This is a genomic window from Aquimarina mycalae (assembly GCF_029906345.1).
GTDB lineage: Bacteria > Bacteroidota > Bacteroidia > Flavobacteriales > Flavobacteriaceae > Aquimarina.
Map to the genome: position 1 here is coordinate 403,701 of NZ_JARYGY010000003.1, position 57,671 is coordinate 461,371.

The window sequence follows — 57,671 nt, forward strand, 5'->3', positions numbered from 1 at the left end:
AAACTCTCCATTATCTTCAAACTTAGGCATACGATTTCCTTTTCTAAAGTGGTCAATAACCAAGTTGTGCGCAATACGCATTACCCATGGTAGAAATTTTCCTTCTTCGTTATATTTTCCAAGTTTTAAAGTACGTATCACTTTAATAAATGTATCCTGAAAAATATCCTCAGATACATCACGATCAAATACTTTAGAGTAAATAAAACTGTAAATACGTTGTTTATGTCTTTCGATCAGTGTAGATAAAGCGCTTTCATCGCCTTTGATGTAATTGTTAACCAGAACTGCATCTGATATTTTGTAATCCTTCATACCTATTACTTTATTTTAGTACCAACAAGCTTGGGGCTCGGGCTATGTTAAACTTTAAAGTAAAGGTGTGCTATAGGCAGTTATTTTTTAGATTTTGGTTCAATTACAGGGGCTAATATAATAACAATCCTCGAGAATCAAACTATTTCTTGTTAATTTTTTTAACTTAACTTTCAATATCAATCCTCTTTACTACTTCTCAACTAATCGTTATATTTGCGCTCTTACCGCATATTCACTATGATTCAAGACATTACGACTTTAGATTCTAAGCATAATATATTAATTAAAGGAGCTAAGCTTCATAATCTCAAAAATTTGGATGCAGCCATTCCAAGAAATAAACTAGTGGTAATCACTGGGTTATCTGGATCGGGTAAATCTAGTTTAGCTTTTGATACGTTATATGCAGAAGGTCAACGTAGATATGTAGAGAGTTTATCTTCTTATGCCCGACAATTTTTAGGAAGATTAAACAAACCCAAAGTCGATTATATAAAGGGTATAGCACCAGCAATTGCAATTGAACAAAAGGTGAACTCCACCAATCCGCGATCTACTGTTGGAACTACTACAGAAATTTATGACTATCTAAAATTACTCTTTGCCAGAATTGGCAAAACCTACTCACCTATTTCTGGTAATCAGGTCAAAAAAGATACTGTTACCGATGTTATTGAATATATAAAAACGTTTAAAGAAGGTGAAAAATTACTCCTCCTTGCTCCTATTCATGTAGAAAATGGCCGTACAACCGAAGAAAAATTAAAAGTACTACAACAACAAGGATATGCTCGTGTAAAAATTAATGATACAGTTAGTAGAATAGAAGAAGTACATATTACAAAAAAAGATACGGTACATCTTGTTATAGATCGTATCATAAAAAGAGATGAAGAAGATTTCTATAATCGACTTGCAGATGCTGTAAGCTCAGCTTTTTTTGAAGGAAAAGGCACTTGTTTTGTAGAGACGCTACTAGATAGTAGTGTACGACAATTTAGTAATAAATTTGAGTTAGACGGAATTACATTTCTAGAACCTAATGTACATTTATTTAGTTTTAATAATCCATATGGCGCTTGTCCTGAATGCGAAGGCTATGGAGATGTTATTGGTATTGATGAAGATTTAGTGGTTCCTAATACTTCACTTAGTGTATTCGAAGGTGCTATTTTTCCTTGGAAAGGAGATACAATGGGTTGGTATAAAGACCAACTTGTTAATAATGCGTATAAATTTGATTTTCCTATTCATAAACCATACTTCGAATTATCTCTCGCAGATAAGGAATTACTATGGAAAGGAAATAAATATTTTGAAGGAATAGATAGTTTCTTTATAGAATTAGAAGCTAAAGCTTATAAAATACAGAATCGTGTAATGCTTTCACGCTATCGCGGAAAGACAAAATGTGCGACTTGTAAAGGAAAACGTCTTCGTTCAGAAACAAATTATGTAAAAATTGGTGATGCTACATTGACTGATTTAGTCGAAAAACCGTTAAATGAATTAGCGGATTTTTTCAAAAATCTGACGTTAAATGAATATGATGCTCAAATAGGAAAGCGTTTGCTAAAAGAAATCAACAGCAGGCTAGAATTTCTTGATAATGTAGGACTACAATACTTAACATTAAATAGAAAATCAAATACACTATCTGGTGGTGAGTCTCAGCGAATCAACCTAGCAACTTCTTTGGGTAGTAGTTTGGTAGGATCAATGTATATTTTAGATGAACCAAGTATAGGTTTACATCCCAAAGACACAGAAAAATTAATCAAAGTGTTATTGTCTTTAAGAGATTTAGGTAATACAGTTATCGTGGTAGAACATGATGAGGATATTATGAAAGCTGCTGATGAGATATTAGATATTGGGCCAGAAGCAGGAACCTTTGGTGGACATCTGGTAGCTACTGGAACTTTTGACCAAATTTTAAAAGCAGATTCTCTTACCGCAAAATATTTAAATGGTGATTTAACTATAGAAATCCAAAAAAAAAGACAAACTTCTAAATATTATTTAGAGATCCTAGGAGCACGAGAAAATAACTTAAAAAATATTGATGTAAAAATTCCTTTGGGTATTTTTACAGCAGTTACTGGGGTTTCAGGTAGTGGAAAAAGTACTTTAATAAAGAAAATAGTATATCCATCTGTATTAAAACAATTAGGAGGATATGGAGAAAAAGCTGGTCAATTTACAGAGTTAAAAGGTAATTACAGTAATATTAAACACGTAGAATTTGTCGATCAAAACCCAATAGGTCGTTCTTCTAGATCTAATCCTGTAACCTATATTAAAGCTTACGATGATATTCGTAGTTTATTTGCAAGTCAGAAACTATCTAAGATACGTAATTATCAATCCAAGCACTTTTCTTTTAATGTTGATGGAGGTCGTTGTGAAACTTGTAAAGGCGAAGGTGAAGTTACCATCGAAATGCAGTTTATGGCAGATGTGCATCTGGAATGTGAGACTTGTGGAGGAAAACGATTTAAAAAAGATGTATTAGAGGTTACTTTTGAAGATAAAAATATTGATGATATCCTCACGATGACCATTGATAATGCCATCGATTTCTTTTCTGAAAATAATCAAACTAAAATCATTCGCAAGTTACAACCTTTACAGGATGTAGGACTCGGATACGTACAGTTAGGGCAAAGCTCCTCTACGCTATCTGGTGGTGAGGCACAACGAATAAAACTAGCATCTTTTCTGGTAAAAGGAAATACAAAAGATAAAGCCTTGTTTATTTTTGATGAACCTACTACAGGATTGCATTTTCACGATATTAAAAAACTACTGAAATCATTTAATGAACTGATAGATAAAGGACATTCAATTTTGGTGATCGAACATAATCTGGATTTAGTAAAATGCGCCGATTATGTAATTGATTTAGGGCCTGAAGGTGGTAAAAACGGAGGGAATGTTGTAGCACAAGGAACTCCTGAAGAACTAAGCAAAAACAAAAAATCGTATACAGGTCAGTATCTAAAGGAAAAGCTATAAAATATTAACAAAATTGTAATACATATACTGTAAATAAAGACAAAGTATTTCGGCTAAGTACTAATAATAACTATAAAGCCAAAGACGATGTCTCTTACTGAACAATTAAAAACTCGCGCTGCTCAATCTGCTGCTAAATATCCTGAAACGATTCATAAAATAATGAATAATGGGATTGCTATACTAAAAGATGCTCAACTTGTAGATAGGGCGTTAAAAACTGGAGATAAAATTCCTGAAATAATACTACCTAATGCAGCAAATCAAAATGTATCAGTTCAGGAACTATTAGTGACTAATAAAGTAATCCTTTCTTTCTACCGTGGTGGTTGGTGTCCCTATTGTAATATGGAACTGAGAGCATTACAAAACTCCCTAGATGAATTCGAAAAATTAGGAGCAACTCTAGTTGCTATAAGTCCAGAAATACCAGATAACTCTTTAACTACTTCAGAAAAGAATAACTTAAGTTTTGAAGTTCTTTCCGATCTTGATAATAAAATAGCCAAAGCATTCAACCTAGTATTTACATTGCCTAAAGACCTAATAGAAGTCTACAAAGGATTCGGAATTGATTTAACACAAAGTAATGGCAATCAAGATCATCAATTACCTATATCCGCAACCTATATTATCGATCAAGACGGAACTATTAGCTACGACTTCATCAAGGAAGATTACAAAGAAAGAGCTGATCCAGAAAAAATAATCAAGCATTTAAAAATCAAGTGATTACACCTTGTTTTGAGTAAATTTTCTTATAACTAAAAAAATTTTGGCACGCGATTTGGTTACTTATTAATCAAATAGCGGAAACCGAAAAGCTAATGAGTAGGTAAAAACCCAAAACATTTTAGTTATGAAAAAAATGATACTTTTTATCGCAGCAATGTTACTAGTTGGAACAGCTGCACAAGCGGCCGATCAAAAACTGTCGGATCAAGTTGATAGGGTTACAAAACGCTATCGTTACGCACAGCCTATTGTACTTGTCGAAGGTGGTGTAACATTCTTTGTTTATCCAAATGGGGATATTGATTTTAAAACTCCTAAACGAAGAAACTATAATCAGTGGGATTGGAATTCTAGAAATTATAATTCACCAGGACGTACAAGAGGATATAGATATAATAATCGTTATACAGTAAGATATGATTACTATGGAAGATTAAACCGTGTAGGGTTAACTACTATAGGATATAATAGATATGATCAAGTAAGAAGAATTGGATCTGTCTTAATGAGATATAATAGAAGAGGAACACTAGCACAGGTTGGAGGATTACGTATCTATTATGGAAAGTATGGTCGTATCAAACATATTGAAGGTAATATACATTATACTGGTTGTGGTTTTTGTGGAGTCGATGGTTGTAGTGTGACACATGATCCATATTATAATTTTAATGGAAGATCAAACCAGTATGATAGAAATGAACACGATAATGATCATTACTACAAGAACAGAAAAAGAAAAAAGAAATATAGTGATCAAGATGATGATTAATATAAATTAGTTGGTTAGTTGTTAGAAGCCCTGTTACCTCTTTGGTAACGGGGCTTCTTTTTAACTAAAAATGTTAACCTTTCTTCTGGACACGACTATTATTTTATATTTATATCAACAATATAAAATTAGATTATACAGATGAAATTTTACAAATCCATACTTCTTCTATTTTTTACTTTAATAATCTCTGAGAGTGTTGCCCAAAAAATGGAATTTGAAGATTACGATCCTCCTTCTACACTAGTAGTTCCTGAAACAATTATTAAAAAAGCTAAGTTTCCTTTTATTGATGTTCATAATCATCAATTCAGAATGCCTACACAAGACCTTAGTGAAGTTGTAACAGAAATGGATAAACTTAATATGGCGGTAATGGTTAATTTATCTGGTCGAGGAAGAGGTTCCGACGAACACCTTCAAGGTGCATTGAAAAATGTAAAAACCAATCAACCAAATCGTTTTATTGTTTTTACAAATATTAGATTAGAAGGAATCGATGATCCAGATTGGACGACAAAAACGGTTACTCAAATTGAAAAAGATGTTGCTCTTGGCGCAAACGGGTTGAAAATATACAAAAGCCAAGGAATGGATAGTAAAGATAATCAAGGCAATAGAATAAAGATTGATGATCCGCGTATTGGACCTGTTTGGGAAAAATGTGGAGAACTAGGAATACCTGTATTAATTCACGCAGCTGATCCAAAACCTTTCTGGGATGCTCACGACAATCAAAATGAACGTTGGTTAGAATTAAAATTACGTTCGCGACGAAAAAGAGATGCTGATGTAACGGGCTCTTGGGAAACGATTATAAAAGAACAACATAACATTTTTAGAAAACATAAAAACACCAAATTCATTAATGCACATTTGGGATGGTACGGAAATAACCTTGCAAAACTAGGACAATTATTAGACGAAATGCCAAATATGTATACAGAAATTGGAGCCGTAATCGCAGAATTAGGACGACAGCCACGAAATGCAAAAGCTTTCCTTACAAAATATCAGGATAGAGTAATGTTTGGAAAGGATTCCTGGAAGCCTAAAGAATATTACACCTATTTTAGGGTACTAGAATCCAATGATGAGTATTTCCCCTATTATAAAAGATATCATGCATTCTGGAAAATGTATGGATTGGATCTGGACGATGAAGTTTTAAAAAAAATATATTATAAAAATGCATTGAAAGTAGTGCCTAATATAGATGCTAGTTTATTTCCAAAATAACTTATATAAATACAGAGAGTATTTTTAAAAATACTCTCTGTATATTATTTTTAATCGTCCTATTGTATAATAATAGTTTGGGATACTTTTTCAAACCCATATCCAGAAGTTAGTATATATTGCCCTGCAGATAATCCTTCAGAGCTTAACTGAACAGTATTACGACCCACTTTTCCTGGGTGATCGAATTCTCTTACCTTCTTACCATTAATAGTATATAACACAATTTTTATCAATTCTGAATCTTTCAAAATAATATCACTAAAGATTGGTTTTCCTCTTTGAATTGGATTTGGATAGGTAGTTATACCATTTATATTTCCAAATCCTTTATTAAAGGTATTGTCATTAATCGATGCTCTAGCCGAAACCGAAACAAAAACTGGATCACTATAAATTACTAATCCAGGAACGGCAGCATTCCGTACTTCACAAGAATAGGTGTCACTTGTTGAAACTGCAAATGAAGATGTATTCGGTCCTGAAGGATTCCAAGTATAATCCATTCCTCCTCCTACATTTACTGAAATCGTATTTCCAGATACAGTTGTTGCCACATTACGTTGTCTATTATACGAAAAACTAAAGGTTCCTAGAATACTACTATATGGTAATAAATCATCAAAATGTAAATTATTATTTCGTACGTGTAAATGACTTAAAGTTCGACCTGAACCAGTAACATTAGAAGGTAACATCAAGTCTTCAAAAAAATTGTTTTCAGCATTACACAAAACAATTTTTGGCATCATTGAGATATCAAGCGTGCCTCCTATCTGATTATCTTTTATAATAAAATATAACATTTCATCATAAGTTCCTGACATTATTAATTGACTTAATCCCAACCCTTGCACTCTAAAATCCAGTAGTTTTCTCATACTAGAGATATCCATAGTTCTTCCTGGAGTAACAGGATTGTTGTAAAAATAAAACCTACCTAATTCTGGGTGTGATCCTAATTTAAAATCTGTGAATTGATTATTAAATGCATAACATAATCTAAGATTTGGCATCATAGAAATATCGAGTGTACCTCCTATTTGATTATCCCTTATAATAAAATACAACATCTCATCATAAGTTCCAGACATAATCAATTGACTCAACTCTAATCCTTGTATTCTAAAATCCAATAGTTTTCTCATACCAGAAATATCCATAGTTCTTCCTGGAGTAATTGGATTGTTATAAAAATAAAACCTGCTTAACTCAGCGCCAGTACCTAGGCTAAAATTGGTAAATTGATTATTATGAGCATAACACAATCTCAAATTAGGCATTCTTGAAATATCCAAGGTTCCAGAAATTTGATTATCTCTAATAATGAAATATAAAAGATTATTATAAGTACCTGTTGTTATTATATCTGCTAAATTCAAACTCGCTGCTCTAAAATCAATCAACTGAGTCATTCTAGAAATATCAATCGTTTTACCTGGCGTAAAAGGATTATTTTGGATATGTACTCGTTGTAATACATCGTTATTCCCAAATCTTATATCGGTTAAATCATTATTTGATGTATGTAAATCAAGTAACGATGGCATTGCAGTGATATCTAAAATACCAGAAATATCATTATCTCTTATACTTAACCTTTTTAACTCTGTTAGGTTTCGAAAAGAAGCTGGAATTGTACCTGATATATTATTACCAGATAAACGAAGTTCTGTTACTCTACAATTTTCAACTTTAACTCCTTTCCAAGTCTCTATTGGACCAGCCAACCAATTCGTACTATCGATCCAGGAAGGACCATTGGTACTATTGTAAAAATCGATCAAAGCCTGACGATCTCTATCATAATCACTGATACTAGAAGAAAAAATCCCTAAACTTACCGAATTTAAAAGCGAGGTACTATCTACAATTACATTATAATCTCCAATATCAGAACTGCTAAAATTGTGTACGGTCAATGAAGAAGAAGTAGCTCCACTAATGTGAACTCCATTCAAAGTCCATTGATATGTGGTTCCCGATATGGGTGATGTTAAAGTTGTTGAAGTACCTTCTACAATGGTAATATTTGAAAAAGCCTCTGCTTGAACCGAAATATTTGGTTGTCCTACAGTACATTGCCCAAAAGTCACATCTCCTAGTATCCCTATAAATAAGGTCATGATGCTTGTTAGTTTTAAGAAATAAGATTTCATGTTTTTTTGTTTTAAGATGATTTAATACTTTTTTGTGGACATTTCCTTCCTAAGGTTAACATTTACCACAAACAAAAAACAACAACATACTTATTATCAATAATTTACAATCTAAAAATACATTAACAACACTTATTTAAATACGTTAAAAACTCTACTTTTTATTCCAAAATTAATTTTTGGCACACTGCTTGATACTATTAAAACGAGTGATAAAAACTAATTTTTACCACTTTTTTAAAATCACAGATTATGAAAAATATTGTTTTACTTTTTACTGGCTTATTATTAGCATCTTTTACTGCAAACGCATTAGATACTAATTCAGAAACCGTTTCTAGATATTATAATTATGGAAAGTCTTTCATCTTTAGTGAAAATGGAGTTGAGTTCTCTGTATATGCTGATGGCCAATTTGACTTTTATGTAAACAGACCTAGAGGAGGCGTAAGCGTAAATATTAATAAACCTGGAGTAAACATAAGTTTCAATTCTGGATATGATTATGATTCATATGTACAATACGATGATTATGGAGCTGTAGTACAGGTAGAAAATGTTCCTGTTTTTTATGACTATTATGGTAGAATTAGTCAAGCAGGTGATGTATATATTAACTATAATCGTTTTGGTAGAGTTTCTCGAGTAGGCGGATTATATGTTAACTATAACACGTATGGAGATTTTATAAACTGTACGGGATATATCAATAGTTTTAACAGGTATTATACATACAGACCATTTCACGCATTTTTCACTGTTCCTTTAGCAACTAGATGTATTGTGTTTAATAGACCATACAGAAGATATTATACGCCATACAGATGTTCTTATACCGTATACAGAAACAACTATTTTAACGGTTATTATGCTAAACCATACAGAAGCCGTAACTATTACAGGCCACATAATAGAATTACTAGTTACCATAGAGGTTCAAGAACTAGTAGAGCCAGAAGCTTAGACTATAGAAGTCGTGATAGAAGAACTGCAATGTATACTAGAAATGATCGTAATTATAATACTGTAAATCGTAGTAGATCAAATACTGTAAACAGAACAAGGTCCAGATCTAATGATAATGTATCAAGAAATATTACTAGGAATCGTACAGTTACTCCTAATTCTAGAACAAGAACAGTAACTAGAAGTACTAGGTCTAACAATCAAGTACGTGCTAACAATGGAAATAGAGTACAATCAAATTCTAGAAGTACACAAAATAGAAATCGTGTACAAACTACTCAAAGAAGTAGAAATACAATCGCTAATCGTTCTTCTAGAAACAAAGATAAAGTAAGAACTCCTAGAAGTTCAAGAAATCAAAGATCTGTGAACAGATCAAGTTCTGCACAGAGATCACAAAAGGTTACTAGAAGCAATCGTTCTCGAAATGTAACAAAACCTGCTAATAACCGTCGTTATACTAGTAAAGGAACAAACAGTTCAAGATCAAAAGCACAAAAGCAAAGAAGCAATTCTTCTAACAGAAAATCGAGATCAAATAATTCTAGATCTCGTACTGCAAGAAGTAGAAGCTAAAATGAACAATATATAAGAATTTATTTTTTTGGTTGGTTAGTTGGAAAATCCCCCAGAGTAGTATGCTTAGGCACCTCGGGGGATTTTCTTTTTTTATTGCCTATAGACACTATATAACTACTTACTAAATAACTATCTTTATTCTCATTAAACCTCTTTGCCACGATTAAGAACAATATGGGAAAAAAATTAAAAGCATTAAATAAAGATCTAGTTGAATTCATAAAAACTCAAAAACTTTTTTTTGTTGGAACTGCTGCACATGAAGGGCGAGTTAACATTTCTCCAAAAGGAATGGATACCTTTAGAATTCTTAATCACAAAAAGATCATCTGGTTAAATCTTACAGGAAGTGGAAATGAAACAGCCGCACACTTATTAAAAAATAACAGAATGACGATTCTGTTTTGCGCTTTTGAAGGAAAACCTATGATTTTAAGATTATATGGTGAAGCCAAAATATTTCATAAAAGAGATCAAAAATATGATGAATATATTTCTCTTTTCCCAAAAACTCCTGGATCCAGACAAATCATAGAAATGCATATTGACTTGGTACAAACTTCTTGCGGATATGCAGTGCCTTTTATGGATTTTAAAGAAGAAAGAACACAATTAAAATCTTGGGCAGAAAAACAAGGAAAAGATCGAATTGAACAGTATTGGAAAGAAAAAAATGCGAAAAGTATCGATGGTTTTGAAACGAATATTTAATCTATAAAATAGACTATCCAATTTTAAATACTTTTTTGATAACAGTATTAATATCAGAAGATATGTTAAGAATAAATAGGACACTTATATAGCCTAGTCCAATAAGTATACTTTTCATTCCTATATTTACTAATGGGTTAAACTGAAAATTCCAAAAATAAAACCCAAATACGAATACTACGATCAGTACAAAAGTTACCCATGTTTTTTGTGAAAATGGATTCATTTTAAACTTAGTATATACAATCCATAATTTCAATAAATTATAACAGAATACAGCACCAAACGTAGCTATAGCTGCACCCGTAACTCCAAATATCGGTATACAGATCAAATTAAGAATAAAAGCAAGGATCGCCATTCCTATTCCTATATATAGAATTAATCTATAGTAATCCGAATTAAATAATATCGAGTTATTGTTTCCCAAAAGGTTATCAAATAACTTTGTTATACCTATCAAAAGCACCACCCAAATAAACAATTCATATTCATCTGGAATCAACTCAAAAAGTTGATGCACATTACATAAAATAAGAATGAATATTAACCCACTAATGGCAAAAAGATTTAAAGAACTTTTTTTATATAATTCATGTAATTGCTTAAAACCCTTTTCGTTAATCAATTTAGCAGTTAATGGATAGGTAATTTGATGCATTGCGCGAGATGGGATAATAATAACGCTAGCGATATACGCACAGATACCATATTTAGCAACATTTTCTATTGGCAAATACCGTTCTATCATCGTTTTATCCAAGTCGATCAATAAAGTAGCAACAGAGCCCGCTAATAATATTAGAATAGAATATTTAAAAACAGAAACATAGTTGTTAGGTAATGAAAAACTAATCTTAAACTCATGTAGATTAAACGCATATAACATCATAATTATCAACCTTAGCACATAAACCCCAACAAGGGCATATATAAACTGTTCTATGGTAATTATTTTATAATAAACAAGTACTAAAAGAATCATTAAACCTATCCTAACGAATAACTCTTTTATAATATTTCCATATACACTTTTCAATTTTACTTTGGACCAAGCAAAAAATATTTCGAAATAAGACAAGGCAATTACTAATACATAAATAGTCCATACATAAGGTTGTACTATAGTATTCTCTTCACTAAAAAAATCTAGAATGTATTGATATAAGATAGCACCAATTGCTCCTATAAATAAGGCAATGCATAATGGCAAGATGAGCATTAAGCTCAAAAATCTGTTTTGCTGGCTTTTATCTGTATATGAGGAATAAAACTTTATTATCGTATTATGCGCTCCAAAAGCCATCAAAGGCCAAATCAAATTAGATGCAGAAAGCAAATAAGCGACCAATCCGTAATATTCTTCTTCTAAAAATTTAGTAAATAAAAACAAGGTGTTAATCCCTCCAATCCCAAACCCTAATAAGGTTATAATTGTATTTTTTATGGATTGATTAACTACTACTCCCATTATTTATAAAAAAGGTTTATTTCTTCAAGTTTTTTAATACTATAGACATTTCTTTAGTAAGCGCTCTCCTACTGTACTTTTCAATCCCTAAGGTTTCTGCAATTAATTTTCCTTTTTGAAATTTTTCAAAGTACGTAATTATCGTTTTTTTTATCTCCAGATATTCATGGTATTCAAAAAAACTCCCAGAATTCGTTTCTTCTATTAATTTCGAAATATCTGCATCCTTAGGGCCAATAGCTAAAATAGGTCTTTTAGAAACCATATACTCAAATAACTTACCTGGTATAATACATTTTGTTTCATCACTATCAATTTCTATCAATAGCAAAACCTGTGAACTACGCTGAAGCCGAATCGCTTCTTTATGAGACACATATCCATTGACCTTTACATAATCAGACAATCCATATTCTTTTATAGAAGATAACACATCATCACTTACCGCTCCAACTAATTGCAGTCTAAAAGAATTTGCGAAGTCCAAATTTTCTTGACATAAGTCGTACAATGCTTTCCATAATTGTTTAGGATTTCTTCCAGATAATAAAGATCCAATATGAGAAATTGTAAATTTGGTATCTAATGTTTTTTCAGAAACAATTTCTGTATCATATCCATTGGTAATTACTGAGATAGGTTTATTTGTAATCTGCTGAAACTCATTTTTGGTAGTAAAACTAGTTACAGTAAGATGATCCGTTGCAATTAGTACTTGCTTTTCAAAAGTCTTATGTTTCGCTTTTGAGCGCTTCGTGAGTTTTAATTTATGATGATATCCTATGGTTGTCCAAGGGTCTCTAAAATCTGCAACCCAATTGATATTTAAGGTTTTCTTTAATTTTTTTCCTATCAAGTGAACACTATGTGGTGGACCAGTAGTAATAACCGTCTCAATACCTTCTTCAGAAATATATTTACTTAAAAATTTCACCGATGGTTTAATCCAAAATTTACGAGCATCTGGAATGAAAAAATTTCCTCTGATAAACAATAAAAGTCTTTGTACAAAAGATTGTTTCTCTTTTTGGGTAATAATACCTTTACTAATAGTTTTGGATGTTTTCTTAGAAAAAATCTCTGCAAAACGATACGGTTCAAAAATAGGGTGCTTAAGTATAACTGTTCCTTCGGGAATTTCAGAAAACAACGAATCATCTTCTAAAGGATACGTTGGGTTTTCTGGAATATAAACAATAGGTTCTATTCCGAATTCTTTAAAATATTTCACAAACTTAAGCCATCGCTGAACTCCAGGACCACCAGCTGGAGGCCAATAATATGTAATGAGTAATATCTTCAAAATTTCTTATAAATGCTCTTCAGAAACATCCGTATTCCGTTTCTTATATTCTAAAAACAGTGCTCCCAAAAATAATAATCCAAAGATAATCGAACTGATTAAAGTAATTGTACTACCTGTTTTTACAACTTGAGGTTCAAATTTGAATTCTATTCTATGAGTACCAGCAGGAACAAGCATACCTCTTAATGCATAATCCGTTTGCACATACTCAACAGAAGTACCATCTATAGATGCTTGCCATCCGTTCTTATAATAAATCTCGGAAAACACAACAAAACCTTCAGAAGAATTGGTAGATTCATACACCAAATGATTAGGTTTATGGTCAATTAATTTTATAGAAGCTAAGCTATCCACACTAAAAGTGTTTTTAGGTAAAAGTTCTTTAAATTTTGAATTAACTACTGCTTCTTTTTTGTTATCAATTTCCTTTAAAGCAAGAATTTCCTCATTAGCAGATGCTACAAAATTTATTTTATCTACAAACCAAGCATTTCCATTAGCATAAGTATTCTGACTGGCATGAACACCTTCTTCATCATTGGTAATAAAATACTTAACATTAAACATGTTTAGTATCGCTACATTGCCTTTAGATAAATAGAAATCGTATAAATCCATGACTCTACCTAACTTAGCAGCATGATAACCACCTAAAGCATTATGAAAATAAGATGCTCTACCAGAATTAAATGGACCTCCTAGTAGATCATAAACTCTAAAATGTTCTTTATCCTTTAAAATCTGAGTATCTGCGGCAGTGGCAATAAAAGGTTGGTTAAATTGTCTGGATGAAACAAAGTTATCTTTATTTACATATTTGTAATCAACCGAGATAAGATCGATTAGAATTAATGTTCCAATCCCAACCAATAAAAGGTTCTCCTTTAATTTCCCTTTTAAGTAAAACCAAATTCCAGATGCAATCAAGAGCACAAAAACTAAAGAACGTAGTGTATCTGCACTAAAAATTGCTTTTCTATCTTCTTTTATTGCTCTTAGATAATTGGGTCCTCCTTGATCTAATAATAATCTATCCATAGCACCACTAAAATCGAACAATACGGATTTAAACAGTAAGAATATCATCGTAATTCCCCCAACTATAGCTGTACTATATTTTAGGGCTTTTATCTTTTCTTCTTTACTTACAAAATCATTAAACAGCCTATGAAGTCCAATAATTGCAAGAATTGGAAGACATAGTTCAATAATTACCTGTATAGATGATACCGCTCTAAACTTATCATATAAAGGAACATATTCTATAAAAAATTCAGTCAAAAAGCTGAAATTACGCCCCCAGGAAAGCATTAATGTAAGTACACTTCCTCCTACTATCCACCATTTCAGTCTTCCTTTTACAAGAAACAATGCAAACACAAAAAGAAAAATCACAACAGCTCCTATATAAGCAGGAGCACCAATAAATGTTTGATCACCCCAATACGTAGGTGCACTTTTTACATAAGACTTAGCTTGAGATGGACTTACACCAAGCGCTAGTAACTCCTGATACATATTAGAATCATCCCCTACATCTTCTGCCGAGGATCCACCCATAAAACGAGGTATAAAAAGATTAAAACTTTCTAATATACCATAACTATACTCCGTGATATACTCATAATCTAATCCTGCACTTTTCTTTTCTGCTCCATTAGATTGTATTGTTAAACCAGAATCACCTCTGGTACTATATTTGGTATACTCTCTTGTTGCTAATAAATTAGTAGCATTTAACAATATTGACAGAAAAACCGCAACAGCCATAATACCAATAGACTTAAAAAAATGTGGCAATTCCTTTTTTCTATATGCATCAATTAGATAAGACACTCCTAATGCTAAAACTAATAGAAACAGATAATAAGTCATCTGAAAGTGATTAGCAGCAATTTCTAACGCCATCGAAACAGCCAACAACATAAAACCCCATACATATTTTCGCTGGAAGGTGAGTATAATTCCACTTAAAACCAAAGGCATATAACCAATAGCATGCGCTTTAGCATTATGCCCTACTCCCAATATAATTATAAAATATGTAGAAAACCCAAAGGCCAAACTACCCAAAAAAGCTAATCTATAATCAACCTTTAATACTAACAATAAAATATAGAATCCAACAAAATATAAAAAAAGATAATCAGCTGGTCTAGGTAAAAATCGAATTAATCGATCTATTTTTTTGATATAACTATGTGGATATTGAGCCCCTAATTGATATGTAGGCATCCCACCAAATGCGTTATCGGCCCAATAAGGTTCTTCTCCTGTTTGATTTCTGAAATCTGTTTGTTGCCGTGCCATTCCAGTATATTGCACTATATCATTCTGTCGCATTTTTTTCCCGCTAAGTACAGGACTGAAATAAGCGAGTGAAGCAATTATAAAACCTAAAACAACCAGTAAATGAGGTAAAAATCTTTTTAGAAAAGGCATCATGTACAAAACGATTTACGAATGAAGCGCCAAATTAATCAATTTCCTCATAATCGATGTACTCTCCAACATCTTTATTACTGGATTTTTGCTTTGGCTTTTTATCTATAGTAGTGTCTCCTACAGGAGAAGATTGAGGCTGTTGGTATTGCTGAAATTGTTGTTGAAATTTTTCTCCAGCTTTCTTTGTTACATATTTAAGCAATAGAGGACCAAATAAACGCGTTAGTATCTTTAGTCCATAATATATCAACAATAGAATGAGAATTACCTTTAATACCCCTAATAAAGAAGCTACTTGCATATTATTTTTTTTCAAAAATAAGGAACTCTCTATACAATTACATGACCTCTATCCTAAAAAAATGATAAAATCTGCTATATTTGAACCAAATCTATTGAATATGAGCCCTAAATCTATGCTACTGTTAGTTAGCCTATTCCTACTAGGCTTAACTGCATCCTCTCAATATACCGAGAAAATTAATACGAATAGACCTGGTACTTCTCAAGGTGCTTTCTCTGTTGGTAATAATGTACTACAAGTAGAAGGTGGTTTTGGTATTGGGAAAGAAAAACATAAACTATTTAAAACTAAAACAAATACATTCAATTTTGACTATACAATTAGGTACGGGCTTCTTATAGAACAATTAGAAATTAATTTAAATGGTAGCTTTAGAACTGAAGGCGTTAAACAAACCGTAGGTGCCAATGAGGAAAAAATAAGACGAACCGATTTTGAATTTAATACTATAGGAGTAAAATATCTTATTTATGATCCTTATAAAAAACCAAAAGAGAATGATTCTATAAATTACGATGAATTAAAAAGCTGGAAAGAACGATATAAATTTAAATGGAAGAATTTAATTCCTGCTGTTTCTGCATATGCAGGTATGAATTATGTAAATACAGACAATCCTTTTACCTTTCCTACAGATCAAACTATTAGTCCAAAGTTCGTGGTAATGACTCAGAATAATTGGTGGACAAGCAATGCAGGTAGTTGGGTATTGGTAACTAATCTTATTGTAGATAAAATAACCACCGATAATCCAGCTTTCGGATGGATTATAACCAGTACACATACTCTAAATGATAAATGGGCCATTTTTGGAGAATATCAAGGACAAAAAAGTAATTTTTATAGTGACGACATATTACGACTAGGAGGAGCATATCTATTTAATAACGATTTACAGATTGATGCTAATATTGCTACCAATTTTAAGGATACCCCTTCTATCTTCAGAGTTAGTGTTGGTGCATCTTACAGATTTGATTGGCATTATAAAGATGAAATTATAGAAAAGCCAGGTTTTGAAAGTGGTATCAAAGGTAAAGAAGACCTCGAAGAAGAAGAGGAAGAAGGTAAAGATAAAAATAAGGACGAAAAGGAAGATGGAGATTTCGATGAGTTAGAAGAAATAGAAAATGATAGCTTGAAGTCAGAAAAGACTCCATTTATTAATGACTTTGAAGATGGAAGCCATAGAGATGCTATGGAACAAGATCTTGATGAGAGAAGAACAGAACAACGTTTAGAACGCGAACGAATTGAAAAAGAAAAGCAGGATAAAAAAGACGATAAGAAGTTCCAAAAAGAAGAAAGAAGAAGATTGAAACGTGAAGCTAAAGAAGCTAAGCAAGCAGAAAAGGCCAAGATCAAAGCTGAAAAAGAAAAACAAAAAATGATTCAGGATATCGATGCAGAGTTAGATAAAATGGAACAAGATGAAGGTGTTGATGATGAGCTTCAGAAAATAGATGAAGAGCTAAAGAAGTTGGAGGAAATGGAAAAAGGTCTTGATGCTGAAAAAACACAAGAAAAAGAAAAGACTGAAGAAGAAAAGAAAGCTAAAGAAGACGAGGATATAGATGCTGCATACGATAAGCTTCAGAAAGATCAGGAAAAAGCTAAAAAAGAAGAAGAAAAAAGAAGAAAGAAAGAAGAGAAAAAACGTTTAAAGGAAGAAAAGAAGAAGAAAAAGGAAGAAGAAAAACGTAAGAAAGCTGAAGAAAAAAAGAAAAAAGAAGAGCAAGAAAAAAATGATGATGATAAAGGCGACGATAATGAAGATTGACCTTTGTTAGCTTTTTTAAAGTCCAAAAAAATATGAGCCGAGTACAATGTACTCGGCTTTTTTTGTGTAAATCTCTTTTAAATATTTCTATCAATTCTTGCCTTTGAACATAATAATAGTAAATAAAAAAGGCCTTTTTTTATCATTATCTTCATTTTTTAACACTAAAAATACGTAGGTTAAAATAATTCTCTTATATTTGGTTAACCAATTTGGTTGACCAATTTAAAATTATGAGAATTAACCTAAAACCAGACCATTTATCTCCAAAGGATGAAGTAGAAACTGTAATTTCAAAAATACGAGAATTAATAATTACTCGACAACTTGAACCTGGAGATAAATTACCATCAGAACGAACTTTATCACAAAAATTTGATGCGAGCAGAAGTCAATTAAGATTAGCTATACAAAAACTTGAATTTTACGGCTTAGTAAAACGATATCCCAAAAGCGGAACTTTTGTTTCCAAAATCGGAGTAGGTGCACTTAATTCGATGATGGCTAATATTTTACACTTACAAATACCTGATTTTAAATCTTTAGTAGAAACTCGATTAATATTAGAAACAAAAGCTGTAAAACTAGCAGCATTAAGAAGAACAGACAAACAATTATATCAAATCGAACAAGCACATGAAGCTTACATTAATAAATCTATTAATGGTCAAAATGCCGTGGATGAGGATTTATTGTTTCATCTTAAAGTAGCAGAAGCGAGCTGTAACAGCGTTATCAATTCTTTAATGCTGGTTATTACTCCCGAAATCATCACCAATTTTGTTGACAACAAAATCTGTGATGAAACCAATTTTTCTACGTTGATACAGGAACATCAAAATATTGTAGATGCAATAAAAAATCATGATCCTGATCAAGCAATCAAAAGCTTAAAAATACATTTCAAAGACTTATATACCTATTGTAATACTAATTAAAAAACATGCCTATGTAAATTGATAGTAAAATAAAAAAGGACAGGTCAGACCTATCCTCTTTAATTATTCGATAATCACTTCAAGTTAGAGGGAGAAGTTAATTAATACGAATAATAGCGCACTATTACCTAAGTAAACATGCAATTGCAAATATAGCAAATCCGTACATGCTTAAAATTTTTGCTTTTGTTAATGTTTAGTTAAGTAATTGAATTATACACAAGTCAATATAGCTCCGAAAATGGCTATGCACTTATGTCTAAAACAAAACTAAACAATGAAACAATTACACAATGAAGCTTAATAAAATTTTAATTATACTAATATTGTTATTCTATCATTTTACTTCATCCGCACAGGAAAGTTATGAATTAAATGGTACAGTAACTTCTGCAGAAACGGATACACCAGTTCCTGGAGTAAGTGTTCTTATCAAAGGAACATCTACTGGAGCTGTTACAGATTTCGACGGTAAATACGCAATACGCGTTACATCAGGAGATGTGCTACAATTTTCTTATATAGGATTTGCTACTCAAACAATCGCAATTTCAGGACAAACCACATTAGATGTCATCATGATAGAGGATTCTGAAGCGTTAGATGAAATAGTAGTAGTCGGATATGGAACCCGAAAAAAATCCCACAACACTGGTGCTATTGCACAAGTAAAAGGAAGTGATGTAGCAGCCATACAAGCAACCCGTGTGGATGAAGCACTAGCTGGTAAATTATCTGGGGTTCTTATTCAAAATCAAAATCCAGAACCAGGTGCGAACCCAAAAATCCAAATAAGAGCAGCATCTTCTCTTGCTGGTGATTCAGGACCCCTAATTATCGTGGATGGCTATCAAATTTCAGGAAACTTAGCTACTGTAAACCCCAATGATATTGAAAGTTTAGAGGTTTTAAAAGATGCAGCTTCTGCAGCTATTTACGGTGCTAATGGTGCGAATGGAGTTATTTTGGTAACTACAAAAAAAGGGAAATCAGGCAAGCCGCAATTTAACTATAACGCCTACATTAGTTTTTCTAATAAATATCGTAAGAACATCCTAAAATCAGGGCCAGAATGGGCTGCAATTTCAAGAGAAGAAATTGCTGCTGGTAATTGGGATTTATCCCAGGTTGACCCAGCTTTTGTAGAGTATCGATTAAGAGCCTACGAAAACTCACCTGGCGCCATCAGTCCAGAAGATTGGTTGTTTAGAACTGGTACTACTGTTAATCATGATTTTAGTATGGCAGGTGGTTCAGAAAATGCCAAGTATTTTGCTTCAGTAGGGTATCAAAATGCAGAAGGTGTAGCGATAACCCAAGGTTTTGAAAGATTTAATGCGCGTTTAAACGTTGATACCAAATTAGGTGAAAAATTTAAAGCTGGGGTAAGTTTTAATGGTTTTACTTCGAGAAGAGACATCTTGGCTCATGACATGAGAGATTTATTAAGAGCATATGGTGTTCATCCTGTGTATCACACAGCCGAATCCATTGCTTTTGTACAATCGTTAGATGCTGAAGCACAAGGGTTAGGATTAGCTGCATTTGATAATGGTTATAGAGGTGGTGTCGGACCAACAAGCATATATGATTTAACACCTGGAGATAGAGTCGACGATTGGCATTATGGTAGAGCTAATAATGGTATTGGAGGTTCTGGAGATGCTGGACCTGCTCAAAAATTGGATAATGCAGATGCTTGGCAGAAAACCTATTTTGCTAATATCTCATCATATTTGCAATATGAAATAATTGATGGTCTAACCATAAAAGCTGTTTTAGGTGGTGACTATAATAATACTCAAAATTATTATTACCAAGGTCTAGGAGCGGACTCCAGAGCACGTACGGATCAAACAGATTTAGATGAAAGCACTAGGAATGCAACCTCTATCCTAAGCACTACAACATTAAATTATAAGAAATTAATCGGTAAACACGATATCGATGCAGTGATTGGTTATGAATTTTTAAATAACTACATAAACGCTATTTCTCTTGTAGGTACTAATGTCCCTAATAGTGATATTATTAATTACAACTTATTGGATCCAGAAGATATCACTACAACTGAAACCGAGATCACCAGAGCAAGAAAGAGTGTTTTTGGTAGAATGCAATATGCTTATGATGATCGTTATTTAGTATCAGCATCTTTAAGGAGAGATGGGGATTCTCGTTTTGGAGCGAATAAACAATATGGAGTTTTTCCTGCAATGTCTTTAGGTTGGAATATTCATAATGAAGGTTTTTGGAATTTAGAAGCTTTTAATCTTCTTAAATTAAGATTTAGTACAGGTTCCTTAGGAACAAGCGCATTTTTAAATGATTTTGATGCACAGAGTCTTTTAAATCCTATTCCAACCGCTTTTGGTACTGGGTTTGGAATTTCTGGAAACGTAAATAATCCAGATCTAACCTGGCAAACCAATACAGAAACGAACTATGGTATAGATTTAGGATTCCTAAATAACCGCTTTAGATTGAGTGTGGATTATTACAACTCAGATATTGAAGATATGTTAATAGGAAGAACGGTGTCTTATACAACCGTTGGTCAACCTTCAATAATAGTAAATAATGGTGATATGACAAGTTCTGGGTTGGAGTTAGAACTTTCTGCAGGTCTTGTTCAAAGTCAAGCTTTTTCTTGGAATATCAGTGCTAACTTATCTACTGTTAACACAGAAATTACAGATTTAGATTCGGTTGATGAACTACCGCAAATACAATATGGTCAAAGCGGTAGAGGTCCCATTTTTAGAAATTATGTTGGTGGAGAAATAGGCGAAATGTGGGGCTTAGAAACTATTGGTGAAGTAGAAATGCGATTTTTAGAAGACCCGACAAGACACCCTAATAACACTTCTGGTGAATCTTATGTAGTTGACCAAAATGGAGATGGGGTTATTAATAGTGATGATTATGTAAAAATAGGGCAAGCCACTCCAGATTTCTATTGGGGATTAAATAGTACTATGAGCTATAAAGCTTTTGATTTATCTATGCAATTTCAAGGTTCACATGGAGCAGAAGTATATAACATCGACCCGCTTTACTACGAGTCACAATGGTCTGGTAGGTTAGTAGATTCTTTTGATGTTGATGATGATGGTATTGCTGATCATAATGGAGAGTTTTATATAGGTAACAGAAGACAAACGGATTCAGGTATTCAAGACGCGTCTTATATAGCTTTAAGAAATTTAACTTTAGGGTATACTCTAGATCAAAAATTAATAACCAAAATAGGTATAAGTTCTGTTAGAATTTATGGTGCAGCAACTAACTTATTATACATTATGGGAGATGATTATACTTCATACAATCCTGAAGGTATTGAAACTGGAAACTCTGGTTATGCAGGACCAACAACGTATGGTGTACAAGTTGGAGCAAGTCCTATTATAAGAAGTTTTACGTTTGGTGTAAATGTTAATTTTTAAAAAAAGAAAAATGAAAAAAATAATCTTATTATTGGCAATAGTTTCATTCATCACTGCTTGTGAAGATTTAGAACAAGTGCCATCAAATATTGCAAATTCAGATTCGTTGACAGATTTTGAAGGTGTTTTAAATGCAGCATACTATTACCAGTTAGCATCTGTAACACCAATGGCTGTGATGGGAGATTTTAGAGCAGACAATGCCTTAATGATAGAAGAACCCTATCCATCTTTTGATAGATACAATAGTGATCTGTTAGATATGGAAGATCAGTTCTTTGAACCATTTTATATTGCACTATATAGATCAATCTTAAGTGCAAATAATGTTATTGAAAATTCAGCTAGCACAAATGATGTTGGTGAAGCAAAGTTTATAAGAGCCTTATCTTACTTTAAATTAGCACGTGTTTTTGGAGATGTAACTGTAAACTTAAGTTCTGGAGATCTTAGTTTAGATACAACGAGACAGCCATCTGCAGAAGTATACAATAATGTCATTATTCCTGATTTGCAAGATGCAATAGCGGCATTAGATAATTCAGGCTTATCTAATGGTAGAGCAACTCAAATAGCAGCTCAAGGTCTATTAGGTAAAGTATATATGCAAATTGGTAACTTTAGTAGTGCTGAATCACATCTTGCTGCTGTAGTAAATGGTGCTGCAGCTGCTGGTGTAAGTTTACAACCAAACTTTGCTGATATTTTTGGAGATGCCAATGATTTAAATCCAGAAATTCTCTTTGCAACTCAAGTATCAAGCTCAATTCCAGACGAATATGGTTTTACAGAATTTACAGGATGGTATATTGGTAATGATTCAAAATCTTTTGAACCATTAGATTTGGATTTAGTTGCCGCTTTTGATGCTGCAGGCGATGTTACGAGAAAAGCACTAACAGTTGATGAAGTTGGTCTAAGAGGAATAAAATATCTATCAGAAAATCCAGATCAAGATTGGATAGAATTGAGATTAGCAGATGTTATTTTATTACATGCCGAGGCACTTAATGAAAATACTAATGCAGATGGCTCGCAATCGGCATCTATTTTAGGTTTACTAGATGATATTAGAACCAGAGCTGGCTTAGCCAGTTTAAGCGGTACTGTAAATACACAAATAGAAGTTAGACAAGCTATTGCGGATGAAAGACGATTAGAATTAGCCTTTGAAGGACAACGATGGTTTGACCTAGTGAGAACTGGAACTGTAGATGCAGAAATGGGAGAAACGATTAACCCTAATTATCATGTATTTCCAATTCCAGTTTCAGAAATTCTTGCTAGCGATGGTGTAATTTCTCAAAATCCTGGATACTAAAGTTGTGTGTGTGAATAATAAGTAACATTATTATTTATTATGTATCCCTTACTCCACTATTCATTAATTTGATTAGTGGAGTATTTTTTTAGTATGTTACTTGCTATAATTAATACCTTAAAGTCATCAATTGATTTATAAAATGATACATTTCTATTAAGCATTTTTAATAAAAGGGTTATATATTTGTTATGAATTAGTGCAGCTGTATGATTACGATCAAAGAAATTACCTCTAAAGCGGATTTAACGACATTTGTTAAGTTTCCTTTTGAATTATATAAAGATTCTCCTTATTACGTTCCTTCGATTATTAAAGAAGAATTGGATGTAATGAACCCAAATAAAAATCCTGTTTTTAGAAATTCTGAAGCTTCCTATTTTTTAGCATATAAAGGCAATACTATTGTGGGTAGAATTGCGGCAATCATTAATTGGATTGAAGTAAAAGAACAACAAAAAGCAAAAGTACGTTTTGGATGGTTTGATGTAATTGACGATATTGAAGTTACCAAAGCCTTATTGGAAAAAGTTGCAGAATTCGGAAGAAAACATTCTTTAGAATACATGGAAGGCCCTGTTGGGTTTTCTAATATGGATAAAGCAGGTATCTTAATAAAAGGGTTTGAAGAACTTAATACTATGATCACCTGGTATAATTATCCGTATTATCAGGAACATATGGAAAAATTGGGCTTTGAAAATGCTGCCACCTGGGTAGAGTATAAAATCAAAGTTCCTAAAGAGACTAAGGAAAAGGTAATTAAATTTGCCAAAATTATTAAAGAGCGTTATCAACTTCAACTACTTAAGTTTAAGAAAAGTAAAGAACTTCTTAATTATGCTGATGACATGTTTGATCTACTTAATAAAACCTATAGTAGCCTTCAAACTTTTGTCCCGATACAACAGTATCAAATAGATATGTATAAGAAAAAGTATCTACCATACCTAAATCCTGAATATATTACCTGTATTGCGGATAAAAATGGTAAGCTTATTGCTTTTTCTATAGTAATGCCTTCATTCTCTAAAGCCCTAAAGAAAATGAATGGTAAAATATATCCTTTAAAATTCTTACATATTCTTAAGGCGCAGCGACGTAATGATACTGCAGCCTTTTACCTTATTGGAGTAGATCCCGAATATCAAAACAAAGGAGTTACAGCTCTTATATTTAAAGAAATGAACGAAACATTTCTTCGTAATGGTATAGAAATGGTTGAAACTAATCCAGAATTAGAGGAAAACAAAGCTATACAAGCACTATGGAATGATTACGAGCACGAACAGCATAAAATGCGACGAACATACAGAAAAAACATTTGAAAATTAAAAATCCGCTATTTAGCGGATTTTTTAATTTAATATTTCTAGTATGTTTATTCTCCCATCGCTTCTGCTAGTGCAGCAGACATTCTTTTATAAGTACCGTTCTCTAAGGTTTCTCTTATTGCAGAAAAAGCAGTAAGTGTTTGCTCAATATCTTCCATAGTATGTGATGCTGTAGGAATCAATCTAAGTAAAATCAAACCTTTTGGAATTACAGGATATACAACAATAGAACAAAAGATTCCGTGATTTTCTCTAAGGTCTTTTACTAAAGCCATTGCCTCAGGAATACTACCTTTTAAATATACAGGTGTCACACAGCTCTGAGTAGTTCCTAAATCAAAACCTCTATCACGCAAACCATTTTGTAATGCATTGACATTTTCCCAAAGTGTAGCTTTTAACTCGGGCATAGTACGCAACATATCCAAACGTTTTAATGCCCCCACAACCAGTTGCATTTGCAGTGATTTAGCAAACATTTGTGAACGTAAATTATATTTTAAGTAATCAATAATTTCCTGATCAGCTGCAATAAATGCTCCCGTACTTGCCATAGACTTAGCAAATGTTGCAAAATACACATCTATTTCATCCTGTACTCCTTGTTCTTCACCTGTTCCTGCGCCAGTTGCACCTAAGGTACCAAAACCATGTGCATCATCAACGAATAACCTGAAGTTGTATTTTTCTTTTAAAGCTACTATTTCTTTTAATCTACCTTGTTCTCCTCTCATACCAAAAACACCTTCAGAAATCAATAGAATTCCTCCACCTGTTTTTTCAGCCATTTTGGTAGCTCTCATTAAGTTTTTATCGATACTTTCGATATCATTATGACGATATGTATATCTTTTACCTTGATGTAATCTTACTCCATCAATAATACACGCATGTGCATCTACATCATATACAATGATATCATCTTTACTTACTAATGCATCAATAGTTGATACCATTCCCTGGTATCCAAAATTCAACAAATATGCAGCTTCTTTATTTACAAATTGAGCCAATTCGTTTTGCAATTGTTCGTGCAAATCTGTATGCCCACTCATCATCCTAGCTCCCATCGGATAAGCAGATCCATACGCTGCTGCTGCCTCTGCATCAACCTTACGAACCTCTTCCATATTAGCAAGCCCCAAATAGTCATTAATACTCCAGGTAACCACTTCTCTACCCTGAAACTTCATTCTATTTGATATCGGTCCTTCTAGCTTAGGAAACACAAAATATCCTTCTGCTTGATCCGCCCATTTTCCTAAAGGCCCTTTGTCTTTATATATTTTATCAAATAAATCTCTCATCTACCGCAAATTTGATTTCTTTTAAGTGTGCGAAAATACAGAAAATTGATGTGATAGCATAATTATATCACAAATCACTCCTGTAAATTATTTATTCACAAAAAAAGCATCTGTAAAATATCAGATGCTTATATATTTTATATTTTAAATCTACTTAACAAACTGAACTTTTGTAGCATCTTCTTCGTGTATACTATCAAAAAATCCTTGTTCCATCATCCATTCATCACTAAAAACTTTACTCATATAGCGAGATCCATGATCGGGTAAGATAATAATAACATTACTATCATTATCAAACTCACCTTGAGCGGCTAATTGTTTCACTCCTTGAATCGCTGCACCACTAGTATATCCAAGAAACATTCCTTCGCTTTTTGCCAATTCTCTTGCAGTATGCGCGCTATCTTCATCACTAACTTTTTCAAATTTATCTATTACATCAAAATTTGTGGCTGTTGGAATAAGGTTTTTACCTAAACCTTCGATTCGATATGGATAAATTTCATCTTCATCAAATTCTTTGGTTTCATGATACTTCTTTAAAACAGATCCATAAGCATCAATCCCTAATACTTTTATAGCGGGATTCTTCTCTTTAAGATATTTCGCCGTTCCAGAAATTGTTCCTCCTGTTCCACAGCAGGCTACAAAATGAGTGATTTTACCATTAGTTTGGTTCCAAATTTCTGGTCCAGTCGATTTATAATGTGCATCAATATTCAATTCATTGAAATACTGATTTATATACACAGATCCTTTAATCTCTTCATGTAACCTTTTTGCTACTTGGTAATAAGACCTAGGATCATCGGCACTTACGTGTGCAGGACACACATATACCTTTGCTCCCATGTTCTTAAGCATCGCGATTTTATCTTTTGATGATTTCGAACTCACTGCCAATATACATTCATACCCTTTAATTATACTAACCATAGCCAAACTAAATCCAGTATTACCACTTGTAGTTTCTATAATAGTACTACCAGGTTTAAGAATACCTTTTCTCTCAGCTTCTTCAATAATATAAAGTGCGATTCTATCTTTAGTGGAGTGTCCAGGATTAAAGGATTCTATTTTTGCATAGAAATTTCCTGGAAAGCCTTTCATAATTCTGTTTAATTTTACAAGCGGGGTATCACCTATAAGCTCTAAAACATTGTTATAAGCCTGTATATCTTCTCTCATAAGGTTGTGTTTTACATAGATTTATAGAACTAAAAAAGGGGAGTCTACAAACCTTTACAAAAACGCTACGAAGTTACGTTAATTTTTTTAATTAATTATTTATCCCTTCTAAATCTAATAAAAATGCATATTCTTCTGCCACTTCTTTCAGCGCTTCAAACCTTCCCGAAGCTCCTCCATGACCAGCATCCATATTCGTATGTAACAATAATATGTTTTCATCAGTTTTTAATTCTCTTAACTTAGCAACCCATTTAGCAGGTTCCCAATACTGAACCTGAGAATCATGTAATCCTGTAGTTACCAACATATTTGGATAATCCTGTGCTACTACATTATCATAAGGAGAATAGGATTTCATATATTCGTAATATTCTTTTTCATTAGGATTTCCCCATTCATCATACTCTCCAGTTGTTAGTGGTATACTATCATCTAGCATAGTTGTCACTACATCTACAAAGGGAACAGCAGCAACTACTCCATTATATAATTCTGGGGCCATATTTACAATAGCTCCCATTAATAATCCTCCTGCAGAACCTCCCATAGCATACAGATGATCTGAAGATGTATATCCATCTTTGATCAAAAACTTAGAACAATCGATAAAATCGGTAAAAGTATTTTTCTTTTTAAAAAGCTTACCATCTTCATACCAAGATCTACCTAGATATTCACCTCCTCTAATATGAGCAATAGCATAAATAAACCCTCTATCTAAAAGACTTAGTCTTACTGTAGAAAAATAAGGGTCTATCGTAGAACCATAGGATCCATAAGCGTATTGTAATAAAGGATTCGTACCATCCTTCTTAATTCCTTTTTTATATACTAATGAAATAGGCACTTTAACTCCATCCTTTGCTGTTGCCCAAACTCGTTCAGAGATATAATTATTCTTATCAAAATTTCCACCTAAGACCTCTTGTTCCTTTTTGATTTCTTTCTCCTTAGTTTCCATATCAAAATCAATCACAGAGTTTGGTGTAATTAAGGAATTATATGAGTATCTAAGTATTTTGGTATCAAAATCTACATTAGTACTTACATAAGCAGTATAGGTCTCATTATCAAATGGAAGATAATAATCATCTGTACCATCCCATTTTTTAATATTGATCTTGTTTAGCCCATTACTACGTTCACTAACAACCAAATAGTCCTTAAAAACATCTACATCTTCTATTAATACATCTTTACGATGAGGTATTAAGTCTTCCCAGTTTTCTTTTAAAGTATTTTTCTCAGAAACCTTCATCAATTTAAAATTCTTGGCTTCATCTGCATTAGTCAATACATAAAAATTATCCTTATAGTGAGCTATTCCATACTCCAAACCTCTAATTCTGGGTTGAAAAATTGTAAAATCTCCTGTGGGATCGTCAGCTTTTAAAATACGATACTCTGAAGTTAAGGTACTACTGGAACCAATAACAATATACTCTTTAGATTTTGTTTTATAAACAAATGTATTAAAGGTGTCATCAGTTTCATTGTAAATCTCTACGTCATCTCCAGATTTTGTACCTAGACTATGTCTAAAAATTTTATCAGAACGTAAGGTCTCATCATCTTTTTTAGTATAAAACAATGTTTTACTGTCAGCTGCCCAAGTGCTTCCTCCAGTGGTTGTTTCAATTAATTCTGGATATATTTCTCCAGTTTCCAAATTTTTAATTCGGATTGTATATTTTCTTCTACTTATGGTATCAACCCCAAAAGCAATAAGCTTATTATCCGGGCTAACGTTTAAACCAACCATTCTGAAATAGCTATGTCCCTCTGCTTCTTTATTACAATCAAACAATATTTCTTCTGGAGCATCAAGGTTTTCTTTTTTCCTTGAATATATAGGATAGTCTTTGCCTGTTTCATATCGCGTAATATACCAGTATCCATTTAACTTATATGGTACAGAAGCATCATCTTCTTTAATACGACTCTTCATTTCTTCAAAAAGATTTTTTTGAAAATCCTTTGTATGCGAAGTCATTCTATCATTAAAATCATTCTCCCGTTCTAAGTAATCAATTACTTCAGGATTTTCTTTATCATTTAGCCAGAAATAATTATCTATACGAATATCATCGTGTTTTTCTAAATGTGTAGCTTTCTTGTCAGCAATTGGGTTTTGAATTTCTATCTCCAATGTTGTCTTTTTATTTTGGTTACACGAAGTTGCAAAAATAAGGGTTAGTAACAATATAACTCTTAGACTTTTCATAATAATCTCTTAGTTTATTAACAGGCAAAATACTAATTTTGTACTTTATAATTTTAAAAAAAACGCAAATGTTTGGAGACATGATGGGAATGATGGGCAAACTTAAAGAAACCCAGAAAAAAGTAGAGGAGACAAAAAAGAGGTTAGATACCGTTTTAGTGGATCAAAATAGCGCAGATGACCTACTTAAAGTAACTATTACTGCGAATCGAGAAATTAAAAGTATTACTATAGCCGATGACCTACTACAGGATAAGGAACAGCTAGAGGATTATCTTATTCTTACTCTTAATAAAGCTATTACGCAAGCTACTCAAGTAAATGAAACTGAATTAGCTGCAGTTGCCAAGGAAGGAATGCCAAATATTCCTGGTATGGATTTATTTAAATAACAACTAACTTTATAGTATAAAAAAAGGAAGCAATTTGCTTCCTTTTTTTATATCATAATTCTAAACTAGTTATTTATTAACCTGAATTCTGTTCTACGATTTGCAGCATGTTGACGTTCTGTACAAGAAACACCATCTGCACATCTGTTTTTCAGTCTGTTTTCTCCATATCCATTTGCTACCAATCGACTACCATTTACTCCTTTAGAAAGTAAATATGTTACTACGGCCTGAGCTCTTCTTTCTGAAAGATCTTTATTACTAGATTTAGATCCTCTTGCATCTGTATGAGAAGCTATTTCCATTTTAGTTCCTGGATTGTTTGCTAATACAGGCATTAATCTAGTATCAATGATACTCTTAGCTTGAGAAGTTAATGTAGCACTTCCTAAATTCCAGTTAATCGGTAATGCAGAATATTCTACTAAAGAACACTCTACTTCTTTCCAAGTAGTTAACCCTCCTTTTTGAGTAAGCACTTCTTTACTTACTGTTTTAAAAGTAGCAGGTACAACTACCTCATCTGTATAAGCATCCTTAACCATAACTGTTTTAGTAATCGTTGCATATTCTGCTGGGATTATTTCTTCAATAACTCTAGCTGGTTCTGCAATCACTCTTTTAGTATAAGTACTTGGTTGTTCAGCAATTGGAGTACTGGCAGTAGTTGCATCCGAACTTAAAGTTTGAGTTGGTATTGTAGTAAACTCCGCAGGATACCCTTTATAACACCAGTAACGACAATCATCTGGGTTACTAGATGCACAATCAGGTGCTGGAGATCCAAGCTCCCATTGAGCATATGCAGGTTTAATCTCTACGGTTTCTGCTCCTGTTCCAAATTTAGCTGGAATAACCTTTAATGTAGAAGCTCCTTGCTTTTTAACAAAAGTTACCGTTTCTGTTTTATATTTAGCAGGAACAACTGTGAGCTTTTTTCCCTCTTCTTTAACTAAAACTTTTTCTGTTACTTTTTCAAAAGTTGCAGGATATGTTTTCAACTTTTTGTATTCTGGTGTAATTTGCACCTGTACCGTTTGATTTTCATAAATGTCTGGTGTTGTACAACGTACGTAACATTTCCCAGGTTCTGGATTAGCAGGTAGGTCTTGAGCTTGAACAGTAATTCCCGCAATTGCAAGAAGCACAAATAGAATGTGTTTTTTCATAGTTGATGATTTTCGTGGTTATTATTATGTTACATTTTAAAGGTACGAAAATATGTATACGAAAAAGAAATGTTAAAAATTAACATTTTAAAAAAAATCAAATTTTCGATGTATTGTATTTTTTATCGACAAAACACCAAAAAAAACTAAACTCTCATATTTTTATATTTTTCTTTCTGCTATTTATTCTATATTTTTATCAAAATCATTCAAAATTATTTAAAACTCGACAATATGTTTGAACTCAAAAATAAAGAGGGATCTAGTTATCATTTTACGCTGAAAGCTAAGAATGGACAAGTAATTCTAAGTAGCGAAGTATACAATTCTAAAGCTGCAGCAGTAAATGGAATCGCATCAGTACAAAAAAATGCATCTGAAGATGGAAGATATGAACGAAAGACTGCAAAAGACGGAAAGTTTTTTTTCAACTTAAAAGCTACAAATGGTCAAGTAATTGGTAGTAGTCAGATGTATTCTTCTGAATCTGGAATGGAAAATGGTATCAACTCTGTTAAAGAAAATGCTGCTGGAGCTGATACTAAGGAAATTTAAATTTAGTAAGTATCCATTTATAAATTCTAAAAAAAGCTGTTCAGATCTCTAAACAGCTTTTTCTTTTATATAGATTGTAATAGTTCTATAAAAAATTCATGCATTTCTTGAGTATAATCCAAATGCGTGACAAATCTTAATTTTCCTTGTCCCATACTATAAAAATGAATGTTTTTTGAAGCCATTTTCATAATAAAATCCTCTTCATTTCCTTCTATAGTAAATATAACTATATTCGTATCTATTGGTTCTACATTAGTTACAAAAGATACACCTTCTAAGACTTGACCAATTTCCTTTGCTCTTGTATGATCCTCTTGTAATCGATCCAAATGATGTTCTATAGCATATAAACCAGCTGCTGCCATATAACCTATTTGACGCATTCCTCCACCCAATACTTTTCTTATTCTAATAGCATGCTCCATAATCTCTGAATCACCTACTAATACAGAACCCATTGGCGCACCTAATCCCTTACTAAGACAAACAGAAATAGTATCAAACATTTCTCCATATTGCTTAGACTGTTCTTGTTTAGCAACCAATGCATTCCACAATCTGGCACCATCTAAATGATAACCTAGATTATGATCACTACATACTTTTTTTATTTTTATAATTTCTTCAAAATCATAACAGGCTCCTCCACCTTTGTTTGTTGTATTTTCTACACATACTAAGCTTGTTAATGGGCTATGATAAAAATCTGGAGGATTAATAGATTCTAGAACCTGATCAGCTGTGATCATACCTCTATGACCATCTATCAACTTGCAGGAAACTCCACTATTAAAAGAAACTCCTCCTCCTTCATAATTAAATACATGCGCATATGCATCTGCTATCAATTGTTCTCCTGGTTGTGTGTGTAATTTAATCGCAGCTTGATTTGCCATACTGCCAGATGGAAAAAACAAAGCGTTTTCCTTTCCAAACATCGTAGCTATTTTTTTTTCCAAAGCATTCACTGTAGGGTCCTCTTTATATACATCATCTCCTACTTCAGCGTTGATCATTGCGCTAAGCATTTCTGGAGTAGGTTTTGTAACCGTATCACTCCTAAGATCTATTATCATATATTACTTAATTAGAATATTTATTACTTACTTAATATAGGTGGGTTAAAATTCACATCTAAAACTTCCAATCGGCGAACCATCTGGTATTTTTGGCGAAGGTAAGGCTTTAAACTTTTCAGGTTTAGTCATAAAATCCTGAAGCTGTTTTAAATAATAATCATTATAATCCTTATTATGGTCTTTCTTTTTTTCCGACTTCAGTAATGATTGTATTTTCTTTAATGATGCATATACTAATGCACGTACCTGAGGGTAAGCATTAGGATCATTACTTAAATTCATGAGCTGCTTTAAAGTATTGCTTTTTACTATATGCTGGATTTCGTTATGATAATCATTCTTAGGTTTAGACCTAAATACCACATTAGTTAGCTTTTCTAAAACCTCCGAAACACCAAGCTGATCTGAATTCAAACTCTTTTGTTGCACTAAACGTGATATTCTTTGAGAGTTCAACAATAATGATAAACTCATATCACTTGCTGTAGAAGCTGCACTTATTGGATCAAATGCCACTCCAGTCTTACTACCAAATGATTCTCTAGAACGATCATATCCATAGGCTCTAGGAGGAAACAGTCTTAATTTATCTTCAGGAATTACTAACACTTCTGGAGATAAAGTTTGCAATACTTGTTCTAAAGCTTCTTTTTGCTTTTTTTCTGAAATTGCTTCTACAATGGTTTGAGCATCTCCTTTAACAGCATAATTATATGTAAGTCCACCTACCAATTTTACAGCAGCTTCTGTTTGATATCTATGAAAGAAATATAACGGAACAAATACGTCTTCAAGAACAGAATAAGGCTCATTAGCTCTTATATTATCTTTAGAGAAATTTTGGATAGCTATTTTTCGAACTTCGAGTATATTTTTCAACTCCTCAGAAGCGCTCTTTCCGTTATCCCATAAATGCGCCAAACCGTGTGCTCCTCCTTGAGGTCTTGCATCACTATCCGATATAAAGCGTAAACCAGATGCATACGCTTCATTTAAAATTTTATGCAACCCCTCTTGTTCATCCGCATCATCATTAAACTCAGAATAGCTATAGGCAACTGTAACTTTATCCCAAACTCCAATCTTAGTGTCATAGGCATCTGATAAATCAATAATTCCATTTTTTAATTTCACTGTTGGATGAGGATAATCCATTACCGAAGCTCTATTACTGGTACTTGCAGCAAAATTATGCGCGAAACCTATAGTATGCCCAACCTCATGTGCTGATAATTGTCGAATTCTAGCCAAGGCCATTGCTAACATAGGTTGATAATTATCATCATTATCTGCAAACGGTTTATTTAATAAAGCCTGAGCAATAAGAAAATCTTGACGAATTCGTAAGCTACCCAAGCTCACATGTCCTTTTAATATTTCGCCAGTTCTTGGATCCACTACACTAGCTCCATAACTCCAACCTCTTGTAGAACGATGTACCCATTGAATCACATTATATCGTACATCCATAGGATCAGCATCTTCTGGAAGCATTTTTACTTGAAACGCATTTTTAAACCCTATAGCTTCATATGCCTCATTCCACCATCTAGCACCATCTAGTAACGCCGATCTTACTGGTTCTGGAGTACCAGGATCCAAATAATAAATAATTGGCTCCTTTGCTTCACTCACAGTTAGTTCTGGATTTTTTTTCTCTAATCGATGTCTTGTAATATATCTTTTTGTTATGGGTTCCTGAACAGGAGTAGCATAATCAAGGTAAGATATAGACAGTGCTCCACTTCTAGGGTCAAACACTCTTTTTTTATAATTAGCATCTGGCAATTCTACAAAGGAATGATGCTGAGTTACTGTTAGATATTTAGAGTCTGGTGCTACCGACCATATTTTCCCTCCTGTTGGAGTCCCCTTATAAGTTGTTAATGCTTCAAACTCCACATTTTTAGGAAAAGCCCTAGTATTTTCTAAACTCAAGGCACTTTTAGTTTTATCTATACCATAATTACCTTCTTTTTGATTTTTTAATCTACTAGCAATTCCATGAGTATCTTGAAGTAAAAAAGGTGTTATATCGATAATATAAGTGTTGCCTTTTTTTTCTTTAATAGGAAAGCCATATAAAACAGATTTAGCAAATGCTTGTTCCACACTTCGCTTCTCTAATTTATTATCGGTAATTGCACGATATCTCTGATTGGGTTGTACTAATAATAATTTATTTCCAGCTTTTTGAAACTTAACGACTACTCCATCACCTATTTGCCCTCTATCCAATCCAATATCATTTGATCCCAAACCAGTAGCTAATGAATGAATATATAAAAACTCGACATCCAACTTGTTTACCTCTAAATATATCTCGTCCTTGCTTTGATTATAGTAAAAATTATAATATCCTTTATATGATTGTAAATCCTTTTGCTTTTCTAAAAACTGAGCAGATAGCATATGAGAAACTACTAGAAAAAGGCAAGTAATATTAATTTTCATTCTAAAATGATTTATGTGATTTGCAAAAGCATTAAAACTATAAAATAATAGTAAAATTATTTCCTACTGAACTGTTAAATCCTATTTTTGTCAAAAATAAATGAAATATGATTAATACTGAGACTTTACAAGATCTTAGAGAGCGCCTGGTTGCGTTAAGGAGGTATCTTTGACATTGATGCCAAACTTATTGAAATAGCTAACGAAGAAGAAAAGACGTATGCTCCTGATTTCTGGGATAATGCACAAGAAGCTGAAAAACTAATGCGTGCTTTAAATGCAGAAAAGAAATGGGTATCTGAATATGAAAAAAGTGTCACGCTGGTTGACGATCTAGAAATACTCTATGAATTTTTTAAAGAAGGAGATGCTACTGAAGCCGAAGTAAATGAACGTCATGATAAAGCTTTAGAGTTATTAGAAAATCTAGAGTTTAAAAATATGCTTAGTGAAGAAGGAGATAGCATGAGTGCTGTCCTTCAAATTACTGCTGGTGCTGGTGGAACAGAAAGTTGTGATTGGGCCAGTATGCTAATGCGTATGTATTTAATGTGGGCAGAAAAACAAGGTTTTAAAGTAAAAGAACTTAACTATCAAGAGGGTGATGTTGCTGGAATAAAAACTGTTACCTTGGAAATCGATGGTGAATATGTTTTTGGATGGCTTAAGGGTGAAAATGGTGTGCATAGATTGGTACGTATTTCTCCCTTTGACAGCAACGCCAAAAGACACACTTCTTTTGCTTCTATTTATGTATATCCTTTAGCGGATGATAGTATAGAAATTGAAATCAACTCTTCTGACTATGAAATTATAACCTCAAGATCTAGTGGTGCTGGTGGACAAAATGTAAACAAAGTAGAAACAAAAGTACAACTTACCCATTTTCCTACAGGAATACAGATTTCTTGTTCGGATTCCAGATCACAACATGATAACAGAGAAAAAGCGCTACAAATGCTTAAGTCACAACTTTTTGAGCTTGAACTTAAAAAACAACAAGCGCAACGTGATGAGATTGAAGCTTCTAAAATGAAAATAGAATGGGGATCACAAATACGTAATTACGTAATGCATCCGTATAAATTAGTAAAAGATGTTAGAACCGCTGAAGAAACTGGAAACGTTGACGCAGTAATGGATGGCAATATTGATGCTTTTCTAAAGGCGTTCCTCATGATGATGGGGCAAAAAAATGAAGATTAAAAAATAAAAATATGACAACCATATATCACAATCCCAGATGTAGTAAATCAAGACAATGCCTTGCTATTCTGGAAGAAAAAAAGGAGCATATAGAAATTGTTAAATATTTAGACACTCCTATTACAAAGGAAAAACTAACAGAAATTATTACACTTCTTGGTATACAACCTATCGATTTGGTTAGAAAAAATGAAGCAGTCTGGAAAGAAAATTTTAAAGGAAAAAATTTAGATGATCAACAACTTATTCAAGCAATGTGTGATCACCCTAAATTAATTGAAAGACCAATTGTGATAAAAGATAATCAAGCGATTATAGGTAGACCTCCAGAAAAGGTAATAGATATTCTATAAGTATTGAAAACAAAAAACTGCTTGAAATAATCAAGCAGTTTTTTTTAAATTAATTCTTAGTTACATTGTTGTCCGTCACTTGGGCATCCACAAACTGGTGGCGGTTCACAAGGATTTGCACAAGGACACGTTGTGACAAGTACAGATATCCTGGTAGTTGTACTAGCAACTCCTCCTCGATTATCCGTTATTTGCAATGTTACTGTAAAAAGTCCTCCACTATTAAAGGTATGTGATACTCCAAAAGGAAATCCACCAGATTCTGAAACACTTCCATCTCCAAAATCCCAAACAGAAGACACGATAGTACCATCGCTATCCGTTGAATTAGTATTATTAAACAAAACGGTAAAAGGTGCTACACCATCCGTATTACTTGTATTTATAAGTGCTGTTGGCGGAGCATTAACTATAACCGTTCTTGTTGCCATTGCTGTATTATTAGAAGAATCTGTAGCAGTATACGTAATTGTATAAGTCCCAGCAACACTAGTATTAACCGTACCTGATCTGCTCACATTTACCGCTCCATCTACATCATCAATGGCAGACGCACCTTCTTCAGTATACGATCCTCCTAGTTGTATGACTGTAGGGTTGCTTCCATTAATGTTAATAACTGGTGGCGTTGTATCTGGACTGGTTACATTGATTTGCACAGAAATTATTCCAACACCTCCATAATTATCCACTACATTAAGACTAGCAGTATAAGTTCCTGGACTATTATATGTGTGAGAAGTACTAAACGGAAATGCACCTTGTACATTAGAACTATTATCTCCGAAGTTCCATATTGATGTTTCTAAAGTCCCATCTGTATCCGAAGACCCTGAATCATTAAAAGATACACTTAATGGAGCTATTCCAGACAAAGGAGTTGCATTGATTACTGCAGTTGGCTGTGCATTAACAATTACTGTTCTTTCAGCTGTACCAACATTTCCAGAACTGTCTTCTGCAGAATATATTACAGTATATGATCCTGCAACAGCAGTATTTACATTAGAAGTATCAATTGTTAAAGGAGAATTATCATCAACAGTAGCTCCCAACTCAGTATAACTTTCACCTAGCTGTATAATCTGTGGATTATCTCCAGTTATGGAGATCACAGGAGCTTGTGTATCTGGATCATTATAAATTAGTGTAACCAACGCTTCACGATTAATAGGAGTAGAATTATCATTAACTACAGTAAAATTAATTGCGTGTTCTCCACTTATGGTACCGATATATTCTCCTACAGATGCACCAACTACTATTGGAATTACTTCACCCGCTGAATATGTAGTACCATCATATGCAAAACTTCCTGTATTAGAAGTAGAATATGTCATTGTATATGCTGCTGTACCTACAGTTTCCTCTAGATTAAAATCAATCTCAACAACATTATTAGTTAGCCCTTGAGATACTCTAGACAATGCTGTAAAAGTAAAATCAGGTGTATCTCCGACTTCTAACAAAATCATTTTTTGAACACTAACTCCCAAGCTGCTTGTGGCCGTAAACAGAATCTCAACCGTTCCTAATGTTGTTCCTTTAAACTGCCATGTCGAATCACCTACTGGTACTTCTGTTAAGGTTTCAGGATTCAAAGGAGTATCTGCAATTGTAATATCTCCAGCCCCTACTACATCCACAGTAGGAGTACCATATACATATTGAACATTATAGGTTGCACTGCTAATTTCGGTAATATTTAGATTTAGGTCAACCACACCATCTACATAGGTAGATTCTGAAGATGGCACTACATCAAAAGTAAAAGCAGTATCATTAACATTATATGTGAGCTCAAACTCTTCTTCTCTTTCTGATTGATCTCTTATCGTTATAGTTACCTTATTGGTACCTACCGTAGTTCCGATATATTCTATAACAAACTGTGGCCCTGCAGGCAAATCAACAAACTGATCCTCTGCAACATCCACTGAATTTAACACATAACTACCAGAACCTTCAGTAACATTATACTTAACTTGGTAATCTCCAGCTCCTATTTCTCCACCACCTGTTATGGTAAACTCAGAGGTTTTTGCTGTATTTAAAAATGCCTCCAAAGTAGTTTCACTAAACTCAACTTTAAAGAACACAACCAAATCCTCTGTTATTTCTTTATTACAAGCTATTACTAGTGATAATAAAATAACTACTCCTACTATATATTGATAAAATTTTTTCATCTATTTATCTTTATGGTTTTCAAATATTTAATGAAAATTATTTTAATATTAATTTGATTCCGAGACCAAAATATGGAGTAAACTCTCCTATTTCACTATTTATATGATATATTTCATTTGCTCGTATGTTAATAGCAACTGTTGGAATCAAAAATATATCTGCTTCAATACCTGCATACGCTCCGAATACTACGCTGCTAGTTTCGATATCCAAAACTTGGTTATTCTCTAAAACTTCATCTCCATTATTGATTGTTTCATATCCTATAGTTCCTCCTGCTCCAATAGATAGCGCAAACTTTCTGTTATTATTTCTTAATAAATCAAAAAAGAAACCTGCATTAAACCCATAAAGATCGACGGGTATTTTGATATCTTCATACTCAAGATTTGTAAAATTGGCTTGTATATTAAATTGTAAGAAGTCAAATTTGTTTACCTTATAATCAAGTGTAGTCATACCTCCAAAACCTCCATCGACATAACCTCCTGTTAAAGAAAGTGCAATTTTATGGCTTTGAGCATACATTGAAATTGAAGAAAAAAGAATAAAAGCAATTAATAAAGACTTATTAATTAGAAGTTTTTTCATGGGCCCTATTTTATTGATTTGTGATGATTCTTAATTTTTGCATCTTTTTTCCGCAAAAATCAGACGCAAAACTAAAAAATCGAAACGTAATTCTTATTATAATTATTGTGTCTTTATTGTAACTAAATACGTACAAATAACAGAATATCAAATCTCTTTTCTTATTTCTGTTAATTTAACTTAACTCAAACAAACAATAACCAACTGATATTAAGCATTATATATTATTTAACACCTCTTTAACCTACATAATCTTACCCTAACCATACTTTTGGGCACTTGTCTTAAAAAAATATGAGAAATACTATTTTATTAGTTATAATATCAATTGGATTATCTTGTTTTGCTCAACAAAATGAAGTTAGTATCAGTGGTAAGATTATAGACCAAGAAACCAAAGAACCTCTAGAGTATGCTACTATTTCTTTTATAACCCCAAAAGAAAACAAAGTTGTAACTGGTGGAATTACTCAGGCAAATGGTAATTTCAATATTCAGGTTCCTGCAGGTATGTATAATGTCTCAATCGAATTTATTTCTTTTAAAACCAAAACATTACCTCAGCAAAAGTTATTTAAAAGTACAAACTTAGGAACCATTAGTTTAGGATTGGATACCGAAGCTCTAGACGATGTATTAGTGATTGCAGAAAAAACAACTGTAGAAATACGACTTGATAAAAAAATATATAATGTAGGTAAAGATCTTACTGTTAGTGGTGGAACGGTGAGTGATGTATTAGACAATGTCCCTTCAGTTTCTGTTGATGTAGAAGGAAATGTATCCTTACGAGGAAACGATAACGTTAGGATATTAATCAATGGTAAGCCTTCTGGCCTTGTTGGGTTAAATAGTACCGATGCCTTACGTCAATTACCCGCAGAATCTATTGAGCGTGTAGAGGTTATTACCTCTCCATCGGCACGTTATGATGCAGAAGGTACTGCTGGAATTTTAAATATTATACTACGCCGTAGTAAGTTACAAGGTTTAAACGGAGCGCTAACAGCAAATACAGGATATCCAGTTGCTGCAGGAATCTCTGGGAATCTCAATTACCGTACTGGTGATTTTAATTTTTTTACTACTTCTGGGTATAATTATCGCGAAGTCCCTGGAAATTCATTAGCAGAAACAAGGTTCTTTAATATTGATTCTGAAATGCAAATCGATAATCCTGATACCTTTTTAAACGAAAGAAGAGATTTTGATAGAATCCGTAAAGGTCTTAATACCAATATAGGAGTAGAATGGTATATCAATGACAGTTCTTCAATTACTACATCATTTTTATATCGTTCTAGTGATAACGAAAGTAATACTACAAATTTAATCACCGAACCTGATCTGAATGGTAATATTTTAAGCAGTAATTTACGATTCGATCCTGAAGTAGAAGACGATATCACAAAACAATATTCTTTAAATTACACCAAAGATTTTGATGATAGTGGTCATAAATTAACTTTAGATTTTCAGATAGAAAATAGTGAAGAAGAAGAAGATTCAAGAATTACCCAAGAAAATATTACTTCTATTGAACTAGTAAACACCATAGAGGGACAAGATCGTATTCTTTTACAAGCTGATTATGTATTACCTATTAAAAAAAATAGTCAGTTCGAATTAGGATCCAGAGGGAATTTTAATGAATTGGACACAGAATTTTTAGTACAATTTGATAATAATGGGATTGTAACAACAGATACTGGTTTATCTAATAATTTAATTTACAAAGAACAAGTAAATGCGGCGTATACTCAATTTGGCAGCAAATCAGGTAATTTCTCTTATCTTTTAGGACTTAGACTAGAAGGCACAAGAATAACGATAGATCAAAAAACAAGTGGTGATTTTAGCAGGAAAAACTATACAGATCTATTCCCTACTGTAAATTTAGGATATCAATTATCAAAAAAACAGAGTCTTACTCTTGGCTACAATCGTAGAATTAGAAGACCTCGCTCACGATTTATTAATCCTTTTCCATCCAGATCCAGTGCAACCAATATTTTTCAGGGTAATCCAGATATAGATCCCAGTTATTCTAATGCGTTTGATCTAGGATATTTAAACAGAATAGGAAAACTAACATTAAATTCCTCCATATACTATAACAGATCTACACAAGTATTTACTTTTATTTCTGAAGATACAGGAGAAACGGCAATTATTGGCAATGGTACAGAAGTACCAATTATAAGAAGAACACCTGTAAATCTATCTAGTTCTGATCGTTATGGATTCGAATTTACATTGACTTATAGTCCAAGTAGAAAGTGGAGACTTAATGGAAGTTTTAATGCTTTCCAAAATAATATCAGAGGCGATTTTAATGGTCAAAACTTTGATGCAGATAATTTCAGTTGGTTTGCGAGATTAAGTAACAAACTAACACTCCCTGCTAAAATTGATTGGCAAACTACTGCCTTTTATGCAGGCCCTAGCGAAAATGCTCAAACCAAAAGAGAAGGTCTCTTTTCTATGAATTTAGCATTTAGCAAAGATTTATTCAAGGATAAAGCTTCATTAACATTTAACATCAGTGATCTTTTTAATTCTAGAAAAAGACAAAGTATATCAACGACTGAAACTTTTATTTCTGACAGCGAATTTCAATGGAGAGAACGTAGCTTTACATTATCGTTTACCTATCGATTTAATCAGAAAAAGAAGAGACAACGTTCTAGAGGGAACTTTAATGGAGGTGATGAAGAATTCGAAGGGTAATCTAAAAAGAGTACTTATTTACTTAAAAATACTGCATAGAAAAAGGGAGTACATTGACTCCCTTTTTTATATATAATCTATACTATATTTTATGCTTCTTCTCTAGCCTTACGTTTTGCTTCTTGCTTTAATTTAAAATTCTCAATTGTAGCTCCAAAAATCCAGTAAGGAACAACAAAAGTTAATAAAAATATCATCAACCAAAATCCAATAGTAAGGATTGTTAAGAATGCTAAGAAACCAAGGTATTGATCAAATTCGAACATAATAGTAATCTAATTTCAATTTTTGCCAAAGATAATAACTCTTCCTTTTATCTCATAGCATAAATATGATTTATTTTAAAAACTAAAATTTAAACATTGAAACCTTTTAAAAAGTACTTGCTTTACTCAGAAATGGTTTTACAAATTCTTAAATTTGCGCTTCAAAAAAACAAATCATCATTGCTATGGAATATAGAATAGAAAAAGATACAATGGGCGAAGTAAAAGTGCCTGCTGATAAACTTTGGGGAGCACAGACAGAACGTTCCAGAAATAATTTTAAAATTGGTGCAGCGGCCTCAATGCCCTTAGAAATTGTATATGGTTTTGCTTATTTAAAAAAAGCAGCAGCTTTTACAAATTGTGAATTAGGTGCACTACCGATTGAAAAAAGAGATCTTATTGCTACAGTATGTGATGAAATTTTGGAAGGAAAACATGATGATCAATTTCCTTTAGTAATCTGGCAAACGGGTTCTGGTACGCAAAGTAATATGAATGTGAATGAAGTTGTTGCTAACAGAGCACATCAATTGGCTGGGAAAACAATTGGTGAAGGAGAAAAAACCATCCAACCTAATGATGATGTAAACAAATCTCAATCATCCAATGATACTTTTCCTACAGGTATGCATATTGCGGCGTACAAAAAAATCGTAGAAGTAACTATACCTGGAATCACACAATTAAGAGATACCTTAAAGAAAAAATCAGAAACTTTTAAGGATGTAGTAAAGATTGGGCGTACTCATTTTATGGATGCAACTCCGCTCACGATTGGTCAAGAATTATCAGGATATGTTTCTCAATTAGATCATGGTTTAAAAGCTTTAGAAAATACATTACCTCACTTAGCAGAAATTGCCTTGGGTGGAACTGCCGTAGGAACAGGTTTAAATACACCAAAAGGATATGCTAAAAGAGTTTCAGAATTTATCGCTCAGTTTACAGGACTCCCTTTTATTACAGCTGAAAACAAATTTGAAGCGTTAGCGGCTCATGATGCCTTTGTAGAAACTCACGGAGCGTTAAAACAAATTGCAGTATCATTAAATAAAATAGGAAATGATATCCGTATGCTGGCTTCTGGGCCAAGAAGTGGAATCGGTGAATTAATTATCCCCGCTAATGAACCTGGAAGTTCTATTATGCCAGGAAAAGTAAATCCAACACAATGTGAAGCTTTAACAATGGTATGTGCTCAAGTTATGGGTAATGATGTAGCTATCAATGTTGGTGGAATGCAAGGACATTTTGAATTGAATGTTTTTAAACCTGTAATGGCAGCTAATCTTTTACAGAGCGCACAATTAATTGGTGATTCTTGTGTTTCTTTTGATGAGCACTGTGCTCAAGGTATTGAACCAAATCAGGCCAGAATTACTGAATTACTAAATAATTCTCTAATGCTGGTTACTGCACTAAATACCAAAATCGGTTATTATAAAGCTGCGGAAATTGCAAATACTGCGCATCAAAACGGAACTACATTAAAACAAGAAGCAATTGCTTTAGGATATGTAACAGAAGAAGAATTTGATCAATGGGTAAAACCTGAAGATATGGTAGGTGCTCTTAAATAAGTTGAAACCGTATATCTAAATCATAAAAAAACCAGATGTGTATATACATCTGGTTTTTTATTCCCCACTACTATAACTAACTACTAGAATTTCCCAACGAATTCTAATATGCTGTATCTTCCAATTTACAATTACATCCTACCTGTGTATTGCGTGACTACAAGCCTTTGGAAGCTCTCTCAAAAATTCTCGTATAATCTTAAAATTAATGCGAAATGATTTCATAATAATTTGTGTAATGTTGCTGTATAGATCTTGAATTTATATAATATAAAAACTACTTTCTTGATTTTATGAAACATGTGTAGCTCTCCATATTTCATTTCTTTTGGTTCTGCTAGTATCTATTATCTATGAATAGCGTGACTGCTTGCTTTAGGAAGTTCTCTTAAAAACTCTAAAATAAAACGGAAATTAATGCCTAGTAAATTCATAATGTTGTATGTGTAAAAATGGTTTGTAAATCTTTTATTAATAACTATGGTACAAATATAGGTCAGGAATACACACAACACAATGGGGGAAAACACCCAATTTGCATAGTGGGATATCCCCTGATTAACCATAAATATCTGATTTAAAGTATTTTATATCATTTCCAGAAACACAATTATCTTAGAATTGTAGTGTCATATTCCGTTTTTTACTTCAAAAATTTCAAAAAGAACGAAAAAATATCAATTTTTCACGAATTCTATTTGATATCCAACAAATTCTAAAAACCAATAACAGTATTTAAAAATAGCTTTATATAGTGCAGAATATATTGAAACTTAATAAATGAATTAGTATATTATAAAAACGGCAATAAAAATATTGAGTGTACAAAAAAATGATAACACTATATGTATTCGATCCTAAGTTTATATAGTTACAATTTTTTAAACCCTTTTGAAATATTTTTGAAACTCAAAAAATAATCAACCATCAACCAAAATGAAAAGCACGATTACTCCAACCATTATACTTTCTCTTCTATTATTACTTATAGTTAAATCTATAAAACAAAATAAAGCTGAAACTATATACGTACCCATAGTTACCATGGATTCTATACAGATGCCAATAGAGGTGCTTGGTGAAGAAGGTACTATTGTAGAACGTACTTTTTCTATAGATAATCAAACATTAAGCAATACAACAAAAATATGGTTAATGGTTAACAATCTAAGTTACCAAAACAAAGCCTCGATCAAAATTAACAATGAATCATGGTTATCACTGAACCATACTACTGTAGAGGTAAATCCAAAAGAATTAGCTTATGGAGGTATGGTTCATGGAGGATTCAATACCATTCGATTTACAATTCCTTCTAATGGTTTAAGAGAAGGAAGTAATACTATACAATTTAGGTTTGATACTTCTGATGGTATCTCTATAGGATATCGTGTTATTAAAATGAATTTAATAGATTCAAATGAAACTAAGCTATTACCCGAAAGTTCTTTTATACAAGATACCCCAAACACTTGGACAGCTCCTGCTAATAGTTCTGTGCAGAATGGAGAAAATTTATGGTATAACAAAGATTTATGGAATCATTATCCTCTAAATAATAATGAAGATTTTGGTATGATAAGACTATCCCTGATAGAAGAACCATTAGAGCCAAATGTACGGATTGCCACACACAAGATGGTAGAGATCTTGAAATGTTTAGTTACTCTAATCTATCAATTATAGAACGTGCTAAATTTCACGGAATGACGGAACAGGAAGGAAAAGATATAGCTGCTTATATACGAAGCTTATCTTCAAACTCTAATATCGGAAGGCATGGAAGACCTTGGAATCCACCTTACCAACCAGGTCCTGTACTAAAAGATAGATCTATTGAACAATGGGCTGCAGGTGCTGGTTTAGACTGGGTACTTGAAAATGATGCAGATATGGCACCTTATATTTTTACTAATGGAACTAGTAAAATAGGTGTGAGAAGCGTTTTTGATTCTGATAAAATGGATGACCGTACCTTATTACCTCTTGCAATACAATTACCAGATTGGAAACACTGGTTACCAATAATACATCCTAAGGATGCATATACCAAAAATGAATGGTGGAATAATACCTTGCCAGATGTTCAAAATCCTATAAAAAACTATGAAACTATAAGATCTCAATTTGTGAACAACTATAATCCTAGCAATATTGAAGGTTTTAATGTACCCCAAAAATTACGATATGTAGGTCTAGGACTTGATGGAAGAACTGGTTTTAGATATTTTTATCAACATGGCGCAAATGACACAAAACATTGGAGATCTGAAGGAGGAAATGCAAATCAACATTTAACAAACGGTGTTGATTTAGAGATGGCAAAAACTAGTATGGCTAGACTACAGGCTGTGAAATACTTTGAGTTGGTAAATGAATTTAACCTTCAGGATAAAGCTCCACAAACAGTCCCAAACGTTGAAGAAGATCAACCGTTAGATAGACAATGGCCAGTAAAATGGTATTCTGTATTTGAAGTACCTGCCCATTTTACCTCTAATAATAGTAGACATTATATTGGTCAAGAGCATAGAACAGCGCATTTTGAAACAACAGCTTGGTATAATTTACAATTTGTAGTAAATGGAGGAAATGGATTTGTAGGAGGAACAACTCCTACAGATTTTAATTACCATACTCCTTTTATGGGGTTCTCAGCATATTATTCTGGAATATCAGAACCACTCCGAAGGTTTTCTGCTATTAACCACATGTATCAAATACGTACTTGGTCAGGGAATAATGGTCCAGGAAATGAGGGGTTTAGAATATCCAATCAAGGGATATGGGAAATGATGGGTAGTAGTAATAGTAACCAAGAATTCCATACCCCATCATATGATATCGTAAAACAACTCGATAATATAGAAGTAGGATTAGCAGATACTGTATTAGAAGCCATGTTGCTTCAATTTTTAAAAGAGGCTGAAAAATATGATCTAAACACCTGGCCGAGAACTACAGATGGAGGTAATTACCAATTAGATTCTGCTAATAAAACCACTGCTGATTTAGTAACCGTACAACATAATGGAACTCCAAATAATCAACGGTTATTATATCATTATGCTGATAAATTCTATGATATTATCCCTAGAATCAAGAATAACTTTAATGTGCATTGTAGCATTACAAATCGAATAACAAATTGGTGTAAAGCTGCTTGGCCTCTAATAGATTTCGAAAAGTATCTAATTAACAACTGTAATGATGAAGTACTAGATTGTAATCGAATCGCAATTGATGAGGGCAATACTTATAAAATAAAAACAACACACGATAAATGTATCAATGCAACCGAAAACAATGGATACAACATAACTCAACAAACTTGTGGCGATAATATTGCTGAAAACTGGATTTTAGAAAATGCTGAAAGTGGGTATTACTATATAAGAAATATGGATACAGATAAGTATATGAGTACCACTGGTAATAATAACGGAGATCACATTGAAGAGGCTACTTTCTCTGGTAATGACAATCAAAAATGGGAAATAAAAGAAATCAACGAGTGTAAATTCAATATTATTGCAAAAGTTGCTAATAAATGTCTTGATCTTAAAAGTGGAAACAGTTCAAATGGAACTCGTTTTCAGTTATGGGATTGTGTAAATACTAATAGTGAAAACAGAGCATATAGTTTTGAGTTAGCTACAAACGAAAACTTAGGTACAGAAGATAATGTAATATCCAATCTGTTACTATTTCCAAATCCTACAAACTCTATAATCAATATTAAATTATCCAATAACAATTTCGGGAAGTCTACACAAATTAGAATATATGATTTTATGGGCAAGCTTATAAAAAAGACAACTTCTCAAGAAGAGTTGATCCAGATTAATTTAGAAAACATCTCAGCTGGAAATTATTTCATAAGAGTAATTAATGGTAAGAAGTCATTTGATACTTTTTTTATTAAAAAATAAAAAACAACATTATAAACATATATTGATTATAAAAACAAAAAATCCTTACTACATAGATAAGTAAGGATTTTTTGTTTTTACGTTAATGAAAATATTTAGATCATTTCCAAAACGGTAGGAGCTTCTACTTTTTCTAAAGCTTGTTCTAAATCCCAAATCAAATCCTTTGCACTCTCTACACCTATTGATAACCTAACCAATTGATCGGTAATATTCATTTGTTGTCTCTGTGCTTCATCAACTCCTGCATGAGTCATTGTTTTTGGGTGTTCTGATAAACTTTCTGTACTTCCTAAACTTACAGCAAGCTTCATTAGTTTAAGATTATTAAGAAACGTAAATGCTTCTTTTTCTCCTCCTATAATATCAAAAGACACCATCGCTCCTGGCGCAGTACATTGTTTCTTATAGATAGTATGTGCCTCTGTTCCTTCTTCTAATAATCCTAGATAGTATACTTTTTCTACCTTAGGATGCTTCTCTAAGTAATCCGCAACCACCTGAGCATTCTGTGTTTGCTGATCCATACGAACTTTTAGAGTCTCTAAACTTCTTAGCATTAACCACGCTGTATGGGGGCTTACCATATTACCCAAGAATGTACGTAACGTTTTTACACGAATCATTAATTCTGTATTTCCTAATACAGCTCCTGCAATTAAATCACTATGACCACCAATATATTTTGTTGCAGAATATAATACCAGATCAGCACCACATTGTAAAGGATGCTGCCATAATGGTCCCATATAGGTATTATCTACAGCTACTAATGTTTTCCTTTCTTCGGTACTATACTTTGCCGCAATCTCACTAAATTTCTCTATATCTACTATATCATTTGTTGGATTTGCAGGAGTTTCCAAATAAATCATGGCTAGTTTATCTGATTTACCAGAAGCTTCAATCATCTGCGTTACCTCTTCCATACTTTGATTAGGCATTACACCAATAGTATCTACTCCAATTTTATCCAAAAAATGATGGATAAAATGGTCAGTTCCTCCATATACAGGATTACTATACACCAATAAATCACCTGGTTTTAAAAACTCAAGTAATACCGTACTAATTGCAGACATACCACTTTCGAACACCGCACAATCATCTGCTTTGTCCCAGAGACACAATCTATTTTCCAATATTTCTAAATTAGGGTTATTGATTCTACTGTATATCAATCCTAATTCTTCTTTTTCTGATTTTTCTCGCAAACCATATGCGAGTTCAAAAAATGCTTTTCCTTCTTCTGCAGTTTTAAATACAAAGGTCGAAGTTTGAAATATTGGACATTTTATCGCTCCTTCTGATAACTCTGGCTTATAGCCATATGTCATCATTAGACTCTCGGGATTAAAGTTATGATCTTTCATGTGTTATATTTTTTTGATAGTGATAATGTTACTTGCTATTTGGTATTATTACTCCTTAATTGAATATCAACCTTTATCAATAAAAAAGTACTGTGCTTAATATGCTAATGCTTATTTCGTATTGTATAAAACTACATTAAAAAGAATTTAAAACCATTTTAAGGTTTAATTTCAGAATTAATTATAGTTAAATTGAATTTTAAAAGAATTTAATTCTATTTTTGAGAAGTCAGCATAATTTAAAGAGAAAAATATTATGGATAAAACAGATCGATCAATCCTGAATTTATTACAAAAAGATGGTAAAATAACGATCAAAGAGATTGCAGAACGACTGAACCTGACCACTACTCCAATTTTTGAACGTGTTAAAAAACTGGAGCGTGAAGGGTATATAAAATCGTATAAAGCCATTCTGGATAGAAAAAAAGCAGGATTAGAATTAATGGTATTTTGTAATGTTACTTTAAATCTTCATCAGACCGATTATCTTAAAAAGTTTGAGAAAGACATTCAGCAATTCTCTGAAGTAGCAGAATGCTATCACGTAGCTGGAATGTTTGATTATTTAATTAAAATATATGCTGAAGACATGGAAAGTTACCAGCATTTTCTTTCGAACAAATTAGCTTCACTAGAAAATATTTCTAAAGTACAAAGCTCTTTTGTAATGACTGAAGTTAAAGACTTTTCTTTCTTACCGATTCCATAAAATTATATTTCAGCTTAACAAAAGATTTAGAACTGAACCTTTATCTTTGATGTTCAACTAAAAAACTACACCTAAGATGAATATAAAAGATGCTAAAGTATTAATTACAGGAGGTAATTCTGGCATAGGAAAAGCCACTGCAAAACTTCTTAAGGAAAAGGGTGCACAAGTTATTATATCTGGAAGAAATGAGGCTACTTTAAAACAAACTGCAAAAGAATTAGGTATAGATTATATTAAAGCTGATGTAACTGAAGAACATCAAGTACAACAAATGGTTGAGCAAGCCAAATCCAAAATGAGTGGTCTTAACACATTGGTTAATAATGCGGGTTATGGCTACATTTCTAAATTAGTTGATATACAAGCTGATAAATTTACAGATCAGTTTAAAACCAATATTCTTGGCGCTACTTTATGTGCCAAAGCATCTGCCAAACATTTTATTGATCAAGAATACGGGAATATCATTAATATTGGGTCTACTTCTTCATTAAAAGGTTCTCCATCTGCATCTCCATATGTGGCTACCAAATTTGCACTGCGAGGAATGACCGAAAGCTGGAGAAACGAGTTAAGACCTCATAACATCAGAGTAATGCAGGTTAATCCTAGTGAAGTAATGACCAGTTTTGCTGATAATCGTGTGGATAATAACTCAAATCAAAAACAATATACTGAAGCTGAGCAAAATACAAAATTAAGAGGTGAAGAAATAGCGCATACGATTTCAAGTCTTTTGGAAATGGATGATCGTGGATTCATTACTGAAGCTACTGTTTTTGCTACTAATCCGAAAACTTAATTATCCCATTATTTTAACCAAAAGTTCTTTTAGGATATCTCCTGGAGGAAGATTAGCTGCTCCTACTCCTTTACTTTTAACATCAGCATCTCTTAATAAAGCAATGATCTGACTTACTTTTTTCATAGGATAATTGCGAGCCGCATCGGAGTAATCACTCACGAAATAAGGATTAATTTTTAAAGCACTCGCTACATTACGTTGAGATTTATCAGATAATCCATGATATTGCAATACTTGAGAGAAAAAACTGTACAACAAAGAAATAGTAACTACTAATGGATTATCTTTTGGATTTTGAGCAAAATAATTAATAATTCTATGTGCTTTTAACACATTACGCATTCCAATTGCTTTACGTAGTTCAAAATTATTAAACTCTTTACTAATTCCGATATTTTCTTCGATACTATCCGCAGTAATTGGTGCTCCGTTAGGAATGATCAATTTTAATTTTTCTAATTCATTATTGATCTTACTCAAATCCGTTCCTAAAAACTCAACCAACATCTGGGCAGCCTTTGGTTCTATATTATATTTTGCTCCTGCTAAAACCCTTCTTATCCAATCTGCCACTTGATTCTCATAGAGTTTTTTACTTTCGTAAATAATCCCATTCTTAGCAACGATTTTATACAGTTTTTTGCGTTTATCTATCTTTTTATATTTATAACAAACGACTAAGACCGTAGTTGGCTGAGGGTTTTCGGCATAATCTGCAAGTTTTTCTATAGTCCTTGAAAGATCTTGTGCTTCTTTTACAATAACTACTTGACGTTCTGCCATCATAGGGTATCGCTTAGCATTGGATACAATATCCTCAATACTTACATCACGACCGTATAATACCATTTGATTAAATCCCTTCTCTTCTTCTGCTAACACATTCTTATCGATAAATTCAGAAATCTTATCAATATAATATGGTTCTTCACCCATCAAAAAATAAATAGGTTTAATATTTCCATTCTTTATATCGCTTACAATTTGTTTTACTTCATCCATTCAGAAAAAATCATCAAATTTGTGCTATGCAAAAGCTTAACTTCCCAGCATATCAGTTCAGGTTCAAAAGTAGCGAAAATAAAGTTTCCATTTTTGACAGAATTCGCAAAAAATTTATCATTCTTACTCCAGAGGAATGGGTTAGACAACATACCATCCATTATCTTATTGAAGAAAAGAAATATCCCGAAAGCCTTATTAATGTAGAAAAGCTGATCAAAGTTAATGATCTTAATAAACGTTATGATATTATCATTTTTAATTCAGATGGTAGTATTTATCTGATCATAGAATGTAAATCACATACGGTAAAGATAACTCAAGAAGTTTTTGATCAGATTGCTAGGTATAATTTGGCACTTGATGCAGAATACCTTATGATTACCAACGGATTGGATCATTATTACTGTCAGATGGATTACTCAGAAAAACAATATACTTTTCTAAAAGATATTCCCGATTATAAAAACAAGTAGATTATTTTTATAATTTTTGATGCACTGTTTACCTGCTTTTGCTTTTTGCAAGCATTGTACCATCCTAAATATAAAAACACTTTTCGATCTAGCACAAAACATTTATGATTACATATATAGTACTAAAGCATGTGTTTTTTCAAGTACCCCTTAATTTAAGTACCGCCAATATTATTGTTATTGATATTCCAATCATAGAAGCGATAATGTTTTTACCTATTAATTCCGTTTTGTGAATTCCATAAAATTCATCACTTACTTTCTGTTTATTCATTAATAAAATAAATAACAGCAATAATAAGAACACTATTACATTTATTATAACAATTTGATAGTCCGTAAAGTCAATCGATGATGAAGGAAAAACGATATTTGAAATCAAGAAATAAAAATAAGATTGAATCAATATCCAACCAATTTTTCTGTTAATAAAAATTCCGATTAAAGGAATTAGCAAGATAATGGTTGGTCGATAAATTGAGGTTTCAATACTTCCTTGGATTAGTCTAAAAACAAATAAGCATAAAATCAATAGTTTTACAATTAAAATCAGATAATTCTTTTTCAAGTATTTAGAAGTCAATCTCATAATATACTATAACAAAGCAATATAAATAAAAACGTATCGTAATAATTAATCAAAAAAATAGGTATCCCAAGTAGTATTTGAAGTTCTTTGGTTACCATTTTCATCTAGCAAACCCGTATCTCTCCACAATTGACCTACATCTTTTAAATCTGCTGGAAATGTTTCCCATAATGCATCATAATCTCGATGAGCCCACCAAATAATAAATTCATAATTATTTTCTTGTGCATTGGTCAATAGTGTTTCCAGATACACGTTTTGTTCCGCTTCATCCCCATTTATGGACAATCCTAAGTTGGGTACAATCAAATTTTCGGCAATATGAGCTGTTTCTACAAAAGCAATTGGTTTATTGATATTGGAGTGCAAAAAATCAAGAGTTTCTTGAAATTCAGCTTTTGAGTGTTGGTTTTTGAAAAAAGGATAAAAACTAATCGCCACAAAATCCATTTGATTCATGTGAGTTATTATTTCATTAACATATGCTGTTGGATCAGCAACTTCATCGGATTCGTATAAATTATGTAAAGATATTGATTCAGAAATACTCAAATTTGGATATATTTCTTTGATTCGTGAAGTTACATTTTGCATTAATGATGTATACGAATTCCATTTATTTTCTGCTCTTATTCTTAACTCATTGACTTCAATTGATATCACCAAATAATCTGGTGCAAATCTATCTACCAAATAATTAATATGCTTGAAATACGCATTTTCAATAGCAGGGTCATTTAGATCGGTATATGAAGGAATCGTACCATCAAAGTCTTGGGCCAATTCATCTCTATTTGAATTCAATAAACTTACTGATAACAATAATTGTTTATCATTAATTTTTCTATTTACTCTACCAGTAATTTCGTTTGTAAACTCTACTGGTAAGGTCAAATCATTCATCCAGGCATTCCAAGGAATTCTGTTATCAATATGCTCGGTATATATATCGGCCTTATTTTCAATAAATGTATAAGTATCATTTACATCTTCTAGATTAGGTCCAAAACTCCATGTTGTAAACCCCATATTAAAATTTCTTTTAACAGGTTGATTATTTGTTTCATCCGTACTACAGTTTACTAAAAAAACAAAAATTACTAATAGCACTAACCGATATCTGCGCAACATAAACTTGAACTTATTATAATTAGAAATCTTATACACTCAAAATTGAGCATATACTTCTTATAAATATAATTTATTTTATTAAATCCTATTACTAAGTGCAAGTATCACATAACAAAACGGTCTTCTTTAGATATAGAAAGACTGTTTTATTAACTACTTCTTTATCATTAACCATATAGAAATAGTAACTTCTTAATATTATTTTTTATTTATTTGCAACCATGAATATAGCTGTAGTCATTTTAAATTGGAATGGTCGTTCATTATTAGAACAATTCCTTCCATCTGTTGTAAAATATTCTAAAGAAGCAACCATATATGTTGCCGATAATGCTTCTACAGATGACTCTGTTGACTATATAAGAACATCTTTTCCTGGAATAAAACTTATCCAAAATGAAGTTAATGGTGGATACGCCAAAGGATATAATGATGCATTAGCAAAAATTGATGCCGATGTATACTGTTTACTCAATAGTGATGTAGAAGTGACAGAGAATTGGCTTTCTCCTATTATAAAGGCATTTAAGAATAATGAAAAGATTGCCGCGATCCAACCAAAAATTTTAGATTATAAAAAAAAGAACTACTTCGAATATGCAGGAGCTGCTGGCGGTTTTATGGATAAACTAGGATACCCTTATTGTAGAGGAAGAATTTTTGAAACATTAGAAGAAGACAAAGGTCAATACGATGATACCATAGACATCTTCTGGGCTAGTGGTGCTTGTTTATTTATCAGAAAAACTGTTTTTGAAGAAGTAGGAAAACTAGATGAAGATTTTTTTGCACACCAAGAAGAGGTAGATCTCTGCTGGCGTATACGAAATCACGGTTATGATATTCAATATATCGGGACCTCTGAAGTATACCATCTCGGTGGAGCCACACTAAATAATATTAATCCCAGAAAAACCTTTCTTAACTTTAGGAATAATTTGCTGATGATGGTAAAAAACTCAGCTGGAGTATCTATTTGGTTTATTATCTTTATACGATTGATATTGGATGGAGTTGCAGGAATTAAATTTATAACAGAAGGAAAACTGCAACATTGCATTGCAATTCTTAAAGCTCATATAAGCTTTTACAACAATTTGCCAACTTTTGTTAAAAAACGAAAAAAATCAACAGATCAAAGGAAATATTATGTTATTTCTTCCGTTGTATGGCAGTACTATATTTTAAAGAAAAAACTATTTAACCATTTGTAAGGTTATATTCATTAAATTATTGTTAATGGCACTACTTTGCGTCACAATTTTAATAATTTTGAGTTATATAACCAGAGTAAGACTAAAAACACATTTTCTAATGAAAAAAGCAATGATTATCGGAGCTTCAATGGCTGTATTGTTATCTTCTTGTGTATCACAGAAGAAATTTACAGATCTAGAAGCCAAACAAAAAGAAACCCAAGACTTATTAAATACAGCTACTGTTAAGCTAAACAGCTGCCTTGAGGAAAAAGCAAGCGAAAGTTCAGAATTAAAAGTTTTAAGAGATCAAGTAAATAATCTTAAAAATCAAAACTCTGCATTATTAAATAATGTAGGTAATCTTGCTACCCTATCTACTAAGGAAGCAGAAAACTTAGAAAGATCTTTAGAAAGTATTAAAGAAAAAGATCTTCAGATTAAAACCATGAATGATGCATTGAACAAAAAAGATTCTGTGACATTAGCCTTGGTAACAAGTCTTAAAGGAGCATTAGGGAACCTTGCAGATGAGGATATTGAAGTAAATGTAGAAAAAGGTGTAGTATATGTTTCTATCTCTGATAAATTATTATTTAAGAGTGGTAGTTATAATGTTTCTACAAGAGCTAAAGAAGTATTAGGTAAGGTTGCTAAAGTAGTAAACGATAAGCCAGATATCGAGTTCTTAGTAGAAGGACATACTGATAATGTACCTATTAAAAATAAAGTATTATTAGATAACTGGGATCTTAGTGTAAAAAGAGCAACTTCTGTTGTGAGAGTATTACAGAAAGATTTTGGAGTTGATCCAAAACGTATGACTGCAGCAGGAAGAAGTTTTTATGTACCTGTAGCTGATAATAACAATGCTACAAACAAAGCGAAAAACAGACGTACAAGAATCGTAGTACTTCCTAAACTAGATCAGTTCTATAATATGATCGAAGATGGAATGAAAAAAGCTACTGAAGGCGGTAACTAAAAAATAAAAAATATTTTTGAAAAGTGAATCGTTCTCAAATAGATTGACTGTTTTTAAAATATTAAAAAAAACCTGTGAAGATAACTTCACAGGTTTTTTTATTATTCAATCAAATAAAAAAGGCAGCGTGGTTAGCGCTGCCTTTCTTGTGGTTGAGTTAATAATGAAACAATTAAATACTAACTTTCTTTATAAATGTTCTGTCTTTTAATCTAAAGTAAATTTGATACTCACCTTTAGGCATTTTAGAAAAATCATACGTCTTTCTAAGCACTTTTTCCTTATTTTCTACTATTTCTTCTAATAATCTCCACTCCTTATCATAAATAGTAACTGTAAGAGGTGATCTCTTGGTATTGTTGAACATTACCTTTACAATACTATTCTTTACATGTACCTGCGGTTTAAAAATGGTTACTGCAGAGTTATTAATTAAAGACACACCTTTTTTATTCTTTAACACTGGAGTAACTTTTATTTCGTGTATAGCTTCTGTTTCAACAAAATAAACACCATCTGGTACATTATCTAAATTGAAATATTTTTGATACACAGGCATTGCATCCAAAGTAATATTGAATAATACCTCTCCGTGATAATCCTTAAGGAATAACTTTTCTCCTTTTACAACTTCTGACAATGATACATTAATCATTGACGAATTAGTGATCTCTACTGAAACTCTTCCTGCTGCATTGATCAGGTTACTTGAAATGATTGTTAATACAAGTAGGCATAGGTTAACTACTCTTTTCATAACTTTTAATTTAAGTTGTTGTTAATAATTTATGGTGCAAATATAGATCAGGAACATATTTAGAAATACAACTATATTTGCATATATATGTTCTATTTTAACCTCCATAAATACTTTAAAACCGTATTAAAGTTAATTTAACATATTATATGATTAATTTTACATATTATTAACACAGAAAACGTTTTATATTTGCAAATTAGATATAGAGGAAATTTCCCCGTTTTAGATTATGAAAATTACGAAACCGTCTTTAGAGAAAATTGTTCCAGAATTTGGTAGTTCATTTTTCTATGAGAGCTTTTCTCAAGAGAAAATGAACAAAGCACCTGTTTGGCACTATCATCCAGAAATTGAAATTGTATACGTCAATGGAGGAACTGGAAAACGACAAATAGGTAGTCATATGTCATATTATAGAAACGGAGCATTAATGCTTATTGGTTCTAATTTACCCCATTGTGGCTTTACGGATAGTCTCACAGGTAATAAAAGTGAAACCATTATACAAATGCTACCTGATTTTCTCGGGAACTCATTTTTTAATATTCCAGAAATGAGTGGTATCT

At 32.4% G+C, this 57,671-nt stretch carries 44 protein-coding genes (2 of these 44 cut by a window edge); 25 read left to right on the top strand and 19 right to left on the bottom strand.

From position 1 onward, the window contains the following. Positions 1-315: the 5' portion of an RNA polymerase sigma factor gene (locus QBK95_RS09595; RefSeq protein ID WP_280933026.1), read on the bottom strand. 270 nt of this gene lie to the left of the window's left edge; the window shows 315 of its 585 coding nt (coding positions 1-315); its start codon is at positions 313-315; the stop codon falls past the left edge of the window. A gap of 240 nt (positions 316-555) precedes the next feature. Here QBK95_RS09595 and uvrA point away from each other — a divergent pair, with 240 nt between their 5' ends. The 4 genes from uvrA (at position 556) to QBK95_RS09615 (ending at position 6,082) form a co-directional block, all read left to right on the top strand. Then, a complete protein-coding gene (gene uvrA, locus QBK95_RS09600) occupies positions 556-3,336 on the top strand; it encodes an excinuclease ABC subunit UvrA (RefSeq protein ID WP_280933029.1) in 2,781 nt (926 codons plus the stop codon). 87 nt (positions 3,337-3,423) lie between these two features. Next, a complete protein-coding gene (locus QBK95_RS09605) occupies positions 3,424-4,068 on the top strand; it encodes a peroxiredoxin-like family protein (protein WP_280933032.1) in 645 nt (214 codons plus the stop codon). A 127-nt stretch (positions 4,069-4,195) separates the two neighbouring features. Further along, positions 4,196-4,843 carry a hypothetical protein gene (locus tag QBK95_RS09610; RefSeq protein ID WP_280933034.1) on the top strand — a complete coding sequence of 216 codons (648 nt, stop codon included), beginning with the start codon at positions 4,196-4,198 and terminating at the stop codon, positions 4,841-4,843. A gap of 210 nt (positions 4,844-5,053) precedes the next feature. Then, on the top strand, positions 5,054-6,082 hold the full coding sequence (locus tag QBK95_RS09615) for an amidohydrolase family protein (RefSeq protein ID WP_280933036.1): 1,029 nt from the start codon (positions 5,054-5,056) through the stop codon (positions 6,080-6,082). Between the two features lie 59 nt (positions 6,083-6,141). Here QBK95_RS09615 and QBK95_RS09620 read toward each other — a convergent pair whose 3' ends face one another. Then, the gene (locus QBK95_RS09620; protein ID WP_280933038.1) at positions 6,142-8,241 is read right to left on the bottom strand and encodes a T9SS type A sorting domain-containing protein; all 2,100 of its coding nucleotides are present in this window, start codon (positions 8,239-8,241) and stop codon (positions 6,142-6,144) included. A 252-nt stretch (positions 8,242-8,493) separates the two neighbouring features. On the opposite strand from QBK95_RS09620, the gene QBK95_RS09625 reads away from it, so the two are divergent. Next, complete coding sequence (locus QBK95_RS09625) at positions 8,494-9,783, top strand: hypothetical protein (protein WP_280933040.1); 1,290 nt, start codon at positions 8,494-8,496, stop codon at positions 9,781-9,783. 177 nt (positions 9,784-9,960) lie between these two features. Beyond that, positions 9,961-10,497, top strand: coding sequence for a pyridoxamine 5'-phosphate oxidase family protein (locus tag QBK95_RS09630; protein WP_280933042.1), 537 nt, complete (start codon positions 9,961-9,963; stop codon positions 10,495-10,497). Between the two features lie 13 nt (positions 10,498-10,510). On the opposite strand, the gene QBK95_RS09635 is transcribed toward QBK95_RS09630, so the two are convergent. The 4 genes from QBK95_RS09635 to QBK95_RS09650 are packed head-to-tail and all read right to left on the bottom strand — an operon-like array spanning position 10,511 to position 16,023. Continuing rightward, positions 10,511-11,968, bottom strand: coding sequence for a lipopolysaccharide biosynthesis protein (locus tag QBK95_RS09635; protein ID WP_280933044.1), 1,458 nt, complete (start codon positions 11,966-11,968; stop codon positions 10,511-10,513). A 16-nt stretch (positions 11,969-11,984) separates the two neighbouring features. Continuing rightward, positions 11,985-13,274, bottom strand: a complete 1,290-nt coding sequence (locus QBK95_RS09640) for a glycosyltransferase family 4 protein (protein ID WP_280933236.1) — start codon at positions 13,272-13,274, stop codon at positions 11,985-11,987. 3 nt (positions 13,275-13,277) lie between these two features. Further along, the gene (locus tag QBK95_RS09645) at positions 13,278-15,722 is read right to left on the bottom strand and encodes a YfhO family protein (protein ID WP_280933047.1); all 2,445 of its coding nucleotides are present in this window, start codon (positions 15,720-15,722) and stop codon (positions 13,278-13,280) included. Positions 15,723-15,753: 31 nt separating this feature from the next. Further along, positions 15,754-16,023, bottom strand: coding sequence for a DUF4834 family protein (locus QBK95_RS09650; protein WP_280933048.1), 270 nt, complete (start codon positions 16,021-16,023; stop codon positions 15,754-15,756). Between the two features lie 100 nt (positions 16,024-16,123). Here QBK95_RS09650 and QBK95_RS09655 point away from each other — a divergent pair, with 100 nt between their 5' ends. The 5 genes from QBK95_RS09655 to QBK95_RS09675 all read left to right on the top strand — a co-directional run bounded on the left by QBK95_RS09655 (position 16,124) and on the right by QBK95_RS09675 (position 24,839). Then, a complete protein-coding gene (locus QBK95_RS09655; protein ID WP_280933050.1) occupies positions 16,124-17,806 on the top strand; it encodes a transporter in 1,683 nt (560 codons plus the stop codon). 233 nt (positions 17,807-18,039) lie between these two features. Further along, on the top strand, positions 18,040-18,744 hold the full coding sequence (locus tag QBK95_RS09660) for a FadR/GntR family transcriptional regulator (RefSeq protein WP_280933051.1): 705 nt from the start codon (positions 18,040-18,042) through the stop codon (positions 18,742-18,744). A gap of 293 nt (positions 18,745-19,037) precedes the next feature. Beyond that, entirely contained in the window at positions 19,038-22,190 is a 3,153-nt protein-coding gene (locus QBK95_RS09665; RefSeq protein WP_280933053.1) for a SusC/RagA family TonB-linked outer membrane protein, read from the top strand. 10 nt (positions 22,191-22,200) lie between these two features. Continuing rightward, positions 22,201-23,511: a RagB/SusD family nutrient uptake outer membrane protein gene (locus tag QBK95_RS09670; RefSeq protein WP_280933054.1), complete on the top strand. Its 1,311-nt coding sequence runs from the start codon at positions 22,201-22,203 to the stop codon at positions 23,509-23,511. 209 nt (positions 23,512-23,720) lie between these two features. Continuing rightward, positions 23,721-24,839, top strand: a complete 1,119-nt coding sequence (locus QBK95_RS09675; protein ID WP_280933056.1) for a GNAT family N-acetyltransferase — start codon at positions 23,721-23,723, stop codon at positions 24,837-24,839. 53 nt (positions 24,840-24,892) lie between these two features. Here QBK95_RS09675 and capB read toward each other — a convergent pair whose 3' ends face one another. The 3 genes from capB to QBK95_RS09690 all read right to left on the bottom strand — a co-directional run bounded on the left by capB (position 24,893) and on the right by QBK95_RS09690 (position 29,570). Continuing rightward, entirely contained in the window at positions 24,893-26,152 is a 1,260-nt protein-coding gene (gene capB, locus QBK95_RS09680) for a cysteate-C-fatty acyltransferase (protein WP_280933058.1), read from the bottom strand. 150 nt (positions 26,153-26,302) lie between these two features. After that, entirely contained in the window at positions 26,303-27,343 is a 1,041-nt protein-coding gene (gene capA / locus QBK95_RS09685; RefSeq protein ID WP_280933060.1) for a cysteate synthase, read from the bottom strand. A 91-nt stretch (positions 27,344-27,434) separates the two neighbouring features. Then, positions 27,435-29,570: a S9 family peptidase gene (locus QBK95_RS09690; RefSeq protein ID WP_280933062.1), complete on the bottom strand. Its 2,136-nt coding sequence runs from the start codon at positions 29,568-29,570 to the stop codon at positions 27,435-27,437. 68 nt (positions 29,571-29,638) lie between these two features. Here QBK95_RS09690 and QBK95_RS09695 point away from each other — a divergent pair, with 68 nt between their 5' ends. Beyond that, the gene (locus tag QBK95_RS09695) at positions 29,639-29,962 is read left to right on the top strand and encodes a YbaB/EbfC family nucleoid-associated protein (RefSeq protein ID WP_280933064.1); all 324 of its coding nucleotides are present in this window, start codon (positions 29,639-29,641) and stop codon (positions 29,960-29,962) included. A 65-nt stretch (positions 29,963-30,027) separates the two neighbouring features. Here the strand turns inward: QBK95_RS09695 and QBK95_RS09700 are convergent, their stop codons facing one another. Then, positions 30,028-31,131 carry an OmpA family protein gene (locus QBK95_RS09700; protein ID WP_280933066.1) on the bottom strand — a complete coding sequence of 368 codons (1,104 nt, stop codon included), beginning with the start codon at positions 31,129-31,131 and terminating at the stop codon, positions 30,028-30,030. Between the two features lie 234 nt (positions 31,132-31,365). Between QBK95_RS09700 and QBK95_RS09705 the strand changes: the two genes are divergently transcribed. Then, positions 31,366-31,686 carry a YegP family protein gene (locus QBK95_RS09705; RefSeq protein ID WP_280933068.1) on the top strand — a complete coding sequence of 107 codons (321 nt, stop codon included), beginning with the start codon at positions 31,366-31,368 and terminating at the stop codon, positions 31,684-31,686. A gap of 65 nt (positions 31,687-31,751) precedes the next feature. Here the strand turns inward: QBK95_RS09705 and QBK95_RS09710 are convergent, their stop codons facing one another. Together QBK95_RS09710 and QBK95_RS09715 are read right to left on the bottom strand one after the other, a co-directional pair. Continuing rightward, positions 31,752-32,765: a threonine aldolase family protein gene (locus tag QBK95_RS09710; RefSeq protein ID WP_280933069.1), complete on the bottom strand. Its 1,014-nt coding sequence runs from the start codon at positions 32,763-32,765 to the stop codon at positions 31,752-31,754. A gap of 45 nt (positions 32,766-32,810) precedes the next feature. Further along, positions 32,811-35,222, bottom strand: a complete 2,412-nt coding sequence (locus tag QBK95_RS09715; RefSeq protein WP_280933071.1) for a zinc-dependent metalloprotease — start codon at positions 35,220-35,222, stop codon at positions 32,811-32,813. A gap of 107 nt (positions 35,223-35,329) precedes the next feature. Here QBK95_RS09715 and prfB point away from each other — a divergent pair. Together prfB and arsC are read left to right on the top strand one after the other, a co-directional pair. Then, a protein-coding gene (prfB, locus tag QBK95_RS09720) for a peptide chain release factor 2 (RefSeq protein ID WP_280933073.1) occupies positions 35,330-36,428 on the top strand; the annotation gives its coding sequence in 2 pieces (ribosomal slippage) (positions 35,330-35,392 and positions 35,394-36,428; 1,098 coding nt in all). A gap of 11 nt (positions 36,429-36,439) precedes the next feature. Continuing rightward, a complete protein-coding gene (gene arsC / locus QBK95_RS09725) occupies positions 36,440-36,781 on the top strand; it encodes an arsenate reductase (glutaredoxin) (RefSeq protein ID WP_280933075.1) in 342 nt (113 codons plus the stop codon). Between the two features lie 56 nt (positions 36,782-36,837). On the opposite strand, the gene QBK95_RS09730 is transcribed toward arsC, so the two are convergent. Both QBK95_RS09730 and QBK95_RS09735 read right to left on the bottom strand, forming a co-directional pair. Continuing rightward, positions 36,838-38,970 carry an immunoglobulin-like domain-containing protein gene (locus tag QBK95_RS09730; protein WP_280933077.1) on the bottom strand — a complete coding sequence of 711 codons (2,133 nt, stop codon included), beginning with the start codon at positions 38,968-38,970 and terminating at the stop codon, positions 36,838-36,840. A 37-nt stretch (positions 38,971-39,007) separates the two neighbouring features. Beyond that, positions 39,008-39,562, bottom strand: a complete 555-nt coding sequence (locus QBK95_RS09735) for a conjugal transfer protein TraO (protein ID WP_280933079.1) — start codon at positions 39,560-39,562, stop codon at positions 39,008-39,010. A 294-nt stretch (positions 39,563-39,856) separates the two neighbouring features. On the opposite strand from QBK95_RS09735, the gene QBK95_RS09740 reads away from it, so the two are divergent. After that, positions 39,857-42,292, top strand: coding sequence for a TonB-dependent receptor (locus tag QBK95_RS09740; RefSeq protein WP_280933081.1), 2,436 nt, complete (start codon positions 39,857-39,859; stop codon positions 42,290-42,292). A gap of 89 nt (positions 42,293-42,381) precedes the next feature. Here the strand turns inward: QBK95_RS09740 and QBK95_RS09745 are convergent, their stop codons facing one another. Next, on the bottom strand, positions 42,382-42,558 hold the full coding sequence (locus QBK95_RS09745) for a hypothetical protein (protein WP_162897257.1): 177 nt from the start codon (positions 42,556-42,558) through the stop codon (positions 42,382-42,384). A gap of 185 nt (positions 42,559-42,743) precedes the next feature. On the opposite strand from QBK95_RS09745, the gene fumC reads away from it, so the two are divergent. The 3 genes from fumC to QBK95_RS09760 all read left to right on the top strand — a co-directional run bounded on the left by fumC (position 42,744) and on the right by QBK95_RS09760 (position 48,073). Next, on the top strand, positions 42,744-44,141 hold the full coding sequence (gene fumC, locus QBK95_RS09750; RefSeq protein ID WP_280933085.1) for a class II fumarate hydratase: 1,398 nt from the start codon (positions 42,744-42,746) through the stop codon (positions 44,139-44,141). A gap of 936 nt (positions 44,142-45,077) precedes the next feature. Continuing rightward, entirely contained in the window at positions 45,078-45,827 is a 750-nt protein-coding gene (locus tag QBK95_RS09755; RefSeq protein ID WP_280933087.1) for a polysaccharide lyase family protein, read from the top strand. Positions 45,828-45,847: 20 nt separating this feature from the next. Continuing rightward, positions 45,848-48,073, top strand: a complete 2,226-nt coding sequence (locus QBK95_RS09760; RefSeq protein WP_280933089.1) for a T9SS type A sorting domain-containing protein — start codon at positions 45,848-45,850, stop codon at positions 48,071-48,073. 95 nt (positions 48,074-48,168) lie between these two features. Here QBK95_RS09760 and QBK95_RS09765 read toward each other — a convergent pair whose 3' ends face one another. Continuing rightward, complete coding sequence (locus QBK95_RS09765) at positions 48,169-49,446, bottom strand: cystathionine gamma-synthase family protein (protein ID WP_280933091.1); 1,278 nt, start codon at positions 49,444-49,446, stop codon at positions 48,169-48,171. 256 nt (positions 49,447-49,702) lie between these two features. On the opposite strand from QBK95_RS09765, the gene QBK95_RS09770 reads away from it, so the two are divergent. Together QBK95_RS09770 and QBK95_RS09775 are read left to right on the top strand one after the other, a co-directional pair. Then, on the top strand, positions 49,703-50,158 hold the full coding sequence (locus QBK95_RS09770; RefSeq protein ID WP_280933093.1) for an Lrp/AsnC family transcriptional regulator: 456 nt from the start codon (positions 49,703-49,705) through the stop codon (positions 50,156-50,158). 76 nt (positions 50,159-50,234) lie between these two features. Further along, positions 50,235-50,963 carry an SDR family oxidoreductase gene (locus QBK95_RS09775; protein WP_280933096.1) on the top strand — a complete coding sequence of 243 codons (729 nt, stop codon included), beginning with the start codon at positions 50,235-50,237 and terminating at the stop codon, positions 50,961-50,963. On the opposite strand, the gene holA is transcribed toward QBK95_RS09775, so the two are convergent. Then, positions 50,964-51,968 carry a DNA polymerase III subunit delta gene (gene holA / locus QBK95_RS09780; protein WP_280933098.1) on the bottom strand — a complete coding sequence of 335 codons (1,005 nt, stop codon included), beginning with the start codon at positions 51,966-51,968 and terminating at the stop codon, positions 50,964-50,966. It lies immediately after the preceding gene. Between the two features lie 26 nt (positions 51,969-51,994). On the opposite strand from holA, the gene QBK95_RS09785 reads away from it, so the two are divergent. After that, complete coding sequence (locus QBK95_RS09785; protein WP_280933100.1) at positions 51,995-52,444, top strand: type I restriction enzyme HsdR N-terminal domain-containing protein; 450 nt, start codon at positions 51,995-51,997, stop codon at positions 52,442-52,444. Positions 52,445-53,078: 634 nt separating this feature from the next. Here the strand turns inward: QBK95_RS09785 and QBK95_RS09790 are convergent. Further along, positions 53,079-54,062, bottom strand: coding sequence for a glycosyl hydrolase 53 family protein (locus QBK95_RS09790; RefSeq protein WP_280933102.1), 984 nt, complete (start codon positions 54,060-54,062; stop codon positions 53,079-53,081). Between the two features lie 323 nt (positions 54,063-54,385). On the opposite strand from QBK95_RS09790, the gene QBK95_RS09795 reads away from it, so the two are divergent. Next, positions 54,386-55,378: a glycosyltransferase family 2 protein gene (locus tag QBK95_RS09795; RefSeq protein ID WP_280933104.1), complete on the top strand. Its 993-nt coding sequence runs from the start codon at positions 54,386-54,388 to the stop codon at positions 55,376-55,378. A 100-nt stretch (positions 55,379-55,478) separates the two neighbouring features. Continuing rightward, positions 55,479-56,345: an OmpA/MotB family protein gene (locus QBK95_RS09800; protein WP_280933106.1), complete on the top strand. Its 867-nt coding sequence runs from the start codon at positions 55,479-55,481 to the stop codon at positions 56,343-56,345. A gap of 172 nt (positions 56,346-56,517) precedes the next feature. Here QBK95_RS09800 and QBK95_RS09805 read toward each other — a convergent pair whose 3' ends face one another. Continuing rightward, on the bottom strand, positions 56,518-57,102 hold the full coding sequence (locus QBK95_RS09805) for a hypothetical protein (protein ID WP_280933108.1): 585 nt from the start codon (positions 57,100-57,102) through the stop codon (positions 56,518-56,520). Positions 57,103-57,334: 232 nt separating this feature from the next. Between QBK95_RS09805 and QBK95_RS09810 the strand changes: the two genes are divergently transcribed. Next, on the top strand, positions 57,335-57,671 hold the 5' portion of the coding sequence (locus QBK95_RS09810; protein ID WP_280933111.1) for a helix-turn-helix domain-containing protein. The gene runs 536 nt beyond the window's last position; 337 of the gene's 873 nt are visible here — the first part of the coding sequence; the start codon lies at positions 57,335-57,337; its stop codon lies beyond the right edge, outside the window.

What these genes read in the sequence shown, in the direction of transcription:
- uvrA (WP_280933029.1), top strand. Translation starts at nt 556, where the DNA reads ATGATTCAAGACATTACGACTTTAGATTCTAAGCATAATATATTAATT.
- QBK95_RS09605 (WP_280933032.1), top strand. Translation starts at nt 3,424, where the DNA reads ATGTCTCTTACTGAACAATTAAAAACTCGCGCTGCTCAATCTGCTGCT.
- QBK95_RS09610 (WP_280933034.1), top strand. Translation starts at nt 4,196, where the DNA reads ATGAAAAAAATGATACTTTTTATCGCAGCAATGTTACTAGTTGGAACA.
- QBK95_RS09615 (WP_280933036.1), top strand. Translation starts at nt 5,054, where the DNA reads ATGGAATTTGAAGATTACGATCCTCCTTCTACACTAGTAGTTCCTGAA.
- QBK95_RS09620 (WP_280933038.1), bottom strand. Translation starts at nt 8,241, where the DNA reads ATGAAATCTTATTTCTTAAAACTAACAAGCATCATGACCTTATTTATA.
- QBK95_RS09625 (WP_280933040.1), top strand. Translation starts at nt 8,494, where the DNA reads ATGAAAAATATTGTTTTACTTTTTACTGGCTTATTATTAGCATCTTTT.
- QBK95_RS09630 (WP_280933042.1), top strand. Translation starts at nt 9,961, where the DNA reads ATGGGAAAAAAATTAAAAGCATTAAATAAAGATCTAGTTGAATTCATA.
- QBK95_RS09635 (WP_280933044.1), bottom strand. Translation starts at nt 11,968, where the DNA reads ATGGGAGTAGTAGTTAATCAATCCATAAAAAATACAATTATAACCTTA.
- QBK95_RS09645 (WP_280933047.1), bottom strand. Translation starts at nt 15,722, where the DNA reads ATGATGCCTTTTCTAAAAAGATTTTTACCTCATTTACTGGTTGTTTTA.
- QBK95_RS09650 (WP_280933048.1), bottom strand. Translation starts at nt 16,023, where the DNA reads ATGCAAGTAGCTTCTTTATTAGGGGTATTAAAGGTAATTCTCATTCTA.
- QBK95_RS09655 (WP_280933050.1), top strand. Translation starts at nt 16,124, where the DNA reads ATGAGCCCTAAATCTATGCTACTGTTAGTTAGCCTATTCCTACTAGGC.
- QBK95_RS09660 (WP_280933051.1), top strand. Translation starts at nt 18,040, where the DNA reads ATGAGAATTAACCTAAAACCAGACCATTTATCTCCAAAGGATGAAGTA.
- QBK95_RS09665 (WP_280933053.1), top strand. Translation starts at nt 19,038, where the DNA reads ATGAAGCTTAATAAAATTTTAATTATACTAATATTGTTATTCTATCAT.
- QBK95_RS09670 (WP_280933054.1), top strand. Translation starts at nt 22,201, where the DNA reads ATGAAAAAAATAATCTTATTATTGGCAATAGTTTCATTCATCACTGCT.
- QBK95_RS09675 (WP_280933056.1), top strand. Translation starts at nt 23,721, where the DNA reads ATGATTACGATCAAAGAAATTACCTCTAAAGCGGATTTAACGACATTT.
- capB (WP_280933058.1), bottom strand. Translation starts at nt 26,152, where the DNA reads ATGAGAGATTTATTTGATAAAATATATAAAGACAAAGGGCCTTTAGGA.
- capA (WP_280933060.1), bottom strand. Translation starts at nt 27,343, where the DNA reads ATGAGAGAAGATATACAGGCTTATAACAATGTTTTAGAGCTTATAGGT.
- QBK95_RS09690 (WP_280933062.1), bottom strand. Translation starts at nt 29,570, where the DNA reads ATGAAAAGTCTAAGAGTTATATTGTTACTAACCCTTATTTTTGCAACT.
- QBK95_RS09695 (WP_280933064.1), top strand. Translation starts at nt 29,639, where the DNA reads ATGTTTGGAGACATGATGGGAATGATGGGCAAACTTAAAGAAACCCAG.
- QBK95_RS09700 (WP_280933066.1), bottom strand. Translation starts at nt 31,131, where the DNA reads ATGAAAAAACACATTCTATTTGTGCTTCTTGCAATTGCGGGAATTACT.
- QBK95_RS09705 (WP_280933068.1), top strand. Translation starts at nt 31,366, where the DNA reads ATGTTTGAACTCAAAAATAAAGAGGGATCTAGTTATCATTTTACGCTG.
- QBK95_RS09710 (WP_280933069.1), bottom strand. Translation starts at nt 32,765, where the DNA reads ATGATAATAGATCTTAGGAGTGATACGGTTACAAAACCTACTCCAGAA.
- QBK95_RS09715 (WP_280933071.1), bottom strand. Translation starts at nt 35,222, where the DNA reads ATGAAAATTAATATTACTTGCCTTTTTCTAGTAGTTTCTCATATGCTA.
- arsC (WP_280933075.1), top strand. Translation starts at nt 36,440, where the DNA reads ATGACAACCATATATCACAATCCCAGATGTAGTAAATCAAGACAATGC.
- QBK95_RS09730 (WP_280933077.1), bottom strand. Translation starts at nt 38,970, where the DNA reads ATGAAAAAATTTTATCAATATATAGTAGGAGTAGTTATTTTATTATCA.
- QBK95_RS09735 (WP_280933079.1), bottom strand. Translation starts at nt 39,562, where the DNA reads ATGAAAAAACTTCTAATTAATAAGTCTTTATTAATTGCTTTTATTCTT.
- QBK95_RS09740 (WP_280933081.1), top strand. Translation starts at nt 39,857, where the DNA reads ATGAGAAATACTATTTTATTAGTTATAATATCAATTGGATTATCTTGT.
- QBK95_RS09745 (WP_162897257.1), bottom strand. Translation starts at nt 42,558, where the DNA reads ATGTTCGAATTTGATCAATACCTTGGTTTCTTAGCATTCTTAACAATC.
- fumC (WP_280933085.1), top strand. Translation starts at nt 42,744, where the DNA reads ATGGAATATAGAATAGAAAAAGATACAATGGGCGAAGTAAAAGTGCCT.
- QBK95_RS09755 (WP_280933087.1), top strand. Translation starts at nt 45,078, where the DNA reads ATGAAAAGCACGATTACTCCAACCATTATACTTTCTCTTCTATTATTA.
- QBK95_RS09760 (WP_280933089.1), top strand. Translation starts at nt 45,848, where the DNA reads ATGACGGAACAGGAAGGAAAAGATATAGCTGCTTATATACGAAGCTTA.
- QBK95_RS09765 (WP_280933091.1), bottom strand. Translation starts at nt 49,446, where the DNA reads ATGAAAGATCATAACTTTAATCCCGAGAGTCTAATGATGACATATGGC.
- QBK95_RS09770 (WP_280933093.1), top strand. Translation starts at nt 49,703, where the DNA reads ATGGATAAAACAGATCGATCAATCCTGAATTTATTACAAAAAGATGGT.
- QBK95_RS09775 (WP_280933096.1), top strand. Translation starts at nt 50,235, where the DNA reads ATGAATATAAAAGATGCTAAAGTATTAATTACAGGAGGTAATTCTGGC.
- holA (WP_280933098.1), bottom strand. Translation starts at nt 51,968, where the DNA reads ATGGATGAAGTAAAACAAATTGTAAGCGATATAAAGAATGGAAATATT.
- QBK95_RS09785 (WP_280933100.1), top strand. Translation starts at nt 51,995, where the DNA reads ATGCAAAAGCTTAACTTCCCAGCATATCAGTTCAGGTTCAAAAGTAGC.
- QBK95_RS09790 (WP_280933102.1), bottom strand. Translation starts at nt 54,062, where the DNA reads ATGGGGTTTACAACATGGAGTTTTGGACCTAATCTAGAAGATGTAAAT.
- QBK95_RS09795 (WP_280933104.1), top strand. Translation starts at nt 54,386, where the DNA reads ATGAATATAGCTGTAGTCATTTTAAATTGGAATGGTCGTTCATTATTA.
- QBK95_RS09800 (WP_280933106.1), top strand. Translation starts at nt 55,479, where the DNA reads ATGAAAAAAGCAATGATTATCGGAGCTTCAATGGCTGTATTGTTATCT.
- QBK95_RS09805 (WP_280933108.1), bottom strand. Translation starts at nt 57,102, where the DNA reads ATGAAAAGAGTAGTTAACCTATGCCTACTTGTATTAACAATCATTTCA.